We start from the raw sequence: 54,961 nt of genomic DNA, 5'->3' as shown, positions 1-54,961 counted from the left end.
CGCCACCACGAAGCCGGTGGCGCCGCCGCCGGCCGGGCGCAGTGCAATGTTGACGGGCTCGGCGTTGGCGCGCGGCACCAGGTTGGTCGTGCCGGCGCCGGCCGGCACCGCGTGCGAGACGTAGACCAGCGCCTGCGGCGCCTGGCCCACCGGCGCGTGCGCCACCACCTTGTTGGCGGCGGTGTCGATGACGTCCACGCCGTCGCCGTTTTCCAGGCCGACGTAGACGCGGCTGTCGTCGTCGGAACGCCAGACGCCGTGCGGCAGGGCGCCGGTGGGAATGGTCGCCACCAGCGCCGGCGCGTCGCCGGTGCTGTACACCTTGACCACGTTCTCGCCGCCGACCGTCACATAGGCGCGCACGCCGGCCGGGGTGCGCGCGAACGCCAGGTGGTTCGTGATCAGGCCGGTGTCGATCACGCCCTTCACCGATTGCGTCGCGACGTCGATTCGGGTGACCTTGCCCACGTCCTTGTGCGTCATCCACACTTCCTTGAAGTCCGGCGAGAATTGCAGGAAGGGCGAGAACGGGCTGGTCACGGGGATGTGCTTGACGACCTGGTGCGATTTGACGTCGACGACATCGACCACCGGGTTGAAGCTCGAGACGACGAAGGCCAGCCTGCCGTCCGGGTGGAACATCACCATGCCAGGCCCGCCGGTGGTCTGGATGCGACGCGTTTCCTTGAAGGTGGCCGGGTCGATGACGGAAATATAGTCTTCGCCTCGCACCACCACCCAGACCTCGCGTCCGTCCGCCGTGAAGAAGCCTTCGTGCGGCGAGCGGCCGATGTAGGTGACGCCCTTGACCTTGTTCGTGGCGGTGTCGATGAAGGTGACGGAATTGGAACCGTTGGCGATCGCGATCAGCGTCTTGTGGTCCGGCGAGAAGCCCAGGCCGTGCACGTTGACCTCGCCCTTGTACAGCGGCGAGAGCACGTCCGGGCGCAGGTTGCCCAGACGGATCTGGCCCAGCAGGGTGTTGGTGGACGGGTCGATCACCGAGACCGTGTTGCTGTTCTGGTCGGCGGTGTAGACGCGGTCCTGGGCGCTTGGGAGGGCGTGGGCGGGGGTGAGGGCGCCGGCCAGTACGATGGCGAGTGCGGCGGCACGGATGGTGGTGCCGGCAAATTTAGTGCGTTGCATGGACTTCCTTATCGGTATGGGTGGTCGTGCCGGCGTCGTGGCGTTGCAGCCAGGCCCGCATGACATTGATTTCATTTTGTTGCTCAGCGATGATGCCTTGCGCCAGGTTGCGCAATTCCGGATCGGTGCCGTGCACCAGGATGGCCTTGGCCATGTCGATCGCGCCCTGGTGATGCGGGATCATCATCGTGACGAAGTCGTGGCCAGGGTCCCCGTTCATCGGCGCACGGCGCATGTCGTCGTCCATCACGGCCATGGCGTCGTCGGCCAGGGCCGCGTACGGCTTGGCGCTGCTGGCGACGAAGGCGGGCGGGGCGGCGCTTGCGATCGTGCTCGCATGCGCGTGCATGTGTGCGGGCATGAACGGCATGTCCTGGGCGGCGCAGGCGCCGGCCCACAGGCAGGCGGCAAGCAAATACATCGGTTTCAAACGGGTCCCTCCAGTTGTTCGTAGACGGCGGTCGCGACGCGCGCGAGTTCGCCCTTGTCGATGCCGGCCGACAGCGCATAGCCGAATTTGCCGTCGATCCAGTAAAACACGTTGACCGGGCCTTCCTTGGCGAACCGGAAGCCCGTGTCCTTGTTCTGCGCCTGCTCGGTCGAGACGTACAACGTCAGGCGCTGGCCGGCGCCGTCGTGGTACATGAATTGCGCCACCGGCCCGCTGGCGCCGGGCAGCAGGCGCCCCCCGATCAGTTCGTAGCCGAGCTTGCCGAGGTGCGGTGGATGGATTTTGCTGCCCAGGCGCTTGGACAGCCATGCCACCAGCTGGTCTTCCTGGTCGGCGCCGACTTCCACCGGGCGCCGCACGTCCGGGCTGTAGACCACGTGGGCGATGGCAGCCTGGTGTGCCAGGCCCGAGAATGCCGGCTGGGGGAAGGGCGCGCCCGCCTCGATCGACGCCAGACGATGATCGCGTTCGGCGGCGCCGCGCAGGCTCCAGCCGCCGCCGCCGCCGAGCAGCGCCAGCGCCAGGCCGGCGGCCAGCGCCTGCCAGGGCCAATGCCGTACGTCGCGCAGGCCGGGGCGGGCGCGCAGCGGCGCGGCCAGGCGCGCCGGCAGCGGTTCGTCGAGCACGGGGTCGAACAGCGCGTGCAGCGCGTCGTTCTGACCGATCCACGCCCGCACGCGCGCGGCGTCGTCCGGGCGCGCGGCCAAGTAGGCGTCGACCTCGGCACGCCGGGCCGGCGCCAGGCGACCGTCGGCGTAGGCGTGCAGATCGGCTTCGGTGATCGGTAGGATGCTCATTTCACGACTCTCAATGGAACGACGGGCGCGCGGCCGTCCATCAACGCGCGCAATTTCTCGCGCGCGCGAGACAGGCGCGACATCACGGTGCCGACCGGGACGCCGAGCAGGCGCGCCACGTCTTCGTAGCGCATGTCCTCGAGCCCGACCAGCAGCAGGATTTCGCGCTGCTCTTCGGGCAGCAGGCGCAGCGCGGCGTCCAGGTCGCGCAGTTCGAGGCCGGCGCTCACGTGTTCCTGCGCGGCCGGCAACGGCGTGTCGTCGTCCAGCGGTTCGGTGTCCAGGGCGCCGCGCCGGGCCTGGTCGACGCGCAGGTTGTGCATGATCGAGAACAGCCAGGCGCGCATATCGCTGCCGCGCCGCCAGCCGGACAGGGCGGTCCAGCCGCGTTCGACCGTATCCTGCACCAGGTCGTCGGCGGCGGCGCGATCGCCGACCAACGCGCGGGCATAGCGCCGCAGGCGCGGCAGGCAGGCCAGCAGGTGGTCGGCGGGATCGTCCGGCACGAAGGACATCGGCGCGCCGGCTCAGTAGCCGCCGGCCGCCAGTTTAGGGTCGACCTGCCAGGTTTCGTTCACCAGCTTGCCGTCGCGGTAGGTCAGTACGTATCGCACCTTGACTTGGACCTTGGCGTCGAATTGCACGGCAGCCGTCACGGTAGCGCCTTTCGGATTAGCCGACTCGCTCGCGTTCAGGACGGTAACGCGCGCAGGGCCGGCGGCGGCATTGAATTTGTCCCATACCGCGCCGATGGATGCAGTCCCGTCGTAGCTGCCGTCGAGCGGCCCGCCCACCCAGATCAGCCGCGCGTTGTCGGCATAATCGCGCAGGATGGCAGCGCGGTCCGCGGCGCCGATTGCGGTGAAATGCGCTTGCGCGGCGTCCAGCGCCGGGCCGGCCATGGCATGTGCGGCGGTGCCTGTACAGGCGATTGCGAAGATGATGTGCTTGATGGTCATATGGGCTTCCAGTCAGAATATCGCTAAAAAAGGCCGCGAGAAACATGTTCTCGTATGGATAAACGAGTCCGGTCGTGTTTTTATTCCGTTCTCGCGCAACTTTTTTTCGTATATTGCCGATGCAGGCGTGGAACGAAGCAGCTTAGCTCACGCTCTGCGCTGGCGTGCGCCGATGCAGCGTCCGGCTGACGCGATAGCCGATAATTTCATCTTGATCCTCGTGCCGATCTGTTTACGATGCCGCTGCGATTAGGGACCTGCTCATAATCGATACCTTCATCACGGACAAGACCGGCATGCTCACCGTGGGCAGCCCAACGTCTCATTCGGGTATGGCTGCCCCCGATGGCAGCGCGCAGGACGTACCGCGCATCGCGGCCAGCGTTACCGGAATAGCGAGCATCCGCTGGCCCACGCGATCGTCGTCGCGACATGAAAACGTGGCTCGACGCTGTAAAAGCCGGCTCGCTTTGAATCATCCAGCGGCGATGGCGCGCGGATTTGTGGAAGACAGCTGTAAGGGCCGGCTATCCAGCGTGAATCAGCGACGACTACTCGGACGCTTCACATCTGTTCGCCGGGAGGCGACGTTGACGCTAGCCAAGCGGCGAGTACGACAAACGCCAGCAGTACGACAGCTTCTACCCAAAGAATACGCTTGGAACGCGCTGGGAACCAGGAGCGCTGCACGGTAGCGCACCACCCCGGCGCGCAACCCGAGGATGGCGCCCAGCGCCGCCGCCATCCCTACGGCCATCAGCCTGATCGGGCCGGATTGTGCGACGCTTATGTAGCTTCCGAACACGAGCAATGGAACTGCAAATATGCCTCCGCCGGCGCCTATGAGCGACAGGATCATGCCGACTGCCAGGCCGAGCGACAACGGAATCAACATAATGACGCCTCAGGCCGCGCGCAGCCTGGAATATTTATATAAATAAATAGATTGTTTGTGCTTGAAGAGGATGAGAACGACAGGAAGGCCATCGGACGGCGCCGTCAACCACCGCGCCGCTCGTGATCCCTAAGCCCGGCGCAATCAAGTGCTGATGCTCTGCATTCATTTCGTCCAAGTGCCTTGACACGAGCCGCGCTCCGTCGCCGGCAATGGAGATGTAGATGCCACGTCGAAAACGCGCCAGTTCCATGTCCTTACTAAGGCCGATCAGCGAAAGGCTGGGTGGATGAACGGGGAGGGGGCACTTCGGGCGTCATTCGGGACGAAGAATGACAGGTTATGCCGTAAAGCCTCTTTCGATCGGCTTTCAAGGGGGGGCCGGCTTGTCGAGTGAAAGTTGTCGCAGCTTTAGCCGGCATTACGGAAGAGTGACGAGACCGCGTAAGACAGGCGCCCCAAATATCTGACATTATAGAAGTAATGTCATATTTTCTAGGTGGGTGTCAGGTTTTTTGACGTATTACGTAATAATATAGGAAGAAACGATGCCGGAGGCTATCCGATGAATACCGAAGAGAATGCGAGTGAAAACGCTATCGCAGCAAGTGTCGCCGAGCTGCGCGAGCAATTTCCGCGCACGCAGGACCTTTACCGCGAAGTCTGCGTATTACTATTTTTCCGACATGGCATTACGCCAACGGCAAACAAGTTGTATCAGCTGGTCCGCAAGGGTAGTATGTCGGCGCCGACGGAAGCGCTGAGCCAGTTCTGGAAAACACTGCGCGAACACTCCCGTGTCACGATCGAGCATTCGGACCTCCCAGACGAGTTACGGACGGCAGCTGGAGACCTGGTGGCGACCCTGTGGAAGTCAGCTCAGTCGAAGTCCCTTGAGTCGGTGGCGACACTTCAGACGGACGCCGCTATCGCAGTCGACAACGCCAAGGCGGACTTGGCGAGTGAACAGCTTGCCCATGCGGAAGCCCTGCGGTTAGTTGAGAGCCTTCGCTCACAGCTGCACACCAGCGAGAACGACGCGGGTCAACTTCGGGAAGCGCAAGCGACCGCAGCCGCGATCAGGGAAGGCTTAGAGGTGCGACTGAAAGATGCCCGCGGCGATTTGGAGGCCACGCAAGCGCGCTTGAGGGAGCTGAGCGCCCAGCATGTCGAGGAGCGAGAACGATTGGCGGACCGTACCCGCTTGGCCGAGGAGAGGTTCGCCGATATGGGAAGGCGCGCGCTACAAGACATCGACAGAGAACGCACCGCCGCAGCGAAACTGCAGAAGGCACTTGAAGCGGAGCGAGCCGAGCACATTGCTGCGATCGCGCGAGCACGCGTCGACCATGATGCGGCCCAGACGAAAATTGCGGAACTCAGGGAACAGATCGGTGCATTGCAGAATGCCGTTGACATCTTGAAGAACGAGCGGGACCGTGACAGACAAGAGCTACAGTCAGTACGCACAAAGCTAGAGGCAGCGATACGGCAATCGGCCGCGGACAGTGTACGGGCAGACCACTTGCATGACGAGTTGGAGCGGCGTCGCATCGAACCTCGGGATGTACAAAACCGTGCCGCAGGTCCCGACGCGAAGGGCAAACGGCGCAGCAAGCCAGGCAGCGCGGGCTCCACATAAGCGATTATCGTTCCGCTCACTATGGGCGGCTGGACCGATGGACGGACGGATGGACAGGGCCAGATGTGCCGATCTATTGCCATAGTTTTCGGGGCGGCCGGAAAATCCACAGAACCTAAAGATAGGTTGGAAACGCCCAGTCCATTTTCCGGACCTAAATGCGTAGCGGAGACGTCAGAAAGCCCGAAATTCATCTCGCACTGAGTCTTAGGTCGTGAATGGGCATATGTTTAGGTCCGAGCGCTACGAATTCGGCAGCAAAGAAGACAGTCCGGCCCGGAACCCATAACTTCGCATAATCTATATTATGTCAAATACAGTTGATGCCAGGATCACGACTGCGCCCAGATGCCGGTAGTGCCCGACTTCTCCCGGTGCCCACTAAGGTCGCCCGAGCGGCATCGACGAAGCTCACAACGGGCTTTTCTTCCCCGCCGACGCCAGGATCTCGTCGTGCCGCTCGTTGTCCGTCTTGTGCAGATACGCCGCGGTCGTGGCGATGTTCGCGTGGCCGGCGGTTTCCTGCAGTGTCTTGAGCTGGACGCCGTTGTTCGCGTGGTTCGTCAGCATGCTGTGGCGCAGCCAGTGCGTGGACGCCTGGCGTAATTGCGCGGCGGTGTCGGTGTCGCCGCGCGCCGCTGCCGCACCGGCGCCCGCAAGGAAGACGGCCTTCATGGCTTCGGACGCGGCTTCGTCCGTGATCCGCGTCAGCGCGGCGCCGCGGCTGGACAGAACGAGCGGCGTGTCGTCCGTGCGGTTGGCGTGTGGCAGCAGACCGAAGGCCGTGCGGTAGCGGCGGAACGCCTCCAGCAGGTCGGGCGGCACCGGCAGGCGGCGCGGCTTGCTGCCTTTGCCCAGCACATCCAGCCACCAGCGGCCGTTGCCTTCGGTGTAGATGGCGCCCATGTTCGCGCTGACGATTTCGTTCAGCCGCGCGCCCGTGTGGGCATACGCAATCAGCAGAAACCGGTCGCGTTCGCGGCGACGGACCGCCGCCGGCGTTTCAGCAGGACGCGCTGCCAGCGTGGCGAGCGCCAGGCCGATCGCGTCCTGCGTCAGGTAGCGCGTGATGCGGCTGGCCGTTGGCGTGCGTACGTTGCGGACGAGCGCGCCGGGATCGCGCCGCAGGTAGCCGGTCTGTTCGGCAAACGCGAACAGGCCCTTCACGGCGATCATGGCCTGGCGCCGGCTCGCGTCGGACAGCGGCCCGGTAAATGGGCGGTAGCGCGCGTCCGTGCGCGGCCACTTGGTGGTTGAAATCCAGGCCGCCGGCGGGTCCTTGAGGAATTCCTTGTACGCGTTCAGGTCGTTGACGGTGAGCTGGCGCAGCGATTTTCCCGCCTCCTCCCGGCACCAGGTGAGGAAGCGGAACAGCTCCTTCTGGGTGTTGGCGATGGATTTCGGACGCAGTTCGCCGTGGCTGATGAATTCGCGGGCGATCTCGCTGTCCGTGCGGGCATCCGTGATGGCATCTTCGGCGATGCTGCGGAGGGCTTCCAGGTCACGGGTACGGCGTTCCTCGGCCCCGGCCACCGGTGCGGCATACGGATCGAGGTCGATCGGGGCGAATTTGTTGACGGACATCGGCAGGCAATACTGGTTGGATAGCCAGTATTATACAGTACTCCATCCAGTACTTTAACTCGACAATATAGTCCGTAATGTCGAGTTGGCGTGGCAGCGGGGACGCTGGGAAATGGCTTTGCCGCCCCGTTCGCAAACGCATTCCGGCAGCGGCCGCGATCCACCGCAATGCGGTTGTGTCCGACCTCTGTCCGACCGCCAGTGGAACGTCCCCTGCAACAAGGATTGGGCAGTTACCAGTACCAGAACACCAGTACCCGCAGCGCCCTTGCCCGCCACGTCAAGGTGAAGGCGATCGTCAACGCCGCCGCGGCCAGCACCATCAGCCACACCAGCACGGCGATCGATGCGGAATCGACCGACAGGCAGAACGCCAGGGCTGCCGTGATGCCCAGGCCGCCCAGGATGCGCAGGCGGTGCATGAACACCTCCGGACAGGTACTCCCTCTCACCTGCCGCCAGTGCACCTCGTTCGATAGCGCGAACCAGCCCATGCCGGCGACGGCGGCCAGCAACGCCACCAGCAATGTCAGCGCGTCATGCATGGCCTGCTCCCAGGGCGGACGGTGCCGTGACGGCAACCGCCGTCCTGCGGCCCAGATGGCGCGCCGCCAGGGCCGCCACGGCGGCACCGGCCAGCATGAACAGGTCCACGCCGGCCACCGGCCAGTAGCCCTGCCCGACCGTGCGCAGCAGATGGTCGCCGGTGGTGATCCAGTTCAGCACCGGAGCGACGACCGCCAGCACGGCGATGGCGATGCACTGCTCGCGCCAGGCCGGTGCCAGCTTGCCTTCGGCGACGACCGACGTGCGCCAGAACGCATGCGCCATGGCCACGATCCACACGCCCCAGAAGCAGTATTTTTCCATGTCGCCGCGCCATGGCCAGCCGGCCGGCATCGTGTCCGGCAGCAGGCGGTTGGCGATCAGGATGCCGAGCGCCGCGATCAGCATGCCCGTCACGGTGGTGACGGACAGGGCATCGACGATGCGGGCGCCGCTGCTGCCCACCTTGGCGTGCTGGCGTTTGCGCTTCTCCACGAAGAACAGGAAGCCGGTGGCGATGCACGCGCAGCCGGCCAGGCCGCCCAGCACATACAGCCAGCGCAGCAGCCAGTGGCGGAAGTGCTGCAGATGCAGGCCGGTCAGGAACTCGTTGATGCGGCCGACGATCGTCGGTGGCGGATCTTCGCGCAGCACTTCGCCCGTGGTGGCCTTGAAGTGGATGCCCTCGCCCGTCAGTGCGACGCGGTCGGTGCCGGCGCGATAAACGCTCACGAAGCTGTTCACATCGCCCACGTGCTCGACGTTCAGGTAGCCGACTTCGCCCGCCATGCCCTTCGCGGCCCAGCGGCGCTGCGCTTCGGCCACCATCGCATCGACGGAGGCGATCGGCGCAGCCACGCCGGCCGGCTTGTGCGGCAGGCCGGTTTCCTGCGCTTCGAGCCGTTCGTGCTGGTCGTGGATCGGAGTCAGCTGGGTGTGCGCGACCGGGAAATAGATATAGGCAAAGATCACCAGGCCGGTGAACGCAAAGAAGAAGTGGAACGGCAGTGCGACCACGCCCGTCAGGTTGTGCATGTCCAGCATGCTGCGCTGGGTGCTCTTGTTGGGACGGAACGTGAACAGTTCGCGGAAGATCTTGCGGTGCATGATCACGCCTGTCACCAGTGCCACCAGCATCATCAGGGCCGCGAAGCCGACGATCCAGTAGCCCAGGTTCTGCCAGTTCAGCGTGAGGCTGTAGTGCAGCGGATAGAAGAAGCCGCTGCCCACCTTCAGGCGGTCGTCCGGCAAGGCGCTGCCGTCGCGCGGATCGACGGTGCGCGCCGCGAAGATGGTGGTCTCCGGATCCTTCGCATTCGGAATCGGATACACGGCAAACAGCGACAGCACCGGGTCGCGGTGCGTCGTGTAGGCGCCCCAGCGGATCACGTTCTCGAAGCGCGCCGGCAGCTCGCCGTCGACGCTGCCCCGCACCAGCGCGCGCTGTTCTTCCAGCGGCTGCATGTCCTTGAAGACCGGCTGCAGCAGCTTGTCGAACGACGGCATCGGCTGCGGTGCGAAGCGCGTCGCGGGAATCGACCAGCGGTCGATCTCGCGGTCGAACACGGACAGTGAACCGAAGAAGAACACGACGATCAGCACGAAGCCGAGCGCCAGGCCGAACCACGTGTGCAGCCAGGCCATCGCCAGGCGGTAATTCTGGAACATTGCGAGATCTCCGTCAGTTCAAACGAGTTGCTGCTGCAGCAGCGAGGCGCCGGCTGCCAGCAAGGCGCCGCCACCTGCGAGGACGAGCCAGACGCGCAGCAGGCTGCGGGCGGCAAACGCCATCAGGAACGCGACCAGGAAGGCCAGCAAACCGATGATGTAGGACAGGTGTTCGGCATCGTGGAATTCCAGTCCGATGGCGAACAGGCCGGCCATCCCGAAGGCGACGACGCCCCAGGTGAAGGCGTAACCGCCGAGGACCGCGGCGGCAGTGCGCGCGGCGATGTGAGAGGCGGAACTGGGCAATGCGGCCATGGCAGTCTTTCTGAGAGCGGACGGGACCTGCAGGAATGGGTACTGAAGATCACCATCTGCCGCCGAATTTCCCGCGCCGGCAGCGATGCGGAAAGAAGGCGCGAATGAGAACCATTTGCATTGTAGCAGCAGACGATCGGCTGACCAACAGGTGCCGCTCGAATTGTCCATTTTCGGTCGGGACAGGTGCAGAGAAGTGGCCGCGCGGATAACACAAAGGCCGTTCCTGCGGCACTGCCTCCGTCCGCCGGGCGGCACGTTTCCTGAAGCCGGCGTCGCACGGTCGCGTCCGGGAGGTATGATCACGTCCATCCTGTGCTCGAAGGACCTTACGCACCATGACCAAACAATCCTGCACCAGCCCGTGCGCCGGACCCTGTCGCGCGGTGAAGTCATCCGATGGCCGAGCAAGGCCTGTCGCTTCTGCAGCGCCGGGCCTGGGGTACCGGCCATGAGCGATAACATCGTGTGGATCGTGGACCTGGACGCCTCCCCGGAGGAGGCGCCGGCGTTGGGCGAACGCGTGACGGCGTGGCTCGTTGCGGAAGGCATCGTCTCGAGCGCAACGGGTTCTGCGCCCGGCGCAGGGCACCTGCTGGGCAGAGGACCATCGGCCGCGGCCATGGATACCTTTCCCCTGATGGAGCCCGTCGCGATGTGCGGCCTGGAAGTGATGGCGGAGCGGCGCGTGTTCCACACGGGAGACAACGGTATCGACAGCATCCGCTGCCCCGAGTGCGGCGCGTCCCACGATCCCGACGAACTGCCCTGGACCGATGCGGCGGGCTCGTGGCTGGAGGGCGCTGCGGACGATGGCATGACCTGCCCCGACTGCGGAGCCCACCCGGGCATCGCTGCATGGGAGTTCGATCTGCCCTGGGGCTTCGGCAATCTTGCCTTCGGGTTCTGGAACTGGCCTGTCAGCGAAGGGCTCGCGACCGGGATCTCGGCATTCACCGGGCACCGTTACCGCGTGGTGCACGAGCATCTCTGATCCCGGCAAATGCCCTCTTCCCGGCACTGCAGGCGTGCCCCTGCAGTGCCGCGGGCGCACGAGGCAGCGGCCACGGCCTCATGAACACGTTTTCAGGCTATGATGCGAAAACACTGCCGGTGCGCAGCCCCGCCGTTGTTCACATCGTGGAAAACCTGCCAATGCGGATGATCCCCCTGCTCTTCTGCACGCTCCTGGCAGCGTCGTTGCCCGCTGCTGCCCAGTCCCGCACGATCGCCGTCGACCTGGCCGCCGTCGAGGGGCCGCTGCCCGGGAACTTCAACCTGGTCGTCGGCGCCGGCCGTGCCAACGAGGGCCTGCGTGCCGACTGGCAGCAGCAGCTGGCGCAGATCCGCAAGGATGCCGGCTTTCGCTACCTGCGCATGCATGGCCTGCTGAGCGACGACATGGGCGTCTACCGCATCGATGCCCGAGGCCGCGAGCAATACAATTTCCAGTATGTCGACGCGCTGTACGACTACCTGCTGAGCATCGGCATCAAGCCGTTCGTGGAGCTGGGCTTCATGCCGTCCGCCATGGCCAGCGGCACCAAAACACTGTTCTGGTGGCGGGCCAACGTGACGCCGCCGCGCGATTACGCCCGTTGGGAACGCCTGGTCAAGGCGCTGACGCAGCACTGGACCGAACGGTATGGCCAGGCCGAGGTCGCCACCTGGTACTTCGAAGTCTGGAATGAACCGAACCTGGAGGGCTTCTGGACCGGCACCAAGGCCGATTACTTCCGGCTGTACGACCATGCGGCGCGGGCGATCAAGAGTGTCAGCCCCGCGTACCGGGTGGGCGGTCCGGCGACGGCAGGCGCTGCATGGGTGCCGGAGATGCTGGCGCACGCGGAACGCAACGAGGTGCCGCTCGACTTCATCTCCACGCACTCTTACGGCGTGAACCAGGGCTATCTGGACGAATTCGGCACGACGGGCACCGTACTCAGCAAGGATGATGCGGCCGTCAGCGCCGATGTATTGAAGAACCGGCAGGAAATGGCCGCCGTCGGCAAGTCCGCCCTGCCCCTGCATTACACCGAGTGGAGCTCGTCGTACACGCCGGCCGATCCGACCCACGACAGCTATCACCAGGCGGCCTACATCCTGCACAAGCTGAAACAGGTGGGCAGCGCGGCGCAGTCGATGTCGTACTGGGTCTTCACGGATATTTTCGAGGAAGCCGGGCCGCGCTTCGAAGCCTTCCATGGCGGCTTCGGGCTGATGAACACGCAGGGCATCAGGAAGCCGGCATATTTCGCCTACCAGTTCCTGAACCGGCTCGGCAGCACGGCGCTGAAGAACGCCGACGGGCAGTCGATCGGGGCAAAGGATGGCGACAATGCCCAGTTACTGCTGTGGGATTACACGCGCACCCTGCCGGACGGCGTCAACAACCAGCAATACTTCATCAAGGATCTGCCGGCACGCGCTAAGGGCGATGTGCAGGTGGCATGGCAGGGACTGCGGCCAGGGAGTTATCGTCTCGACCTCTCACGGGTCGGCTACCGGCAGAACGACGCGTACACCGCTTACATCGACATGGGCTCGCCCGCGCAGTTGAGCCGGGCGCAGGTGGCCACGCTGAACGGGCTGGCGACCGGCCAACCCGCGGAACGCCGCCAGGTGCGCGTCGGCAGCGACGGGCGTTTCAGCCTGGCGCTGCCGCTGCGCGAGAACGATGTCTATCTGGTGGAGATGACGCGGACGGACTAGTCCACGCTCGTGCACGGCTCTGCCCTACTCCTTGCCGCGCCCGCCCAGCTGCGCGGCAAACTGCGCCATCATTTCGCGCAACTCGGCCCGGTGGCGCTCCGCGGCGGCATTGGCCGCACTGCGCTCGTCATCCCAGCCCTGCTGCAACCGTGCCGTGGCGGCCCGCTCGCGTTCCAGCTCGCGCTCGGCCTGCTGCTGCGCCGCGGCCAGGGCCGCTTTCTCGGCGGCGTGCTCGCGTTCCACTGTCTTGAACCACGCGTGCTGCTCGTTCAGTTCGCGGCGACCGTCATCGATGCGCTTCTGCAGGCGGCCCGCCAGCGCTTCGGCTGCGGCGGCCTGCGCGCGCCACTCCGCCGCTTCGGCGCGCGCTTCGGCCAGTGCCTTGTGGCTGGTTTGCAATTCTGCCTCTAAAGTGGTCGAAACGTTTGCAGCATCCGCTTCGTTGCGACGCGCTTCGGTTAGTTGCAGATTTATTTCCTCACGTTGTGTGGCATAACTGGCGGCGGCCGCTTCCTGCGCCTGTTTCCACAATGCCGACAGGAGCTCCCCTGCACCGTTTTTCAGGCTGTCGGGCAGGTCCGGCCCGTCGATCGTCACCCGGCTGCGTTCACGCAGCTGTGCCCAGAAACGGTTCAGCGCCTCGGCTGGCGCGGACATGCTGCCCTTTCGCACCAGCTGGTAGAGCCGGTTGGCGGTCGGCGTCATTCCATAGCGAAAGAACATGACCGCGCACACTTCGCGGTACAGATCTTGCGTGTTCGAATGCTGCCGACGCAGCATCTCTACATCATTGATGAGCTGGGTTTCTGCAGTGTTAGCGCTGTCCATATGGGCTCCCATGAAGTGTCTTATATAATACAACGTTTTATGTAGTATTTCTAGAGTGCCCGCCTTTTTGCGGGATACGGTTGCAATACCGTATTCGCACACCACTGTCGGGCTGGCGAAAGGTGGCAGAATGGGATTCAACAACGCCGGGATTTAACAATGTTGCCAGGTAGCATGATGAAAGCTATCATGTGCGGATCCCACACGCTCTGGAGTGCCGCATGATCCGTCGCCGTCCCCTTGCCACTGCCGTGGCGCTGGCCTGCCTGGCTGTCGCGCCGGGCTCGACATTCGCACAGGCCGGCGACGCCGCCACGCCGGAAGGCGATACGGCTGCCGTCGTCGTCACGGCCACGCGCAATGCGAAGTCGGTCGACAAAATCCCCGGCGCGGTGTCCGTCATCTCCCAGCCCGAGCTGGAAACGCAGTACCTGCTGGCCGACGATCCTTCCGCCGCCCTGGCCGCCTATGTCCCGGGCTATTCCCCCAGCCGCCAGAAGCTCTCGTCCACCGGCGAGTCGCTGCGCGGACGCACTGCGCTGATCCTGCTGGACGGCGTGCCGCAATCGAACCCGCTGCGTGCGGGCATGCGCGAAGGCTATTTCGCCGACACGGCCATCATCGAGCGCATCGAGGTGATCAACGGCGCCTCGGCCATCCAGGGCATGGGCGCCACGGGCGGCATCGTCAACTACATCACCAAGACGCCGCGCACGGACGGCACCACGTTCGCAGTCAACGTGCGCCTGGCGTCGCAGTTCCGCCACGATAACCTGGACTGGAAGACCGGCTTCACCGTCGCCCACAAGGCTGGCGACTTCGACCTGCTGGCGTACGGCAGCACGCAGCGGCGCGGCATGGCCTACGACGGCAGCCACAGGTTGATCGGCATCGACGTGCTGCAGGGCGATACCCTCGACGCTGGCGGCAACGACCTGTTCCTGAAAGCCGGCCGCAACTTCGGCGACCAGCGCCTGCAGCTGACCGTCAACCGCTTCCGGTTCGAGGGCGACGCCGACTACAGTACTGTGCCAGCCAACTTCGCCACGGACACGCCAACCACTGCGCGCGCCGCCGTGCCGCCGGGCCGCGCGCCCGCCAACCACGTGCGCACGATCAGCCTCGACTATCGCCACAATGCGCTGCTGGGCGGCACATTCGGTGCCCAGCTGTTCAAGCAGGATTTCACGGCACTGTATGGCGGCAGCAACACCGCCACGTTCCAGGACATCCGCCTGGCGCCGCTGGGCCAGTTGTGGGACCAGTCCGAAATCAATGCCGACAAGTACGGCGCCAAGGCCACCTGGGTGCGCCCGAACCTGCTGCTCGACGGCCTGGAGTGGACGCTCGGCCTGGACCACCTGCGCGACCGCAGCGGCCAGCGCATGGCCGGCACGGGCCGCACCTGGGTGCCCACGCTGGACTTCCGCTCGACGGCGCCGTTCGTGCAGCTCGAATATGAACTGGGGCCCGTTACCGTGCGTGCCGGCATGCGCCGCGAATCGGCGGACCTGCACGTGGACGCCTACACCACGCTGTGGACCTATGGCGCCCAGGCCGTGCGTGGCGGCGCCCGCTCGTTCAGCAAGACCGTGGGGAACGTCGGCGCGGTATGGCGCTTCGCGCCTGGCTGGTCGGCCTTCGCGGCGTCCTCCGAAGGCTTCGGCCTGCCGGACGTGGGCGTGGTACTGCGCGGCGTGAACCGTCCGAACCAGTCGGTGGACCAGCTGTTCGACCTGCAGGCAGTCGTTACACGCAACAACGAAGTGGGCGTCAACTGGCGCGGTGCGCGGGGCAATGCCGGCATCTCCTATTACGACTCGCGCTCGCGGCTCGGCTCCGTCATCCGCGTCAATGCGGAGGGCCTGGGGGTGATCGACCGCGTGCCCACCCGCGTGCGGGGCTGGGAATTGGCCGGCGAATACCGCGTGCTGCCGACCCTGAGCGCCACCGGCACCTATGCCAGGACCGATGGCAGCACGGCCGCCCGCGCCGGTGCGCCGCTCGATCTGGCGCTCGGCGCGCGGGCGCAGGGGCCGGATAAACTGGTGCTGGGCGCCAACTGGCAGTGGCTGCCGAAGTCGCAGCTGCGCCTGCAGGCAACCAGGCTGGCCGACCGGGACACCAATATCGGCCGCTTCGCCGGAGCGACGAGCCTGGAAGAGCACTTCCGCGGCTACACGCTGGCCGACCTGGCCGCGTCGTACGACAGCCGCTGGGGCAAGCTCGGCGTGGGCATCGACAACCTGACGGACCGGCAGTACATCGGCTACTACCCGCAATCGGTGCGCTACAAGGATCCGCTCACCTACTTCGCCGGCCGTGGCCGCACCTTCTCGGCCAGCTTTACGCGCACGTTCTGAGTTCGACCCGCCGTGTCCTGGTGCCAGGCACCAGGACAACGACGTCGTCCCACCATGCCTCGGTGCCTGGCACCAGGACATGCACGCTGCAAGGCGCCTTGCGCTCCGTCAAGTTCGATGCAAGTCGGGCGAGGAACCTATTAAATTACATTGACGACAGGTTCATAATCAGCCGGCCTGGTGCGTAACGCGCCTTCTTGCGGGGTTGCCATGAAACTGATACCGACATCGTTGCTGGGAAGACTGCGCAGGCGCCGGAGCATGCCGGCGGAACCGCCACGCCGCGACCGGCCCCGCCCGATGCCCGGCGCGGCGCAACTGCTGGCGTGGCTCCGAGAAGGCGAGCCGGTGGCGGGCCGCAACCTGTCCGGTGCGGACCTGCGCGGCCTGGTGCTCGATGGAGCCGACCTGTCCGGCGTCCAGCTGGACGGGGCCGACCTGCGCGGCGCCAGCCTGCGCGGCGCCCAGCTGCGCCACGCGTTGATGACGGGCACGCTGCTGGACGATACCGACTGCGCCGGCGCCCGCTTCGATGGCGCCTGCCTGGACCGCAGCAGTGCCACCCACGCGCACTTCTGTGGCGCCGTGCTGAACGGCGCGCGCGCCAACGATGCGTACTGGTCCGGCATCGACCTGAGCGATGCGCGCCTCGACCAGTTCATGGCGGCCAATATCGACCTGACGCGCGCGGTACTCGACCGCAGCCAGGCGCAGGCGATGGTGCTGATCGATGCGCGCGCGGAGGCGAGCCGCTGGCGGGGTGCCCGCTGGGACCGCGTGCTGGCCTTGCGTGCCGGCCTGGCGCGGGCCGATTTCCGGCAGACGCGCCTGCGCGGCTGTGCCCTCAGCGGTGCGGATCTGTCGGGCAGCGTCTGGCAGCATGCCGAGCTGGTGGAACTGCAGGCCGCCACCGGCACCAGCTGGCGGGAGGCGGCATTGCGCGGCGTGCGCGCCACCGATTGCGACTGGCATGGCGGGGGATTGACGGGCGCGGACCTGTCCGGCAGCCGCTTCGTGCGGAACGATTTCAGCCACTGCGACCTGGCCGGCGCGTGCCTCGCCCAGGCGCATTTCCCCTTCTCCACCCTGCTCGGTGCATCGCTGCAGGGCGCGCGCGCCGACGGTGCCGATTTCTCGCGCAGCATCTGCCGCCGCGGCGACTTTGCCGGCGCGTTCGTCGAGCGGGCGCGGTTCGCCCAGCCCGGCTTCGGCAATACGGACCTGGCGCTGGTGCGGCCGATGGCGGCCGGCATGTCCTGAGGCAGGCTAGAAACGCTGGAAATCCCGCAGATCGGTCACGGGATCGGCACCGAAGTGCCCGGCCAGCAGGTAGTCGACGAGACGCGCGCCGGCCTCGCTCGCATCGTCCAGGCCGCCCTCCTCCTTGAGCGCGATGAAGCGCTCGAGGGCGGGAAAATCGGCCTCGTCGACCGTGCGGATTTCCGCCTGCATGCCCGTATCGATCACGCCCGGCGCGACGCTGGCAATCGCCAGCCCCGGCACCTGGTCGAGCGCCACGGCCTGCGCATGCATGTCCAGCGCCGCCTTGGTGGCGCAATACGCGCTCCAGCCGCTGTACGGATGGCGGCCGGCGCCGCTGGAAATATGCAGAACCCGCCGGTCGGGGCAGTGCCCGCTGGCCTCGACGAACGCATCCGTGAGCATCAGCGGCGCCGCCACGTTCACGGCCACCGCCCGCGCCAGCCGGGCAGCGCCCTGCCGGCCCGGCGCCCCCACCGGCTGGACCACGCCGGCATTGTTCACCAGCAGTACAGGGCCGGAGGCGGCCTCCGCATCCGCCAGGAAGGCGGCCAGTGCGCCACCCTCCAGCCAGGCTTCGATGGCAGCCGCATCGGCCAGGTCCAGCGGCACCTGCTGCACGCCAGCCAGTGCCGGGTTACCCTGCCGGGCAATGCCCATCACCTGCGCGCCGCGCGCCAGCAGCGCCCGGACGATCCCTTCGCCCAGCCCGCGGCTGTGTCCCGTCACGATGGCCTTCATCCCGTTCTCCTTCGCTTGTCGAAGGGGGATTTTACTTGGGCGGCTTGATTTTCTGCGCGTACTTGCCGAGCAGCGTGCCCTTCGCCAGCACGTGGCCCGCCATCGCGGCCACCAGCTGCTCGCGGTCGGCGCCGAACGGCACATCGAGCTTCGTGTCCAGCGCGAAGACCTGGAAGTAATAACGGTGCGCCGGATCGCCCACCGGGGGTTTCGGGCCGTAATAGCCTGTCGAACCGCGCGTGGTGCGGCCTTGCAGCACGCCTTCCGGCATCGTCAGGCGCGGCTGCTCCTGCAGGCCTTCCGGCAGCGCCGTCACGTTGGCAGGGATATTCCACGCCAGCCAGTGCGCGAACGGCTGGTAGGGTTTCGAATCCGGATCCTCGGCAATCACGACATAGGACTGCGCATTCGGCACGGCGCTCCAGGACAGCGGCGGCGACACGCCATCGGCATATTCCGAGAATTTCATGGGCAGCGTGCCGTTGTCGCCGAACGCGCTGGAACGCACCGTCAGCTTGCCGTCGCCCTTCGTCTCGGGACGGTCCTTGGTCAGCGGCACGCCGTTGCCCTTGCTGGCCTGCTGTTCCATCGGGCCCGCCGGTGGCGCAGCCGCCACCTTCGCCTTGCCGCCCGTATAGGCCACGCGGTAGATCACGCCGTTGGCATCGTCCGCCATCAGCAGCGCGCCATCCCTGGCAACGGCCAGGCCGACGGGACGGGCGATGTGCGTCTTGCCGCCATCGGTCAGGAAACCGGTGACGAACGGCTCGATCGACTGCGCCTGGCCATCCTTGAACCGGATGCGCACGATCTCGTAGCCGGAAGCCTTGCTGCGGTTCCAGGAGCCGCGCATGGTGGCGAAGGCATCGCCCTCGTAGTCGGCCGGGAAGGCGCCGTGGCGGTAGAACAGCAGCTGCATCGGCGCCGCGTGGGCCGTGTAGCCCAGCACCATCGGCGTGCTGCGCGCCTTCCACTCCTCCTTGGTGATGTCGCCCACCGGGGTGCTCTGGGGGTAGATGCTGTCCTTGTTGTAGACGTGCGGCCAGCCATACTGCTTGCCGAGCTCGATCTTGTTCAGCTCTTCCTGCTGGTCGTCGTCGCCCAGGAAGTCGATGCCGTGATCGAGCCCCCACAGTTCGCCGGTGCGGGGGTGCCAGTCGATGCCGATGGTGTTGCGCAGGCCGGTCGCGAAGATGGTGCGCTGCTTGCCGTCCGGCGAGGCGCGCAGCACCGTGGCGTTTTCCGGATTGCTCTCGTTGCAGTCGTTGCAGGTGGAGCCGGCCGTGATGTACAGCATGTTGTCCGGGCCGAAGGCCAGCGTGCGGTTGGGGTGCTGGCCGGAATCGGGCAGGTCGCCGATGATCAGCTTCAGTTCGCCCAGGCGGCCGTCGCGCTGGATATCCGCAACGAACACCTCCTTCACGGTGGCCAGATACAGCTTGTTGTCGTGGATCGCCAGGCCATGGGCGCCGGCGCGGCTGGCCACGACGACCGGCGCGCCGTCGGCGCGGCCGTCGCCGTTCGTGTCGCGCAGCAGCAGCACGTCGCCCTGGTCGCGGCGGCTCGCGTACACGTCGCCGTTCGGCGCCACGGCCAGGATGCGGGTGTTCTTCAGGCCGGTGGCGAAGGCGCTCACCGTGAAGCCGGCCGGCGCTCGCAGCGCGGCGATGCGCTCGGGCGTCGCGTCCACCTTGGCGGGCTTCCAGATGGCGATGGGAATGGCGACGCGGGTGCCGTCGCCCTGCTGGGCCGACGCGGCGCCGGCCAGCGCCAGCAGGATTGCGGCGGTGAGCTTGGTTCTGTTCATGGCAGGTCCTGGGATTGTGGGACCTGCAGCGTGACACGGCGTCCGGCGCGGCTCGGTGGCCGCACGCACATTAGCGCTTGCCGAGCGGCCGGGTGTCGTAGGTGAGCGACGCGCAGTGCAGCGTGATGCGGCTGCCTTCGTTGCCGCCGAGGCGCTGATGGATGACGCGCAGCCCCAGTTCGCGCACGATGCGTTCAAAGGCGGCGATATTGCGCTCGCCGACCTTGGAAGGAAACGGTCCCTGCCCGAACAGGCTGGCGCCGCCGGCCGCCACCACTTCCAGCTCCGCATAGTCCTGTTCACGGGCGCCCAGGGCACGCAGCAGCCCGGGGATGGCATTGCTGACATAGCGCATGTCCACGGCGGGCGTGCCGGCCGGCGCATCGGCGAGCAGGCAATGGGCCAGCGCACAGCGCTTCTTGCGCCGCCAGATGATGCCGACCCCGACGCAGGAGCCCAGCAGTGCCGTCAGCACGGTCGCGCCGCTGCCGACCGCGAGCGCGCCGGCCCACACGTGGTGCAGTGGCGTGTCCGTGACGGCGTGGGGTGGCTGCAGCCGCGGTGGCGCGGCAACGGCTGGCAATGGAAGTGGCAGAGACAACATGAAACCCGTTCGACGGTTGGCAGGCGCAGCGGCGTCTGGACGGGCTGCGGAATACGGTGCCGGACGGGGATTGGGTCAGCGTCGTCATGATGCCAAAAAACATTCTGCGTGGCAATTCCTTTATGTATCGAATCGTCCTGCGCCGAGCCGATTGGCACAATGGTGCGACACCGATGGCACGTAAATTGCATAATTACCCATATTCAATGGAGGAAGACCACCGTGCAGTTCTATAACGAGATGTCGTCGCCAGAAGGCACGCGCGACCATTACCGGGAATTTTCCGCCTGGCTGGCCCAGCAATCCCCGGAGGCCCTGGAACGCAAGCGCGTCGAGGCCGACCTGATCTTCCGCCGTGTCGGCATTACCTTTGCCGTGTACGGGGACGATGCGGGCACCGAGCGCCTGATTCCGTTCGATGCGATCCCGCGCATCATCCCGGCCAGCGAGTGGGCCCAGCTGGAAAAGGGCCTGAAGCAGCGCGTCCAGGCGCTGAACATGTTCATCCACGACATCTATCATGACCAGCGCATCATTCGCGCCGGCCTGATTCCCGCCGAGCAGATCTACCGGAACGCCCAGTACCGGCCGGAGATGCAGGGCATCAGCGTGGTGTCGGACATCTATGCGCACGTCGCCGGGGTCGACATCGTGCGTGCCGGCGAAGGCGAGTTCTATGTGCTGGAAGACAACCTCCGGGTCCCCTCCGGCGTGTCGTACATGCTGGAAGACCGCAAGATGATGATGCGGCTGTTCCCCGAGCTGTTCGCGCGGCACCGCGTGGCACCCGTCGACCACTATCCCGACCTGCTGCTGGACAACCTGCGCTCCGTGGCGCCGCTGGGCGTGCTGGACCCGACCGTCGTGGTGATGACCCCGGGAATGTACAACTCGGCCTACTTCGAGCATGCCTTCCTGGCCCAGCAGATGGGCGTCGAGCTGGTCGAGGGCAAGGACCTGTTCGTCAATGACAACGCCGTCTACATGCGCACCACCCAGGGCCCGCGCCGCGTGGACGTGATCTATCGCCGGCTGGACGACGATTTCCTCGACCCCCTTGCCTTCCGCGCCGATTCGTCGTTGGGCGTGCCGGGCCTGCTGTCCGTGTACCGCGCCGGCCGCGTCACGCTGGCCAATGCGATCGGCACCGGCGTGGCGGACGACAAGTCGATCTACCCCTACGTGCCGGACATGATCCGCTTCTACCTTTCCGAGGAACCGGTGCTGAACAACGTGCCCACCTACCAGTGCCGGAAAAAGGACGAGCTCGAATACACGCTGGCCAACCTGGCCGACCTGGTGGTGAAGGAGGTGCACGGCGCCGGCGGCTACGGCATGCTGGTGGGGCCGGCCTCCACCAAGGCGCAGATCGAGGACTTCCGGGCGCGCCTCATCGCCCGGCCGGAAGGTTACATTGCCCAGCCAACCCTGGCGCTGTCCAACTGCCCCACGTTCGTCGATTCCGGCGTGGCGCCGCGGCACATCGACCTGCGGCCGTTCGTCCTGTCCGGCAAGGATATTTCCGTCGTGCCCGGCGGTCTCACCCGCGTGGCGCTGAAGGAAGGCTCGCTGGTCGTCAACTCGTCGCAGGGCGGCGGCACCAAGGACACCTGGGTGCTGGAAAGCTGAACAGGCATTACACAATGAAAAACAATACCGGGAGAACATCATGCTGAGCCGTACCGCCGACCACCTGTACTGGATGGCGCGCTACACCGAACGTGCGGAGAACACCGCGCGCATGCTGGACGTGAACGTGCAGACCGCCCTGCTGCCCCAGTCCGATGCGGATGCGCAGCAGGCTTGGCGCGCCATGCTGGGCATCTCCGAACTGCAGCGCGCCTATGACAGCCGCTATGAAGCGCTGCTGCCGGCGGACGTGATCGATTTCATGGTGCGCGATCCGTCCAATCCGTCCTCCATTGCCGCCTGCCTGACGGGCGCGCGCGAAAATGCCCGCGCCGTGCGCGGCACGCTCACCACCGAAGTCTGGGAAGTCCAGAACCAGACCTGGCTGGACCTGCAGTTCAAGCTGCGCGAACGGCTGCACGAACGCGATCCGGCGCAGTTCTTCGAATGGGTGAAATACCGCTCCCACCTGTCGCGCGGCGTCACGATCGGCACCATGCTGCAGGACGAGGCGATCCACTTCATCCGCCTGGGCACGTTCCTGGAACGGGCCGACAACACGGCGCGCATCCTGGACGTGAAGTTCCATGGCGGCGGCGACGAAACGGGCCGCCGCGACTTTTATTACTGGGCGGCGCTGCTGCGCTCGGTCTCCGGCTTCGAGGTGTATCGCAAGGTCTACCGCGACATCATCACGCCGGACCGCGTGGCCGAACTGCTGATGCTGCGCGCCGACATGCCCCGCTCGCTGCTGGCCTGCATGGACGCGCTGGTGGCCAACCTGGCCCAGGTGCGCAACGGCGCCTCGACGGAAACGGAGCGCCTGGCCGGCCAGCTGCACGCGGAACTGCGCTTCGCCCGCATCGAGGACATCCTCGACAAGGGCCTGCACGGCACGCTGACGCAATTCCTGGAACGGATCTACGAGCTGGGCAACCGGGTCAGCCGCGACTTCCTGCTGCCGCTGGCCGCCTGAGAGAACATCATGCAATTATCGATACGCCATGCCACCCGCTACACCTACACCGAACCCCTGGCGTACACCATCCAGCAGCTGCACCTGACGCCCCGCGTCGAGCCGCAGCAGCACGCGCTGCACTGGAAGCTGGCCGCGCCCGGTCACATGAGCGCCTACACGGATGCCTATGGCAACCTGTCGCACATGCTCACCCTCGACGGCCAGTTCGGTGCCGTGTCGATCGTGGCGGAAGGGGTGGTCGAGACGAGCAGCCCTTGGCAGGGCCGCATCGCCGCCAACGACACGCTCTCCCCGCTGATCTACACGGTGTCCACCCGCCTCACGGCGCAGACGCCCGGCATCCTCGAGCTGGCCGCGGCCTGCCTGCCCGATGGCCGCGCGCAGACGCGCCACCTGCTGAACCTGGCGGAGCACATCTTTGGTGCGGTCCGGTATCAAAGCGGTGCGACGGCCGTCACCACCTCGGCCAGCGATGCGCTCAGCCTGGGCGAAGGCGTGTGCCAGGACCATGCCCACATCTTCCTGGCATGCTGCCATGCGCACGGCATTCCGGCCCGCTACGTATCCGGCTACATCGACCCGGGCGATACCAACCACGCGGCCAGCCATGCGTGGGTGGATGCCTGGGCCTGCGACAGCAGCTACGAGGGCTGGATCAGCATCGACGTGACGCACGCGCGGCTGATGACGGATGCCTACTGCCGCATCGCCATCGGCCGCGACTACGAAGGGGCGGCGCCGATCCGTGGCGTGCGGCGCGGCGGCGGCACGGAAGGCCTGTCGGTGGACGTACAAATCATTCCTAAGTGAAACAAGCTTGTGTAGAATTGGCGTTTATCCGTCGTCTTTATCCAGGACAGTTCCATGACCTACTGTGTCGGCATGCGCATGAATGCAGGCCTCGTCTTCCTCTCCGATTCACGTACCAACGCGGGCGTGGACCATATCGGCACCTTCCGCAAGCTGAACGTGTTCGAGAACCCGGGTGACCGGGTGATGGTGATGATGACGGCCGGGAACCTGTCGATCTCGCAGTCGATCCGGCAGATGCTGGGCGACTTCGTCGGCAGCAACGGCCACAGCATCTGGACCGCGCCGAACATGTTCGAGGCGGCCCGGGTGATGGGCGAGGCTGTGCGCTCGGTGCACGACCGCGAGGCGGCCCAGCTGAAGGAATTCGGCATCGACTTCAACGTGGCGATCATCTTCGGCGGCCAGATCCATGGCGAGAAGTGCCGGCTGTTCCAGATCTACTCGGCCGGCAACTTCCTGGAGTCGCACGACGAAAATACCTATTTCCAGATCGGCGAATCGAAGTACGGCAAGCCGATCATCGACCGCGTGATCTCGCCGCAGACCTCGCTCGACGAGGCGGCCAAGTGCGCGCTGATCTCGATGGATTCCACGCTGCGCTCGAACATCTCGGTCGGCCTGCCGCTGGACCTGCTGGTGTATGAAACGGACAGCCTGGCCGTGACCCGCTTCGTGGTCGTGGACGAGAAGAACCAGTATTTCCAGATGCTGCGCAGCACCTGGGGCGAGCAACTGAAGCACGTGTTCGAAGGCATCGAAGCGCCGGCCTGGGAAGCCATGCCCACCCGCGCCAGCGGGCCGGTGCGCATGCCGCCGCCGCTGACCGTGGCCCCCGTCGTGACGGCACCGGCCCCGCTGCAGACGGTGGCCCAGCAGTTCAATCACTGATCCGGCAGGACCTTCTCTTTCATCGTCCCTGCTTCCTGAGGCTGTGCCAGGTTCCCAGCAGCACGGGCACGGCCAGCGCCAGCGCCGACACCAGATCCCACACGCCATCGCCCAGCAGGGCCGAGAGCAGCCCGATGGCCGTCAGCACACCCAGCAAGATCGGTACGCCCCACAGGCGCATGAACGACGGCTTCATCGCGCGTCCCCCTGCGCCAGTGCCGGGGCGGGCGTGTCGGCATTGACGACCCCGTCTTCCTTGCGGACCGGCACGGCCGCCCCGCGCTTCAGCCACAGGTACAGGCCGCTGCCCAGCACGAAGATGGTCAGCACGTCCAGCGCCGCCCACAGGAACTGCATGGCCGCCCCGCCGTAGTCGCCGAAGTGCAGCGGCTGGGACAGCAGCAGCGCCGTCAGGTACCACGGCAGGTCGCGGCTGTCCGTGATCTGGGCCGTCTGCGCATCGACCAGCACGGGCTTGTACAGCTTCGACGTGAGCGCCTCGCTGCCGTGCATGAACACGCCGTAATGGTGGGCGCTGGTGAACGGCGTGCCGGGGAAGGCGATGAACGCCACCTTCATGCCCGGCTCGGCCGCCTGGGCGCGCTGTACCGAATCCTGCATGGAGCCCAGCCGCGTGATCGGCGGCGCATCCTTGTACGGCGCCAGCATCTCGGCCATCTCGGTGACCTGCCAGTATTTCAGCAGCAGGTCGGCCCAGGTATTGATCATGCCGGTGGCACCCACCACCAGCGCCCACGTCAATGTGACGATGCCCAGCAGGTTGTGCAGGTCCAGCCACTTGGTGCGGGCGGTGCGCGCGCGGCGCACCGTGCCGAACTCGAGCTTGCGCATGAACGGCGCGTACAGCACCACGCCGGAGACGATCGCCACCAGCAGCAGCAAGCCCATCAGGCCGAGGAACAGCTTGCCCCACAGCCCGGCATACAGGTCCACGTGCAGGTGGAACATGACGGACATGAAGGAGCCTTCGAATTGCGGCGTGGGCAGCACCTCGGCCGTGCGCGCATCGACGGCGGTGGCGATGTATTTCTCGTCCGCGCCATGGTCGCCCAGCGTCACGTTCCAGATGTTCGGCTCGTCCGCCTCCTGCGACATGTACATCATCTGCTTGCCGGGATAGCGCGCCCTGGCGGAGGCGATGATGGTGTCCAGGCTGGCCATCGGCGTGCCGGCCGGCAGCACTTGCGCCTCCACTTCATTGCCCAGCAGGTGCCCGATCTCGTGGTGATAGATCAGCGGCAGCCCGGTAAGACAGAGCAGCAGCATGAAGACGGTGCAGACCAGGCTGCTCCATTTGTGGATCCAGGCCCAGCGGCGGATGGCGACAGGTGTCATGGGAAAGCGGTCGATGGTAATTGCGGGATGATAATGCAAATTATTCGCATTTACCATAGCGATCATGCGCGGCGTACGCCGTTCCGCACGCCAGCGCCGCGACTGGACTTGCACCGCACGCTGTGGTGAGATACGTGCTACCGCAGCCCGGAGCCTATCCCGCATGGACGTACTGACCACCGCACTGACCGCAGCGATCACGGCGGGCGCCACCGGCGCCGCCTACCAGATGCTCAAGACGAGGCTGGCCGGCAAGTCGCCGCGCGTCGACGAGGCGATCGCCGACCTGGAGGACGACCCCGGTTCCCTGTCGCGGCAGTTCAGTGTGTCCGATGCGCTGGCCGCGGCTGGCCTGGCCGGGGACCGCTACCTGCGCGCGGCAGCCCGCAACCTGCTCGAGGAAGTGGAACGCCGCCGGCCCATCGCCCCCGCTGCCAGCGGGGCGGATGCACCGAACCACGCCGTGCTGCAGGTCTTCTTCGCGACCGACCGGCAGCAGACGGGCGATCCCCACCCGGCACGCCAGTTCGGTGGCGGCCGCGGCGAGCTGGCGTACGGCAGCTGTGAGGTGAGCATCCCGCATGAGCACCAGATGGGCGCCATGGAGTCGCCTTCCCTGCTGCGGCTGCAGTTCCGGCCGGACCCGGACCGCCACGTGGTGCTGCTGCGCACCGCGCTGGCCGGACGCGAGCCGTTCTTCGCCAGTCTGGCCGAGCGGATCGCGGCCAGCCCGTCGAACAGCGCGCTGCTGTTCGTGCACGGCTACCGCGTCAGCTTCGAGGACGCCGCCCGGCGCACCGGCCAGATCGCCCACGACCTGCAGTTCCCCGGCATTCCCGTGTTCTACAGCTGGCCTTCGCAGGGCCGGCTGTCCGGCTACATGGTCGACGAAACCAATATCGAATGGACCCAGGCGCGGCTGCTGGGCTTCCTGGTCGATTTCCTGGAACGTACTACGGCGGAGCACGTCTACCTGCTGGCGCACAGCATGGGCAACCGCGCCATGACGCGTGCGGCGGCGGCGCTGATCGACCAGCGGCCGGATCTGGCCGGGCGCCTGCGCGAGATCATCCTGACGGCGCCCGATATCGATGCGGAAGTGTTTCGCCGCGACATCGCGCCGGCGCTGGCCGCGGCCGGCAATCCCGTCACGCTGTACGCCTCCTCCGCGGACAGTGCGCTGGAAGTCTCGCAGCGCATGCATGGCTATCCCCGGGCGGGCGACAGCGGCGACGGTCTGGTCGTCGTGCCGGGCGTGGAAACGGTGGACGCCAGCAAGGTCGACACGAGCTTCATCGCCCATTCCTATTTCGCGCAGCGGCGTTCGGCGCTGGCGGACATGTATTACCTGATCACGCGGCGGCTGCGTGCCGCCGAGCGTTTCGGCCTGCACCCGGTCGACGGGCCGGCCGGCCGCTACTGGACTTTCGACGAATAGGAGCGCGCCATGGCTGCGTATGCGAGTGCGGTGGACGAATCGGTATTCTGCGTGGACGAACTCGTGGAGCGCTGTGGCAACGATGCGCGCGCGATGGCAAAGGTGGTCGGACGGGTACGCAACTGGATGGGCCGCGGCAGCGAGCCGATGGAACTGGCCGCCGCGGCCGTGGCCGATGCCCGCTTCCTGGAAGCACGGCACCACCTGCACCGGCTGCGCGACGATGTGAGCGAACTGGGCGCCAGCCGCTTCGTGGCCGCCTGCCTGGGCCTCGAACTGGCGCTCGCCGAGGGCAAGGTGATGCAGATCCCGCTGCTGTTCTCGGCCGCCGAGGCGGAGCTGCGGCTCGTGGCCGAGCACGCCGGCGCCTGGCTCGACCAGCATGCCGGCCGCGCCAGCGCGCGGTGAACAGAAACGCGGCAATACGTCGAGGGTGTCAGTACGCGTGAACTGCGCGCGCCGCCTGACCTGCAGAGCAGCGAGCAACCTGATAAGGCCGGCGTCGAGCGATTTATCGACCTCGTCCGTATTAACGTCTCGTTACAAATATTACCGGAGCCGGTCACATTGGGGCGGCTTGCGGCAATTTCAACATGCTAAGATCCGCAACGATCCGTAGCATTCGCGCATCCTGTATCACCAATACCAAGGGAGCAGATCGTTGCCAGCCGCCAGGTACGACTGCGTGCGCTGACCAGTGCGCCATTGCTTGACGGTAATTGCTATCATGCGGGTCCCTGTCAACCGTGCAGTACAGGCTTGAATAAGGCAACAAGAACAATATGGAATTATTCAACAAGGCCGGCATGCTCATTTCGTCGGTTTTCGTGATGGTGGGCGCCTTGATAGCCTGCCAGGCGCGCGACGATGTCGTGCCGCCCGCCCCCGTGATCGAGGCGGTTGCCCAGCGCCTCGGCGAGCATGGTGGTGCTGCCGCCGAGCGGCGCCTGCGCGAGTGGGCCGAACAGGGCTCCGTCGTCGCCAAACGTGAACTGGGCATGCTGTACCAGAACAAGCTGCCCCAGCGCAGCGAGGCGATGCGCCTGTTCGAGGAAGCGGCCCGGGCCGGCGATTCCGAGTCGGCGTTCCAGCTTGCCGAGATGTACCAGCGTGCCGGCAGCGGCGCGGGCGGCGAGCAGGACAAGGCCTGGCCGCTGTACGCCCAGGCTGCCGAACACCGTCATCCGCAGGCAGCCCTGCGTCTCGTCTCGCTGGCAAAGGGCGGCAGCGAAGGCGCCGCGCGCTGGCTTGCCGCCAGTGGCCAGCTGAAGTAATCCGGCGCGGCGAGGGCCTATTCCGGCGCTGGCCCACCGCCGGTGCGTTCGCCCTCTCCCCGCTCCTCGCCTCCGCTTTCCCCCCGACTTTTCTTGCATGCTCCGACAAGCAGCAACGGCCATTGTCACGCGATTTAACATTGCTTAACTTGTCGCGCGCCGCCGGGCGTTCCATCATGCATGCATGACAAGCCAAGGCACGTCGCCACGGCGGAACAGGAGAATTCCCATGCACGCAACCCTGCCCCATGTCCATATCATGCACGCCGATCCCGTGATGACGGCCGGCCTGCACGCCCTGCTGGCCGAACACGGCGGCTTCACGCTCACCACGCAGTCGCGCCAGCCCCACGCCCAGGGGCAGGCGCACGTGCTCGTGACGGACCACGATACCGGCATCGCGCTGGCGCGCCAGCTGGCCGGCGAACGCTTCAGGGCCACGCCGCGGGTGCTGATCGTGACGCAGCTCGACAAGGAATGGCAGGTGCGCACCGCGATGGACAGCGGCGTGCATGGCTACCTGCTGCAGAACTGCGCCGCGGACGAACTGGCGCGCGCCGTGCACCAGCTGGGCATGGGCATGCGTTACCTGTCCGAAGCGGTGACGCGCTGCGTCGCCGACAGCCTGAGCCGGGAAATGCTGACCGGCCGCGAGACGGACGTGCTGCAGCTGCTGGCGCGGGGCTGCTGCAACAAGTCGATCGCACGCGAGCTGGGCATCGGCGTGGGCACCGTCAAGACCCATGTCAAGGGCCTGATGAGCAAGCTCGATGCGACGGCGCGCACCCATGCCGTGGTGGTGGCCGCGCAGCGGGGGCTGATCGGCGCCGGTGCCCGTCCCCTGGCGCCGCTGCCGGGACGGCAGGCGCGCGCCGCGGCTCCCCGCCCCCGGCACCCCGTGCTGCAATAGCATCGGTAGCATCGGTAGCACGCGCCGCCGGCATCGTTGAGCACGATCAACGATGCCGGTCCCGCGATTTCCTACGCTGGCATTTCAGCCCGCCACGGAGATCGCCATGCCGAACCGCTTTCGCACCACGCTGTCCTCCCTGCCCCTGCAGCTTGCGCTGGCCTGCACGCTGGCCACGTCGCTGGCCGCCTGCAGCCGCACCCCGCCGGCCGACGAACTGGTTGCCGATGCGCGCCGCTACCGCGACCAGAACAATCCGAAAGCGGCCATCATCCAGCTGAAGAACGCGGTCCAGCAGCAGCCCGACAATGGGGCCGCGCGGCTGATGCTGGGGCAGCTGTACCTGGACACGGGCGACATGGCCTCGGCCGAGAAGGAACTGCGCCGTGCCCGCGACCTGGGTGCAGCGCCGGGCACCGTGCTGCCGGCCCTGGGCCGCGCCCTGCTGCTGCAGGGCCAGTACCAGCGCGTGCTGGACGAACTGCCCGCCGAGTCGGCCACGCCGGAAGCGCTCGCGGCGCGCGGCCATGCACTGCTGGGCCTGAACCGTCCGGACGACGCACGGGCACAGTTCCAGCGCGCGCTCGATGCCCGGCCGGGTCTCGCCGATGCCACGCTGGGCCTGGCCAAGGTGGCGCTGGCGGCCAACCAGACGGGCCAGGCGGACCAGCTGGCGGACCAGGCCATCGCCCAGCATCCGGACAGCGTCGATTCGCTGCGCTTCAAGGGCGACCTCCAGCGTGCCGGCAACGAACGCGAGGCGGCGCGCGCCACGTACGAACGCATCCTGAAGATCAAGCCGGACAATGTGCAGGCCCACGTCGACCTCGCCAACCTGGATATCGAGGCGGGCAACTTCACGAAGGCGCGCGACCAGATCAAGCAGGCGCGCAAGGCGCAGCCGAACAGCCTGCTGATCTTCTATTCCCAGGCGCTGCTCGATTTCCGCGAAGGACATTACAAGGCGTCGCTCGACCAGCTGCAGCAGGTGCTGCGCGCCGTGCCGGACCATATGCCGAGCGTGCTGCTGGCCGGCGCGGTGGAGCTGGCACTGGGCTCGAACATCCAGGCCGAGCGCCACCTGAACCGCTTCCTCGAGTCCGATCCCGGCAATGCCTATGCGACCAAGCTGCTGGCCACCGTGGCCCTGCGCAACGGCCAGGCGGACGCAGCACTCAAGCTGATCCGGCCGCTGGTGGAGAAGACGCCGGACGACGTGGAGCTGCTGGCGCTCGCTGGCGAAGCGGAGATGCGTGCGCGCCACTTCGACCGGGCGGCCGGCTATTTCGAAAAGGCCAGCCAGCTGAAGCCGGATGCCCCGTCGCTGCGGCTGGCACATGGCGTGAGCCGGCTCGGGCTGGGCGAGAATCCGCGCGCCATCGCCGAACTGGAACAGGCCAGCCAGGCGGACCCGGGCGGCGGGCGCGCCGGCGTGCTGCTGGTCCTGACCCACCTGCGCACCAAGCAGTTCGACAAGGCGCTGGAGGCGGTCGATGCAATGATACGCACCGGCGACAATCCGATGCTGCAGAACCTGCGGGGTCGGACAATGAAGTAGCCCTACTCCCTACTCCATATCCTCTCAGGACTGCCTAATATACAGTGATCTGGAATCCACGATAGAATGCGGCTCTCAAGGTGGTTTGCAGTCGGATATTTGGCAGCCGAGCGGCGTGTCCGTTAGATATGCCAATACGTTGACAATCTCGTCCCAGTGCTCGTCAAAGAAGCTTGCAGTAAAAGGGTCAGCGTGAGTAGCTGACAACTCATCTGCTAGCGCCCGTAAAGCCGCTCCCCCATCAGTCATGGTCATCCGCATTCTCTCCATGTGTCCTCCTGCAAAAATTCTCCGGTAAAAAATGCGTCGGACATTTGATCTACCACAAGCAAGCAGCATAAATAACGATAGACGGTCTGACCATATTCGTTCCGCAGTGATCTCGGCGGCCGTCCGCTTACTATGCAGCGGTAGGACTGCTTCAGCGAAACGGCTGCTAGAAGGTTATGGTATCGCGCACCACACGCGATTCCGCATATCTCACGCATTAGGTCAGCGACGCAGGCAGCAGTGTGACAATTCAATAGATTTTTAGACTCAGAAGCCCTGCATACTGTCTGCTCGACAATTCAGACAGGTGTCGCAGACATGGACGAAGAGCGCCGTAAGGATACGTTTACTGCTCGAAAAGTTGAAGTCGCGCTGGTGTTTTGGGCGATGCTGGGGCCAGAGGACGCGCTTGCGTATGCTCAAGCTTCTCATTTAGATGAGGGGCTGGTGCAGCGAATCCTGCATACGCCTGCGCATCGCTCCACGGACGTACCCGAAAACGAAGTTTGAAGTATCAGATTTGCAACTGAACTGTTCGCGCCTGCTCCGACAACGATCACACTCCCCCATGGGGAGTTACAAGCCAGGCCTGCTCCACGTGGGCGAGCTTGCCACCGGCCGAATGGATCTCGTACCCGCTCACAACGAAGCCGCGATGATCAGCCAGCTCGATCGTGGGATTGAACAGCGGCAGGCCGAGCGGGGTGAAATGGAGGGCGCCGGCCACGATGAGTTCCGCCATGTGCGAGGCGCCGCCGCCCGTCTGGTGCCGGCTTGTGGGTCGCAGGATGAATTCCCCGCGCAGCCGCGGCGCAGCGTGAAACTCCCCGGACGTCAGGCGCTGGCCATCGCGGCGCAGCATGACCACCGTGACGGGCAGGCCTTTGCGCCGCTCGCTCTGCACCGGCGGACCCATGGAGGAAGTGGTTGCGGACATGTTGCAATAATACTGTACAAAAACACAGTATATCAGCGTGACCGACGCTACTCCCCTACTTCGTAGAAACCGTGCGTGCGGACCCAGTCCTGCAGGCCGTGCAGCTTCGCGCGGAGCCGTGCTACTTCGCTGTCGGCGCTTTCTGCGAGGTCTCGAAGACCCCGTTCAACTGGCTCTGGTAGCTCGATGCTTTCGACGGCTCCGACTGCATCAGCTGGTCCGGTGCCTGGGGCTTCGCCGGGGCCGGCAGCGGCGCACACACGAGTGGGGATTGAGATGCGCAGCCGGATGCGATCAACAGCAGCACGCTCAGCGACAATACGCTCGTTGGCTTCACGGAGATTCTCCTTGTAGGTGGCCAGGGTGGCCTTGGTGGCGGAAATATCGGCCTGGCGGGCCTTTTCGTTGGCGGTCACGGCGGCCAGCACGGCTTTCTCCTGAGCGCTGGCCCGGGCGACCTTATCGAGATCCCATGCGGACTGCACGCGGGCGGCGCCCACCCAATGGCCGCTCCAGCCGGCCAGGGCCAGCGCGCCGAGCAGCCCGCCGCCGATCACGAGGGCTTTCAGCTGCGCGGGCGTCACGACAGCACCTTCAGCGCGCGCTGGGTCAGCTCCAGGCGCTTCGTGTAGCCGATCGCATCGCCCTCCTTCTCGGTGCGCCGGCCGATGTTGATGATGTCCGAAACGGCGTCGACGTTGTTCGTATCCGCCCAGCGGCTGCAGCCGTTCTTCCACCAGAACCAGGCCGCCGACAGCGCGGCGCCCGGCACGGTGGCCAGCCAGTTGCCGATATCGGCATCGATGACGCCAAGCTCGAGCGCCGCCGCGCGCTGATTGTTCTTGCCGGTGAGCTGGATCCAGCCGGCGCCGCGGTACCGCCAGCCGTCGCCCGATTTCTGGTCGCCGTTGCCCATGCGGTTGGCGTAGACGAAGTTGGCGATCTTCTCGGGCTGGTTCGCGTAGGCCTGCGCCTCCACCTGGTTCGTGAAGCGCTTCGGCCACGTGCGCAGCAGGTTGACGGCGCTGTAGTTCAGGTCCTCCCGGAAGCGCGTGAAGTCGCCACTCTCGTGCGCGATCTGCGCCAGGAAGTGGGCGGCGCGCTGCGGCGTGTCGATGCCGTACCGTGACATCGCGGCGTTCAGCGGGCCGACGTAGGCGCCGACAGCGTGGCCGACGGCGGGCGCGATCTGGTGCAGCTGCTCACTGGTGAGATTCATTGCCGGATTCCTTGGTTGGCGCCGGCGCGTCCGCCGGCAGATTGAATTTCGTGTTCAGCACGCCCTCGAGCTTGAACAGCGCGCGGGAACCCATGTGTGCGGCGATGCCGACCAGGGCGTATTTCAGCGCTGGCGGCGCGGCCATGTAGTCGCACAGGTTCGCGGTGATGATCCCGGTGAAGCCGGCGACGACCAACTCGCCCAGCAGCTCAGTGAAGTTCCAGGCGCGTGCGTGCCCTTCCTTCATCTTGCGAATGAACGAGGCGACGCCGCCCCACAGGGACAGGCCGATCAGCAGCACCCAGCTGAGGAGGACATCGAGGTTGAAACTCGGGTCGTGCGGTGGGGGTGATGGATTCATGGGTTCCTAAATTGAAAAGCCACCCGAAGGTGGCCTGCTGTCGAGGTAGCGGACTGGTGCTGAAAGCTCAGACTTCGTAGATGACGCGGATGAATCCGTCATCGGGGATGTACAGGGCCACCGACGAGCCGGGCGCCAAGTCCATCTGGAATCGCGTGAGCGTGTTCGCCGGGAAGTAGTACGTGATCGATGGCACACCGGTGTTGCCCACATTCGTTCGGAACGTCGCCTGCTCGTTCGTATTCGAGATGTTGTTGTAGTAGTAGCACTGCTCGTAGCCGTAGTAATCGAACCCGTACGGATGCACGCCGTAGTACCCCGTCTCGTTCGATGGGAAGCAGTAGTCGCTCGGGATTCCGTAGCGGCTGTATTCCTCTGCAGTCATCAGAAACGTGCCTTGGTAGTCAGGACCGTAGAGCGACGTGTTCGTGCGGGAAGGATTCGTGTAGTACTTCGTGCTGCCATACACTTCGTAGGCAAACGCCCGGCCACCAATACCGACCACCGTCGCCGGCCCTTTCGCATCGAGCGGAACTGTCCACGAGGATGTCCCAGGTCGAAGGGTAACTTCCTTCGTTCGGCTGGCCAGCTTCCCGCCACGAGGTAAAGGCACACGCGGGTTGCAACCTGCGTGCGGCATGCGCGAGAGAGCCCTGACGCTTGTAATCGACATCGCCTCCCCTCAGAAGTGAACGGCTTCCGCTTCGAACACGAAGCCGGCGGGAAGCGCGACCATGCTGCCAACGTAGAGCTCCTGGTCTTTGCCCAGGCGGAAGGGCGTGGATTCGCTGAAGCGCGTGAACTGCGCGCGCGGGATGGTGGCAGTGGTGCTGAGGTTGAAGCCGCCGTAAAAGGCCGCATCGATCAGCTGCTTTGTGGTGCCGTTGTCCTTGCTCAGGAACAGAAGCAGGCCTGCGGCACTGACCGTGCCCCGGGCCATGGCACCGAGGCCCACAAGCATCGTGCCGTCTTCCTTGCCCTTGCAGAGAAACACTGCTCCCGCCCCATCGACCGGGTTGCACGCCGCAGTTGCCACGGCGGGGAGGATTTCTGGAGTTTGCGGGAAAGCTGGGAAATGCGTGTTCATCGTTGTCTGCCTTACAGTGCGAGGATTGCCGCGTACATCGCGGGAAGATGGCCCAGGGCGGGCTGGATGGTGAGGCTGAACGGGCCGGCGATACCCTCGGCCAGCACCTCGACGCGGTCGCCGGGACGCAGGCGCTGGGTACCACCCTGGACGTGCAGCTTGGCGCCGGCCTTCAGCAGAACGAGGCCCGTGATACGGACCGTTCGACTGGTGCCGGCCTGAGGCGCGTCGGGTAGGTCCGACCAGGTGCCGTCGCCCACCAGCGGCACCACGTTGCCGGCACCGCTCCAGATGTCCGGGCTCGCGGAGACGGGCACGTCGGCTGCCTGCTTCTCGTTGAGGGAGCCAGCGAGGTTGCCGCCATTCAGGCCGCCGACAGGGCCCGGTGGCCCTGCGACGCCGCTGACGGCGATCGACCAGCTGTTCCCGGTCGAGCCATTGGTCAGGGAGTTCACGTCCGACACCAGCAGCGTGAGCGACGACTGCGCGCCGTTGCTGGTATAGGCGGACACGGTGCCGACCATGTACTTGTTGGCATCCAGCGGGCTGACAGCCTTCAGCGTCTGCTGGGGCGTGAACTTCTTGCCGGCCAGGCCGGCGCCGGTGAAGGTGCGCACGCCGATGCCGACGACCAGCGAGGTGCTGCTGGTGCCGGCCAGCGCCTCGGAATACCCCTGCGCGGCATCGCGCGCAGTCTCGGCGCCGGCACGCGCCGCCTGGGCGTCCGTCTTCGCCTGATTGGCGTCATTCTTCGCACCATTGGCTTCGTTGCGGTAGCCCTGGGCGTCGATCGCGGCCTGCGCCGCCGTCGAAGCGCTGTTGTTCGCCGCCGTGGCCATCACGTTGACCTGACCGGCCAGCACGTTGTGCTGGTCAGCACCCGGCTTCAGGCGACCCCAGCCGTCCTCACTACGCTGGTCCCAGTTGGCCGGGTCGGCGCGCGTCGGGATGTCGATGCCGTCGTAAGCGGTGATATTGGTTTGCGGTAGTGCCATCAGATCATTCCCAGTACCTGCAGGTTGTAGAAAAAACCCGATTCGTTTTTGATGGTCGAATCGAAGTCCTCTTTGTAGCCAAGCGCGTTGAGCGTCTTGTATTCGTACGAGAAGGACCACAGCAGCGTGTCGCCGTCGTACTCCATCATCAAACGGTTGACCTCGTCGAACATCGCGTTGGACGCGAACACCTGCGCCTGAATGCGGCGTGCGCCCGGGCGCTTCGTCTTCTTCACGCCGCCGAAGCCGTTTTCCTTGTAGGAGGTGTTGGCCTTGATGCGGAAGCCGGCGCTGCTCTGCACCTCGCCCAGCACGCGCGAACGCCCAACAACCAGCGTGCCGCACTTCGCCACCCCTTCCGGCTGGCTGATGACGACGCGCAGCGTGGCGCCGCCGTAGCCGTTCAGGTCGAACAGCACGGCGTCGGTGTCGCGGATGATCGGCTCGCTCAGCCACTCGGACCATGAAAACACGTTATCGACCAGCAGCTCGAGATGCCGGGAATCGACGACCACGCCGTCGACGGCCACGGTGACATCGACCGTCGCCGCATCCAGGCCACCCAGGTACAGGGAGTTGAACCGGCCAGGGCTCAACGTCACGTCGATCGATTCGGGGTTGCTGGTGACGGTGTTGTTCACCGCGTCGAACATCGCAAACCGGTTCGTGGCCTGCACATCGATCCACGGCGCCGGCGTGCCCGCAAGGTTCGTCTCCGGCACCTTGTTGGTGCTGGGCGCACCGGCCTCGTAGATGCGATGCGTCGTGTCGCGGCGCCGGCGATCGCCAACTGCGTAAGTCGGGACGGGGTCCCACAAGAGCACGTCTTCGGCTACGTTGCTGACCACGAGCATGTCGGCGACCGCGACCAGGTCGTCGTCGGCCCAGGCGGGCCGGATGATGCGCAGCGTCATTAACCAATCTCCATTTCATCGCGCTGCAGCACACCGCGCTCGTCCAAGTTCTCCACGGCATCGCTGCCGCGCTTCGTTTCCGCGATCAGGCGGGACAGGCCGGTGGCCATCACCGTCTCCAGCGATTGAATGCGCACCTCCAGGCCGCCGAACAGGTCCGAGCTGGCACTGTTCGAATAGATACGCGACGGCGCCGTGTTCTCCAGCTCTGGGCCGTTCTCGCCCACGACGCGCCAACCGCCTGCGTGCGAGCCACCAGATGCGAAGCCCTTCGGGTGCAGCTTCTGGTATTCGTCGCTCGACATGAACCCGCCGCGGATCTGATCCCAGCTCTGCCCGGCCGCCAACGCGGCCTCCCATGCATCCACGCCTGCAGCGTCTCCGGAGCGGCCCAGGAGCTCGCGGTACAGCGCCTGGATGCGTGCCTCGTCGGAACCACCCACTGCGGCGCCCACGTTCACACCGTTGGCGGCCTGGCCTTTCCAGTAGTCGATCTCGGACTGTGATGCGTCGCGGCCGAGATACTGGCTGTAGGCCGCCTGAGTCTGCGTGGCGGCGCCATTTATCGGGTTGGCCATCGCGGCCTGGATAGCGGCAGCAAAGGCGGCCAGTGCCGATGGAATCGTCTGCACGCCAGTCGCGATCCCATTCAACACGTCGATCTGCTCCTGCGCCTTCTCCAGGATGCCGTCGAGACGCGCCACCTCGGCGTCATACTGCTTCTGCAGCAGGTCCTTCTGGTCCGTCAGCAGCGCGAGCTGCCGCTGCTCGGCGGTGAGTTGCGTGTCAGTCAGGTCGGACAGCTCCTGGATGCTGGAAGCCGTCCGCGCGAAGTCCCGCTGGTAGTCGAGGAACGTTGCGAAGTCGCTCGTGTCCGATTTCGATGCCAGCGCCAGGGCATCCTTGATCGAGTCCACGTCCGGCAGCGCGCCTCCGGCCTTTGCAATTGCTAGTACCGATTGGATCTGCGCCTGTGCTGCAGCGCGGTTGACGCCCTCATTGCCCTGCACCGACATTCCCGACAGCGTCGACTTCAGCGACTGCGACAGCGCCGTGGTCTTCGCAATCGAAGCGTTGATCGTGTCGATGCTTTTTCCGATCGCCACCATACTCAGATCGAACGCTGCTTTCACAGCATCCTTCTGCGCCGCCACCGAGCGCTGCAGGTCGGCCAGAGCGGATGCGGCGATGCCACGCAGTGCGTCGGCGCTCGATTGCAGCGCCTGTGCCACTTCCGCCGCGGCCTGCGCCGCCTTCTCCGCCGCCGCCTGCTCGTCCTGCAGGGCGTAGATGCGCTCGTACAGCGGTCGCAGCGTCTCGTTCACGGACGCCAGCTCGTCGGCCCGCGTGGCAGCCAGGGCGCCAACAGCATCGCCGGACAGCTCCATGATCTGGATTTCCAGCGCGCGCCGGTCCTGCGTCAGCTTCGCAGCCCGCTGGGCCTCTTCGGCTGCCTTTGCGGCATCTTCCAGCGCCTGCTGTGCCGCAAGATCGGCAGCAGCCTTCGCCAGGCCGTCGGTATAGTCCGAGACCTGTTTGAATGCTGGCGCGAGCGCCAACAGGCCCGCGTACGTCTTTGCGCCTGCTTCCGTCGCCAGCGCGCCCGACGTGGCCAGGCCCATCACCGCGGCCTTGAACTGGTCGCTGGTGGACACGCCGGTGTAACCCAGCGCCGCCAGCTGTTCGCTCACCGCCTTCTGGACTGGCGCAATGCGCTCCGCGTCGGTCATGAAGTTCTGCGTGAAGAAGTCCGTCTGCTGGGCCAGCGCATCGATGCCACCGGCCATCGCAATCAGGCGCTCGCGCGCCTCGATCGTGGCCACGCCCACCGCACCGAACGCCTGCAGGCTCGTGACGCCCATCGAATCGAGCACCGTGGTGACATTGGCGAAGTCCGTGGCGATGCGCTGCAGCGTCGTGCTGGCCGTCTCGCCTTCCGCGGTGAACTTCGCGATGCTCGGCACCAGCAACGTGGCCAGGTCGTCGGCCACGCCGCCGAACGCCGCGGCGATCAGCTCCTGATTCTTCGCTTCGTCGTTCGTCAGCGTCAGCTTGATCGCCTTGCTGTAGCCGTCGATGACGCTCGTCTCGGCGCCGATCGCGCTGCCGAAGCCCTTCACCGCCGCGACCATGGCCAGGATCGTGTTGTCGAAGTTCGCATCGGTGTCGGTAGACAGTGCGGCCGTCTGCGTCGAACGTTTGTCGGACCGGAACCAGCCACCCTTCTGCAGGATGTTGGCGAACGCCTCGCCGCTGAAGCCGGACGCGCTGATCGTGCCCTGGATCCCCTGCGTTTCGATCGTCGGCTTCTGGTGGCCGAAGGCACGCGTCCACAGCGACGAGCCGGAGATGAGCGACGCCATCTGGTCGTTCAGGCCGATCTTCTTCAGCAGGCTGTTGGCAGCATTGATGCCGACCGTCGCCGTCGCACCGAGCGCCCCGAACGGGTTGCCCTTCAGCGTGCTGCCCAGCAGGGACTTGGCGATATCGCCGGTCTGACCGTCGATGTTCCAGCCCTGCTTGAAGAACTTGTTGTTGGCCATCATGCCGGAGATGATCCAGCCGATGATCGGGATTGCACCCGCGGCACCGGCGCCTGCAGAAATGCCGCTGGCAGCCGTCGCGTTGCCGGCCGCAGCGTATGCGCCGGATGCTGCGCCGGCTTGCGCACCGGTCAGGCCCAGGCCGGTACCGAACGCGCTCACCGCCTGCGAGCCCAGCAGGTTACCGAACTGCGTCACCATGCCGCCTACCGTGCCGGACAGGCCGGTTGTGAAGCCCTGGTAGATCATCCGGCCAGCACTGATCAGGCTCGACGCATTGCCCATGACACCCGTGCCGCCGGCACTGCTGCCGCTGCCAGAGACCGCGCCGATGATGGACGGCAGACCGCTGGCCGAGGCATCCGCCTGCAGGTTGATGATCCATTTTTTTATGGTCATCTGGTACAGCCAGTCGAACAGGATGTTCTTGAACGTGTCGCGGATGCGCTCGGCCGCGTTCTTGCTGCCGTCGAAGATCGACGTGAACGTGCTGTGCGCGGTGCTCTCCAGCGACGTCCAGAAGTCGGCGTTGGCCTTCATCTTGCCCAGCTTTTCCTGCAGGGCAATCTGGTCTTCGGTCGCAGCGATCAGCTGGAACAGCCGGTTCTGCTCGAGCGCGTTGTCGCCCGCGTTCTGCTGCTTGCGCTGCAGCTCCGCCAGCTGCAGGCGCAGTACGGCTGCCTCGGTCAGGCCGTAGTACTTGACCTGGTCCAGCAGCGACTTCGTGCTGTCGGTCGCGGCGTCGATGTCGCGCTGGCCGGCCGCGGCGCGGTCATCCATCAGCTTCAGGTACAGCTCGAGCTCCTGATTCATGCGCTCCTGCGCATCGATCTCGTCGCGCTGCGCGGCGATGTTCTTGCGGATCTCGGGCGACAGCAGCTTGGCGTACTTCACCAGGTCGGCGCGGATCGCGATCGACTTCTTCTGCTCCGGGCCCAGCTCGCCGAAGGCAGCGAGCTCAGCCTGCATCACCGAGATCGTGTCGCGGCCTGCTTCCAGCGTCTTCTTCGCCCAGTTGGCGGCCTCGTCGGCGGACTTCTTCTGCGCCGCCGTCTGCGTCTGGACGGCCTTCGTGACGATCGCGTAGCGCGCCAGGTCGTCAGATTTTTCGCGCTCCTTCGCTGCACGCTCGTTTTCGCGCACCTTCTCTGCGACTGCTGCCGCCCATCGGATCTTCTCAACCTGGGCATTGGTCATCTGCGCTTCCTCTTCCATCTGCTTCTTGCGCGCAGTGAGGATGCCTGGGATCAGCTCGTGCTGCCCTTTCATTGCGGCCTGGAGCACTGCCCAGTAGGCCTCCACATTCGCGGTGAGGGCCGTAACCGCGCTGGAAGCAAGCTTCGCAGCGACCGCGCCAACTGTAAAAATTTCTGTGAGCGCGTCGTGCAGTGGGCGGAGCTCCTGAATCGCCTTTTTCTGGTCGTCGTAGTCGCCGGTGGTCGAACGAATGATCGCCTGGAGATCCGTGAGGGCGCCAGCGAGCGCGAGCGTGGAAGCCATGACCGCATCTCCGAAGCCAGTCTGTGCGAACGCCAGCAGCGTCATATCCCACGTGTCGGCCAGGTTGGAAATCGCGCCATCCAGGGTGCTGGCCTGCAGCTCCATGCCGCCGGCGAACTGCACCTCGCCCAGCTTCATGAGGTAGCCTTCGATTGCGGCCGCGTTGTTCGCAACCGTGGTCGTCGTGCCCTGGAACGTGAAGGCGATCGTGTCGCCCTGATTCTTCGACTTGATGCCGAATTCCTTCAGGCGTTCGAACTCGCCGGTAGCGGCGTCGGCGACCGCTTCGACCAGCTGGTTCAGGCTCTTGCCCATCGCGGACGCCGTGTTGCCGTAGGACTGCAGCGCGCGCTCCGACGGCGTCAGGCCCAGGTTGCGCAGCTTGATGAAGCCGTCCGACACTTCCTTCAGGCTGTACGGCGTCGTGGCCGCGAAGCGCTGCAGGGCCGCGAAGGCCTGGCCCGCGTTGCCGACCGAGCCCGTGGCGGTGATGAGGGAGGCGTTCAGCTTGTCGAAATCGCGCTGGGCGCGCACGATGGCGTCGCCGAAGTCCATCGCCTTCACGATCAGGGCCAGGCCGGCCAGACCCTTGCCCAGCGACTTCACAACGCCCATCAGGCTCTCGGCCGATACCTCGGCGTTCGCACCGCGGCGCGCGAAGTCGTCCAGCGCATCGCCACCCTGCCGCAGCTGGCGCGAGTCGATCCGGATCCCCAGTTCTGCGATATCGGTCATCTACTTCCCTTTCTGTTTCACCGCACCGCGTTTGCCGTGCGCGTCTTCCGCTGACGCGAACCATTTCGCCAGGCCCTGCTCCACCTTCGTGCGCTGCTCCGCAGCGTCTTCAGGCTCCATCTCGTCGAGGTCGGGCGCGTCGAACGCCGGGCAGATGCATTTCGGATCCCGAGCCTGGTGCGCCATCGACAGGTAGGCGCGGCTCATCTGCTTCAGGGCCAGCGATTCGAAGTCATCAAGGTCAGCACCGCTGCGCTCGCACCAGGCGCTCATCTCGCCGAACGTGAGCTCCTGGTCGCCCATCGTGGGCCCGACCTGGAACAGGTAGTTGATCAAGTACGTCAGCGACGGCTCCAGCTCCGTCTGTTCCAGCTCGAGCACTTCCTCGCCCTGCTTCTGGCGCAGGACGAGAGACGAGCGACGCGGCAGCTTCGCCTTCTCCGGCGTGCAGTCGAGCCACGCCAGGTGCTGCGCCCGCCGGATCAGCTGGCGGAGGCCGTCTGCAAAAAACGCTCGTCATCCCCGGTCGCGGCGCGCACCTGGTCGGCGAGGAACTTCCATTCGGGGTCTTCCAGGAAGGCCTTCGTGTTTTCGACGCTGGCGCCCTTGCCGGCGTAGTCGAAGCCGACGAACTCGGTGACCATGCGGGCGGCCTTCTCGGTGCCCAGCCACAGGAACATGGACGGCGACGAGCTGTTCTCGCGCTCCTTCTTCGACATCTTCTCGGCGCGCTGGCGGGCCAGCTTGGCGACGGCATCTTCGGCCGCGCGGTGCTCCTTCGAGCCTGGTGCCACCATGCGCACGCCGATCGGCTGGTCCAGGTCGTCGACCAGGACCAGCACGGGCTGGCCATCCTCGATGGCGGGGATGCCGTCATCGTTCAGCTTCGGCACTTCCTTCTGGACGTAGGCGGGCTTGCCGTCGAAGTCCTTGAACTGGATCAGTGCGGCGGCAACCAGGGCGAAACGGGCGATAGGGGATTTCATGTTCGTGTGCTCCAAAGGAGGGAATGTTTTTGTATGGACGAAAAAAAGCGGCCCCATGCTGGCGGCCGCCAAAAGCACCTGGTGGAAGAAATCAGGTCGGCAGGACGGTAACGATGCCCGTGTTCAGCGCGATGCTGTACGTGCCGCTGACCACGCCCGCCAGGTCGCCGATCTTGAACGGCGCCGACAGCACGATGCCCTGGGCGTATTTCGCGGTACCGTCGCTCAGCTCGATGCAGAACGACACATTGGTATCCATGCCCAGCGCGGTGGCCATGGCGATCTGGCCGTCGTCGCCTGGCGCGTAGTTCGTCGTGATCGACGGCGTGCCTTCGGAAAATGGACCCTTGCGATACTCCTTGCGGCGCTGGCGCAGGTTGTTCACTTCGATCTGGTCGTACACGCGGCCGATATCACCGTCGATGTTGGTGATCTCGCCGACCTCGATGAAGGTCAGCGCCTCGTAGCCAGCGGCGTTGTCGGTCGCCGGCAGGGTCAGGCAGACCAGCAGGCCTGCACCTGCCGAATTGATTGCTTTCTTGCTTGCTGCCATGGTGATGGCCCTTTCAGAAAATGGATTCGTAGGAGATTGAGACGGGAATAACGAAGAAGCCGGGCCGCCCGTCCAGCGGCTGGCCGACGTCCGGCTTGCGGGTGATACGAACCGGCACGCCGGCAAACTCCAGCGGCGGCGCCGTCGGATCGAACAGCGCCTGCAGCTGCGCACTGATCGTCTCAGCCGGCCCGGTGCCATCGCCTTGCGGACAGCACACGTTGACCTGGTAGACCCCGCGGTGCACGGTTGTCGTGCTGCGGATGTTGGCACTCTGGTTGCGCGCCGGCAGCAACCAGGCCTCCAGATACGCCTGGCCAGCGGTGGGCGTGAAATCCTCGTTCTGCCACGCCACCCGCGGCGAATCCGGCAGCGTCATCAGCTGCGTGTCCAGCGCCGCGCGGATGCGTGGATCGCTCATCGATTGACCTCCCTGCATGCCTGCTCGACGAAGTGCTGGAACTCCTCGATGGTGATGCGCACCATGCCGGCCGGCGCCTGGGTGCTCCAGGCGTCGTATTCCAGCCGTCGGATGTACGGCACGCTGTTGATGATGTAGTGCAGGCCGCGCGCATCGTTGCCGGCCACGCCCGAGACGACACGCGCCATCGATGCGCCGCCGGATTCGTCGACCTGCTGCGCCGGCGGCGGCACGTTGCCGAAGCCGTAGTTCCAGGATCCGCGAGCCCTGCCTCCGGCGTAACCTGCTGGAGCCGGATGCTTCCAGGTGAGCGGATCGCCCACCGGCGTGCGCTCGATGATCGCGGTGCCCAGGTCCAGCACCACCTTGCGCACCACCGCGTCCGCATTGCCGTTCGCCCGCGCCACGAAGCGGCGCAGGTCTGCAGTGAAGCGGCCAGCCATCAGCGCCTCAGCTGCAGTTCGTACAGCACCGGGATGCCGGCCGGCGCCGTCGTCCACACGTTCTCGACGTTGTAGGTCTGGCCGTCCGGCGCCAGGCACTTGTCGCCCTTCGCCGGCGCCAGGATCTCGGCGCCGCCCAGGTCGACCGCCGCGACGTACGCGCGCTGGTCACTCGCCAGGATCAGCGAGCCCTCGCGCGCGGTGGTGCCCTGCCCATACGGCAGCATGACGCCGATCGCCACGGTGGTGATGGTGCTGCCGGCGGCCGGGCCACCAGCGCCTGGCACGTGGCCACCCTTCGTCGTGCGCGCAAAGGTCAGCCCGGGCTCGGCGCCGCCGAAGTCGATTAGGACCTGGCGAGCGTCGTCGCGGGTCTGTATGTAATCGAAATCCATCAGGAGCGCTCCAGCCGGGCCATGTAGATCGAACCGCCGCCGGCGCCGAAGAACGGCAGCAGCATGGCGTCCACGCTGGCGTAGCGTTTCGTCGACGTGCTGTAGTCCTGGTACTCCACTTCCAGCGGCCCGACCTTCTGCCGCTTCTTCGCCTGTGCCGGATCCGGCAGCAGCGGCCCGGCCGCGGCCTTCAGGGCCAGCACCGCGCAGGCGTTCACCACCTGGGCCGGCACCGTGCTCTGCGGCACGTCGAAGTCGAACGCTTCGGCGCCGTCGCGCGGCCAGTCCAGTGCCTGCTCGGCATACTGCCGGGATCCGGACCACGAGGCCGCGTAGACGACCATGTAATCCGTCGCCGCGCGCAGCAGCTGCTCCTTGCGTTCCGTGGCGAGCGTGTTCCACAGCGCGTTACCGCGCGACGCGTGGTAGGCATCGGCGGCGGCCACACTGGCGTAGCTGGCAGCGTTGGCCAGGCCGGTGCCGGTTTCTACGATGAGTGCCATGAGCTATTCCGGTATCGGGATGATGAGGTAGAACGCAGGGTCGTTACCGCCAGCGTCTTGCAGCAGGATCTCGCGCGAAGCGCCATTTCCGCTGACCGAGCAGTAGCCACCGAAATACCGGACCAAAGCACTACAAACCTGGCTGGCGCCTTTCGGGAGATAGAGTGCAACGATGTCGCGCCTGAGATCTGCGTCATCACCGTAGGCGCTGCTGCCAATCACCGCCACAGCGCAGACATCAGTGGCTATTGCTATCAATGCGAGCAAGGCGGGTAATCGGCGAAGTAGCTGTTTCCCTGTCCACGCGGCTGAAATGTCGGACCTGGCATCGGCGATCTTCATCATCAGCCCCCCTCGAAAACGTACGGGGTAACCTGGCGTGGCCCCATCGTGATGCACAGCGAACTGCTTTTGCTGGCGACCTGACCAATTCCGTTATCCAGCGTGGCATCCCAGCGAGCGTTGGTGATTCCAGCCCACACTCGATCGAGATGGTCAACGAAGAACGAAAGTGGGTTTTGCCCGAATCGGCTGAGTCGACTGTTGATCCGACCGATCAGCACCCATTCGGACGTTTCGACATCACACGAGTGAAGGTCGTACCAGGGGTAGGCGTCATATTCCTGCTGCGTGGCGTCTTGTCGGAACGAGATGAATAGCGCCCCCAGACGGGAATGCTGGATCGCACTGAAGGGTGGCACCTTGTCATGACGTTCAGGATTTCGGCTGACGCTGACGATGTACCCAAGATCGCGCGCGAGCGTGGTGTTCACATACGCAATACTTGTGGCGTCGCCGGCTTCCGTATCTGCGTCCGGCAACGTGAAAATCTTGTCCGGTGTAAAGCAAAGATCCGTAAAGCGCACCAGCTCGGTGTTGTTGATGCACTTGAAGCCAGGCTTGGAACTGATTTCGGCGAGGGGCGTGTTTGCCGCAAGCTTCGGCGACTTCCCGTCGTACGAGATCACTGCATTCTGCGTGTTGAAATCGCCGGTCATGAAGTAGATCACACCGGTGTACGGGTCCTGCACGGCGCCATGGAAATGCGCGATGATGTTCGTGCCGCCGGTGTTCAACTCCATGAACACTTCCCACGTCGCTCCCAGGTCCACCGACCGGTAGATGATGCACTGGTCGTTGAGCCCGCCGGGCACACGATCACCTCCCGCGACGTTGTATTCGCAGTAGTAGTAATGCGATACGCCATCCACCGTAGCCTCCAGGAACGACGCCCTGGCCAGCATGCGGATATTGCGAGACCACGGGCCTGCGGCAGTCTGAGGCCAGCGGCCAATATCGATGCATGCCCGCTTGTTCGATGCCGCTGTGTCGCTGCCCACGGTTGCGTCCGTCTTGGAAGCGTTGAGCCGCGCCCTGAACAGAGCAGAACGATTAGCCGGGTTACCATTGCTCGCCCCGTGCGTGCTCACGAAGAAGATGTCGCCGTTCTTCGCGAGCCACGCAGCAACGATCGAGGCCGCGCCATCACCGATGACATTTCCGAACGAGTCCATCAGCGCGTTCGCCGCGGCCACCGAAGTACCAGCGAGCGTCGTTACCGTGCAGCCGGGCACCGCACCCAAGGCTGTTGGGGTGGTCTGGTAGAACAACGCCGGGTCGCCTGTCACGCGCGCCAGCGCTGTGCGGCCAGCGCCCGCACCTGGCCAGAATGAAGTGCTCAGATACGCGTTGTCGCTTGGCCACTGAGCATACAGGCCCAGCGGGATGGACTTCATCGACGCAACGCCTTTGCGCGGAACGCCACCCTCGATCTCTGGGGCGAGTTCCGCTGTGGTGTAGCTCACCCAACCCATCACTGCTCGCACCTTGATCACAGCATCCGTGTTGTACGGACCCAGCACCACTGGAGCCCCGAACGAAACACGGCGCGTGCTAAAGCCTGCATCAGGCACTCCGGAGACGATGTCCACCGCCCCTTTCGACTTTACGCCGCAGGAAATGGTCAGCTTGCGGCCTGCCGTGAGCGAAATGGTGACGCCAGCTGTGGAATTGGTCGTTGGCATTGCTTACTCCTTCGGTGGCTCTTCGCCCTGGCCCACACCATCGCCGGCGGGCTTCTCGTCCTGCTTCGCGGTCTTGGCCTTCGGCTCGGCCTTTTCAGCCTTGGCCGGCTTGTATTCGTCCTTGATCGTGACCTTCGGCCAGTCAGACTTCGGTGCGACCTTGAACGGCGGCTTTTCCGGCACGGCGTTGGCGTCGACGATGCGCAGGCGGTGCTGGGCAGCCAGCTCCTTGACGTCCTCGTTATAGATGAAGAACGGACCGGCCAGCGGCCAGACCGGGAGGGATTCTTTTTTGCTCATGGGGCTCTCTCGAGTGAGCCCAGCTCCGTGCGGGCGGCCGGGCGGTGCGGGTTACTTGGAGGCGTCGCCGATGGTGATGACGCCGGCCGTGTTTTTGATCGAGCTGGCCGTCTGGTCCCAGTTCGTGCCCGTGGCCAGCTCGGCGTCGGTCGGCGACTTGCCGCCGTTGACCTCGTCCCAGGTGTAGCCCTTCAGTTGCAGGCCGTACGTGTAGTCGGCCTGGAAGGTCGTCTCGATACGCTCCTTGCCGTTTGTCTGCTGGACGTTGGTGATGATGTCGCCGTTGTTCATCGCCGTGCCGGCGCCGGACGCCAGCGACAGCACCTTCAGCTTGTTCGGGGTACCAGCCTGCATCAGCGCCGGCGCGTCGGTAACAATCACCGGCTTGCCCAGCACGTCCAGGACCAACACGTTGTCGGCGGTGAACAGCTTGGCGTTGTTGGCCAGGTTTGCGCCGATCAGCTTGTGGGCGGTGCGGCCGTTCATCACCTGGCCGGCCAGGTTGCCGGACGAGTCGCCGAACAGTGCGTGCGCGTTGTTGAATGCGTCCAGCGACAGGCCCGCGGTTGCGGAGACGTCATTCACGGCATTGACGTTGTTGCTGATGGCGGCCACCAGGACGGCGATCAGCGTGTTCAGCATGTCCGACAGCATCGCGTCAGCCAGCGACATCGAGATCACATCGATGGCTTCGGTGCTTGCCTTCTCGATGTACGACAGCTGCGACGGTTCGAACAGGATCGGACCGAAGCCGCCGGCGACCTTCACTGCCGATTCCTTGAACTGCTGCAGCGGAGTAGCGGCGACGGCGCCGTTGGCCGCGTAGCGGTCGACACGGCGCTGCGCAGACGACACGTTGGCCCAGGCGGATTTCTGGAGGAAGTCGCCGATGAAGCCCTCGGTCGACATGACCAGGGTGCCATTGCTGGCGGCGTTGAATTTTTGCAGTTGCTGCGCCAGGCGCTCCATTGCGGCGGGCATGATGAACTGCTGGAAGACCTGCATTGCGGTCAGTGCCATGTTGTGTTGCTCCTAAAATTTAATCGGTTACGCCAGCTTCGGCTTTCTTCGCATCGATCCAGGCACGGCGCTCTTCAGGGGTGCCGGCCATATTTCCTTTGACGTTGCCACCGCCGCCGCTACCCGAACCACCAGCAGCGCCGCCGCCGGTGTTCACGGGCGCCGAGACGAACGCCTTGCCGTCATCGCCAGCGGCCCAGCCTTTGACGAATTCGGCCAGCGGTTTGCCACCCACCTGCGCGCTGCGCGTGCCGTCGTCGCCGGCCACGATCTCGATCTTGTTCGAGGTCTTCAGCAGCGCCGCGGCGGCCTTCAGGTGCGCAGGGTTTTTGACGCCGGTTTCCAGCAGCGCTGCGGACAGGCCCTGGTCCACCAGCAGCGACTGCGTGAAGCCGCGTTCGCCGTCCAGTGCCTTACCAGCATCCTCAGCAGCCTTGTTGGCCGTCTTCAGCTGCTTGTTGACGTCGGCCAGCTGGGCCTTGGTGGCGTCGAGCTCCGTTTCCAGGCGCTCATGCTCGGCCGGATCGATTTCCGCGCCGCGCTTTGCCTTCTTGACCTCGCCCAGCAGTTCCTTGTTTTTCGCCAGCACCGGTGCGACCGCTTCGTCGACGGCCGCCTTCAGGGCAGCCTTCGTGTCGGCGTCGTCCGGGTCGTACGCGAATGCGATCAGGCCGGTGACGTGCATGTAGCGCATCAGGAAGTGGTAGAGCTTGGTTTTCATCTGGTTTCCCTCAGGGATGGTTGGCGGCGCAGCCGCAATGAAAAAGGGCCGCCTCAGGCAGCCCGGGTGATGCAAATCGGTTGTGGTGCTACTTACTGGCCTCGGTCGTGCTGAGCGCCATACGCGCGTTGCGAACGATCTTGTCGGCTACTGCCGCGCTATCGACCGGCACGCCGCACGCATTGATCAGCGCGCACAGGCGCACGTAGGTCGCCGCCCACCACGGCAGGCGAAGTTTCATCTTCAGTTGCATTTGCATATCGCTCTCCTATTCGTACCTGGCGCGCAGCTCCGCCAGCGTCAGCGGCCGGCCAGACTGGTCCAGCAGCTGGGACAGGCTGATGGTGCCCTTGCGCCACAGCTCCGCGCGGCCCTTGCCCAGCAACTCGTCACTGAAGGCCGGGCCCTTGCGGGTCAGGAACTCGTCGAACGTCAGCTTGCTGGCCACGGGCCCGCCGCTGGCGGCCTTCGTGCTGGCCCGGAACTCGGGAACGTCCAGGCCGAGCTCCTTGAACGTCTTCGTGCGCGGCGCGATCAGCGATCGACAGTTGAAGTGCCGCGGGCAGCCGGCGGCGGATCCTTTCGGACTGACGAACGGCAGGCTGTGGCCGACCGGCTGGCGCTCGTTGTCCCATTCCTTCCCGCTGTACGCCGTGCACACCAGCGTCGTGTGGCTGTCCAGCGTCGAGACCTGGCGGAAGCCGTTGATCACGTCGTCGTTCCGACGGTACGTCTCCATCCGCGCCTCGCCGGCCACGGTGGCCACGGAGGTCTGCACCAGCGACGCGGCGTGGTTGCGTGCCATCGGCATGACGTCGCGGCGCACCCGCTGGATGATCTTCGCGTTCGTCTCGCTGGCGGCCAGGCCCTGCCGCACCGCGTTGCTGAACTTCGACTGCAGCGCCTGGTTCTGCCCGCGCCACCAGTCGGCGGCCGGCGCACCCTCGATCAGGGTGTTCTTTACCAGCGCCCGGAAATAGCCCTCGGTGGGCAGCGCCGGCGTGATCTGCGCAGCGAACGCCGCTTCGATGGCACCGGCCGTGGCCTTCGCCTCGACCTGGCCCAGCCCGGATAGGCCGTCGAGCGAACTGCTCGTCACGTGGTCGTAGTAGTCGCCGATGACCGTCTGGCATTCCTTGAGAAGCGCAGCGACGTCGGCGCGCGTGGCCTCACTCAGCTCCCGCCCCTTGAACGTGAGGCGGTCCAGCAGCTCCTCCTCCATCGTGGTGAGGATCCGCAGCACGGCCTCGCGCTCGCCGGCGGCGAAGCGCAGCAGGAAAATGTGCTGGGCCAGCAGCGCTTCGACGATGGCCTGGTCAATGCTGCCCATGCGTTACTCCGCCGGCGCCGCGACCGGGGCCGCCACCGGCTGCGGCATGTTGGCCGGGCGCGAGTTCTCGACCTGGGCGCTGTGCTCTTCGAACGTCACGCCGTCGGCGATCACGCCGCCGCGCTGCAGCTTGCCGAACAGCTCCTGGTCGGACAGGCCGCCCGACTGCCAGGCCGCCACCAGAGCCGTGAGCTCCTGCGCCGACAGGTTCACCGGCAGGAACTCCTTGTTCAGGTCGAAGGCCACGTCGCCGGTACCGCCCGCCCATTCGTCGAACCACTTCAGCGCCCGCACCATGCCGGCGTCGATCGTGTCGGCCATGGTGGCCAGCGACGACTGTTCGCCCGAACGGTGCATCCCGGCCACTTCCGCGGTTTCGGCGGCGGCCTTTTGCTGCTCCAGCATGCGCGCGCCCAGCACGGCCATCTGGCGCTCCTTGACCTCGATGCGCGTCTCGATCGCGGCCAGGCCTTGGCCAGCGTATTCCAGCATCCCGAACGTGCCTTCCGGGTTCGGGTGCAGCCAGATGTTCCCGCCGCCCATGTAGAACGTTGGCATCTTCTCGCCCTCGCTGATGCCGGTGGCATACGGCTGCGGCAGAGCCGTCTTGTGTGCGCCGTGCTCCACGTCCGACGTGCTCTGGTAGTGGCTGATGTTCATGTTCACCAGGTCGATCAGCGGTGGCAGCTCAATGTGCGGCTGCGTGCTGTCGGCGCTGATGAACACGAACTCGATTTCGCGCAGCGGCTTACCGTTCTTCAGCGGCACGAACGCGTCGACCACTTCCGTCTCGCCCTTGTCGCTGTCTGCGACCTTGCGCTCGACCGTCACCTGCACGACCAGGCCATCATCGCCGGCCACCAGCTCGAGACAGCGCCACCGCGCCTCGCTCAGCGTCACGAACCTGTCGTTCGGGTCGCAGTACTCGTGGCACTCCTCCAGCACCAGGCGCGTGAGCAGCGTGCGGCCGGCCACCCAGCCGGTAGACCAGTTGGTGATGGCCTCTGCCTTGTACATGCTCATCTTCGGTCGCATGCCCAGCGCCTGCGCCTGCTGCACGGTCATGTCGCCTGCCGGTGCGCGCGGGTAGTCCACCAGCAGGCCAATGCGGCCCACCGACATCGCTTCCTTGCCGACTTCCTTCGCCAGCGTGGTCAGGCTCATGCCGGACTGCGTGACGTCCGCCAGCATCGGCTCCGTGATCGCCGAGACCTTCACGCCCGGCGCCTTCCGGAACAGCATGCCGTTCAGGCCGTCGATCGTGCGCCAGGTGGCGTTGAAGAACACGCTGCGCGCCAGGCGCCGGCTGTAGTCCTCCTTGCTCTCGCCCTTCAGCTTCGGGAGGTAGGTCATGGCGCGTGACCGCTCGTGCATGGCCTCCTGGCCGGCGATCACGTCGCGGCACTTCCGCCAGACGGCCAGCGCGCTTTCGCACTGCGCGTGCGGGGTGTAGATGGGCATGGTCAATATCCTTGCAGCTCGGCCTGGCCCAGCCGGTTGTTGTAGATCGGGTATTCCTTCGCCACGTAGTAGCCCAGGGCGTCGGAGATGTGCGTCAGCTCCCGGTTGCTCTTTTTGTCGATCTCGCCACTGCCGCCAGGCAGCGCGGTGACGCCCTCCAAGTCGCGCACGACGTGCGGCGCAGCCTTCGGGTCGACCATCAGGCGGATCTCGCCGGCGTTGTTCTTGCACCTGGTGTTCACGGCGTTCACGCGGGCGCGCTCCGCCGGATTGGAGCTGGAGACGCGGAACTCGACGCGATCGCCGAAGCCACGGAACTCGTCGTCGCCGTTGCGCAGCGTGTCCTTGATCAGGTCCCAGTCGCTGCCCAGCACCTTGGCCGAGCCGCGGCTGCCGCCGGTGGCATCGCCGTAGCAAATCACCGCACCCTGGTGGTCGCCCCAGTCCTTCAGCAGCCGCCGGCACACGGCCACCGTGTTGCTGTTCTGCGGGATCCAGACCTCACCGATCACGCCCGTGCCGTAGATCGGCCGGTTCAGCAGCATCACGCCCTCGTCGTTCCGCTCGTACTGCCCCGGCATGCGCTGCTCCTGGCACACAGCCGCGATGCCAGGGTCCACGTTGAAGTCGAAGCAGAAGACGAGCGTCTTGCCGCTGTCGTAGGTCAGCTCGCTGCTGCAGTGTGTGGCGTGCAGGAACGGGTAGTAGATGCGGCCCAGGAAGTTCACGAAGCTCGCTTCGTACTCCTGTTGGTACACCAGCTCGTCAAGACTGCGGCGCGCACGCTCGATTACCTTCGCGGGCAGGATGTCCGACGACAGCCAGGTGAAGGCCGCCCAGTCCGGATCGCCGCTGTCCCTGGCGTACTGGTACGTGTCGTAGTAGTGGTTCCGCCCCTCGGGTACGCCGATCAGGTCACACCATCCATCCCGGTCGGCCAGCGCAGGCTGCACGTTCTCACCCCAGGCGCCGGCCTTCATGTCCGCGTACTCGTCCAGGATGCCGCCATCCCAGGGCCGGCCCTCGATCCGCTGCGGCTTATCCATGCCGATCACGAACACCTCGCTGCCCATGATCGTGCGGATCATCATATAAGTCTCGGACGTCTCCGCGCGCAGCTGCTCGGGGATCATCCGCTTGAGGTCGTCCCAGTAGATCTGGCGCGCCTGGTCACGCGTCGGTGCCGCGCAGAAGTAGCGCGGATCCGGCCAGGGCTTCGGGATCCACAGGTGCTTGAACACCTTCCGCTTCGCCTTCTCGGTCTTGCCCGACCGGCGGCCGGCCGGCACGACGTTGTAAATCGCCTTGCTGTGCTCGTATGCGTGCTGCACCGGGTGATAGCGCAGCGGGTAAAGCCGATCAGGAATTTTCATCTGGTGTTCCGGTTACAGCGCCTGCAGCTGCGACCAGCGCGCGGATCTGCCCGGCCAGGTCTTCAGGCTTGTCGCCTTCGCCGGCGCCACCACCCTGCTGCCGACCGTACTTGCGCGGCTTCATCTTCTGCGCCGCTTCGATGCGCGCGTAAATCTGCAGCTTGGCCTTGGCCACGCCGATCTTCGTGCCCTTCGCGTTGTCAGCGATCTCCACGACCTCGTCGACGAAGGTCTCGGCCTGCTCGTCCTTCGCCAGCTCGTACAGCTTCTGGAAATCCTCGTGCTCGGCCAGCCAGCGAAACACGGTGGCCTTGCTGGGCATGCCGGGCATCTTGCAGATGGTCCGGATGCTCTTGTCGCCCTCCGCGACGGCGGCGCAGAACTTCGCGGCGATCGACGGTTTATAGGCGCTTCGCGTCATGCGGTTCGGTCAAAAAAGAAGGTCCGGCGTGCTTCCTGGCACTGCCGGACCTGTGAAACCCCGCTGACCGGCAGGGCAAGGAGACTCGATTCGTATCGGTGGCCCGATGATGGCGACCCGGGTGTGCACCAGTTGCAGCAGCACGAGCACCCAGCGGCGGTCGGCGTCGACGGGCATGCTCATAGGTCTTTCTGGCGGCCAGGCCGCCGGCATTCGGGGATCAGGTCCCAGCCCAGTTCGTGCCGGATCTCTTCCGGCGAGGGTGGGGGCTCGGGCGACCAGGTGCGGCGGTCAAGCCACTCGCGCACCGATTCCTTGCTGGGGTGCGTAGTGGTCGCCATGATGTGTCCCTTGGTCGTGTTACTGTTGAGCTTTTGCCAACTGATCTCGGAGGATTGATGGACTACAACGAACTACTGTTTGCGTACAAGGTGAGGCACGAGGCCCTGACAGATCTCGCGCAACGCTTCCCCAACGGCTTGCGGAAGGATCAATTCCAGGAGGAGCTGAAACAGGTCGTTCGTGAGATCGTGGGTCACACGCAGTCCATCGCGGCCGACATAGCGATTCTGGTGAGGGACTGAAGCAAAAAGCCCCGCGTCATTGCTGATCGCGGGGCCTTGTTTTTCCCTGAAGACGCCGGGGGCTGCCAATCTGGCACCCCGGACGCGTCTTGAACGACGGAAATAAGTTGTAGGTAGGAAATTTAAACTAGATGACGGGCGACGTCAATGACTATTGCACGTTCTCAACCCCTTCGTTGCGGGCGAACAACATTGCGTCAGCGAGTACATAGCTCAGCCGAGCCAATTCCGGAGCCATCGAATTATCAAAACTCAAACCAGGGGCTACGATCAAGCTGGCCAACACCTTCGATGCGAAATAGTCACGCAGTGACATGCCGTCGCAACCAGGCCGCTGCACTTCAACCTTTTCGCCGCTGGCATCTAAGCAAAATACCGAACAGGTCTGGGTCGGAAAGGCCGGGCCACTACTGTCATTGTTCATCGCTCATCCCTTGATTAATTACGCATGCGCTCGGCAAACGTTACGTGAATTGGGAATGCAATTTTAACCAAAGTTGGGAGCCAATGCGAATTCCAGTAGTCGCAATGTAGCGACCACCCGGTGGTGGCCGGCGTAGTTTCGTGGGCTAAGGAATTTCAGCGGCGGGAGCTACTTGGCGCTGCAGCTGCAGCTCAGCGCGGGCCTGTTCGATTGCACTTTGCCTGTCCTGACAAGTTTGGATCCACTCCCGATCACTGGCGAAAACTGCTTTCGCCAGC

The 54,961-nt window shown here is 65.4% G+C and carries 58 protein-coding genes (1 of these 58 only partly in view); 16 read left to right on the top strand and 42 right to left on the bottom strand.

What is annotated here, in order from left to right; genetic code table 11:
• The 5 genes in view from IP91_RS00820 to IP91_RS00800 are tightly spaced (at most 56 nt apart) and all read right to left on the bottom strand, a layout consistent with a single transcriptional unit that may run on beyond the window.
• Positions 1-1,146 carry the 5' portion of a YncE family protein gene (locus IP91_RS00820; RefSeq protein WP_141839147.1) on the bottom strand. It extends 270 nt beyond the left edge of the window, so 1,146 of the gene's 1,416 nt are visible here — the first part of the coding sequence; it begins with the start codon at positions 1,144-1,146; its stop codon lies beyond the left edge, outside the window.
• Positions 1,133-1,516: a CopM family metallochaperone gene (gene copM, locus IP91_RS00815; protein WP_370457380.1), complete on the bottom strand. Its 384-nt coding sequence runs from the start codon at positions 1,514-1,516 to the stop codon at positions 1,133-1,135. The genes IP91_RS00820 and copM overlap by 14 nt, the downstream gene beginning before the upstream one ends.
• Before the next feature lie 56 nt (positions 1,517-1,572).
• A complete protein-coding gene (locus tag IP91_RS00810; protein ID WP_141839146.1) occupies positions 1,573-2,394 on the bottom strand; it encodes an anti-sigma factor family protein in 822 nt (273 codons plus the stop codon).
• Entirely contained in the window at positions 2,391-2,909 is a 519-nt protein-coding gene (locus IP91_RS00805; protein ID WP_141839144.1) for an RNA polymerase sigma factor, read from the bottom strand. Before IP91_RS00805 ends, IP91_RS00810 begins: the two co-directional genes overlap by 4 nt.
• Before the next feature lie 12 nt (positions 2,910-2,921).
• Complete coding sequence (locus IP91_RS00800; protein WP_141839142.1) at positions 2,922-3,353, bottom strand: nuclear transport factor 2 family protein; 432 nt, start codon at positions 3,351-3,353, stop codon at positions 2,922-2,924.
• A 1,460-nt stretch (positions 3,354-4,813) separates the two neighbouring features.
• Between IP91_RS00800 and IP91_RS00790 the strand changes: the two genes are divergently transcribed.
• Positions 4,814-5,890, top strand: coding sequence for a DNA-binding protein (locus IP91_RS00790; RefSeq protein ID WP_145646835.1), 1,077 nt, complete (start codon positions 4,814-4,816; stop codon positions 5,888-5,890).
• A 411-nt stretch (positions 5,891-6,301) separates the two neighbouring features.
• Here IP91_RS00790 and IP91_RS00785 read toward each other — a convergent pair whose 3' ends face one another.
• From IP91_RS00785 to IP91_RS26740, 4 genes are all read right to left on the bottom strand, one after another.
• Positions 6,302-7,474, bottom strand: a complete 1,173-nt coding sequence (locus IP91_RS00785; protein ID WP_145646833.1) for a tyrosine-type recombinase/integrase — start codon at positions 7,472-7,474, stop codon at positions 6,302-6,304.
• Between the two features lie 233 nt (positions 7,475-7,707).
• Complete coding sequence (locus IP91_RS00780; protein ID WP_145646831.1) at positions 7,708-8,019, bottom strand: DUF3325 domain-containing protein; 312 nt, start codon at positions 8,017-8,019, stop codon at positions 7,708-7,710.
• Positions 8,012-9,688, bottom strand: a complete 1,677-nt coding sequence (locus IP91_RS00775) for a PepSY-associated TM helix domain-containing protein (RefSeq protein WP_145646829.1) — start codon at positions 9,686-9,688, stop codon at positions 8,012-8,014. Before IP91_RS00775 ends, IP91_RS00780 begins: the two co-directional genes overlap by 8 nt.
• Before the next feature lie 18 nt (positions 9,689-9,706).
• A complete protein-coding gene (locus IP91_RS26740) occupies positions 9,707-10,174 on the bottom strand; it encodes a hypothetical protein (protein ID WP_371860568.1) in 468 nt (155 codons plus the stop codon).
• A gap of 280 nt (positions 10,175-10,454) precedes the next feature.
• On the opposite strand from IP91_RS26740, the gene IP91_RS00765 reads away from it, so the two are divergent.
• Both IP91_RS00765 and IP91_RS00760 read left to right on the top strand, forming a co-directional pair.
• A complete protein-coding gene (locus IP91_RS00765) occupies positions 10,455-10,997 on the top strand; it encodes a serine/threonine protein kinase (RefSeq protein ID WP_145646827.1) in 543 nt (180 codons plus the stop codon).
• Between the two features lie 167 nt (positions 10,998-11,164).
• A complete protein-coding gene (locus IP91_RS00760; protein WP_229473717.1) occupies positions 11,165-12,715 on the top strand; it encodes a GH39 family glycosyl hydrolase in 1,551 nt (516 codons plus the stop codon).
• Between the two features lie 24 nt (positions 12,716-12,739).
• Here IP91_RS00760 and IP91_RS00755 read toward each other — a convergent pair whose 3' ends face one another.
• Positions 12,740-13,543 (bottom strand): DNA-binding protein, encoded by an 804-nt coding sequence (locus IP91_RS00755; protein ID WP_158643042.1) that lies wholly within the window; start codon positions 13,541-13,543, stop codon positions 12,740-12,742.
• Between the two features lie 221 nt (positions 13,544-13,764).
• Here IP91_RS00755 and IP91_RS00750 point away from each other — a divergent pair, with 221 nt between their 5' ends.
• Together IP91_RS00750 and IP91_RS00745 are read left to right on the top strand one after the other, a co-directional pair.
• Complete coding sequence (locus IP91_RS00750; RefSeq protein ID WP_145646821.1) at positions 13,765-15,906, top strand: TonB-dependent receptor; 2,142 nt, start codon at positions 13,765-13,767, stop codon at positions 15,904-15,906.
• Between the two features lie 261 nt (positions 15,907-16,167).
• Positions 16,168-17,166, top strand: a complete 999-nt coding sequence (locus IP91_RS00745) for a pentapeptide repeat-containing protein (protein WP_158643041.1) — start codon at positions 16,168-16,170, stop codon at positions 17,164-17,166.
• A 6-nt stretch (positions 17,167-17,172) separates the two neighbouring features.
• Here IP91_RS00745 and IP91_RS00740 read toward each other — a convergent pair whose 3' ends face one another.
• The 3 genes from IP91_RS00740 to IP91_RS00730 all read right to left on the bottom strand — a co-directional run bounded on the left by IP91_RS00740 (position 17,173) and on the right by IP91_RS00730 (position 20,318).
• Positions 17,173-17,907 (bottom strand): SDR family oxidoreductase, encoded by a 735-nt coding sequence (locus IP91_RS00740; protein ID WP_145646818.1) that lies wholly within the window; start codon positions 17,905-17,907, stop codon positions 17,173-17,175.
• A gap of 31 nt (positions 17,908-17,938) precedes the next feature.
• On the bottom strand, positions 17,939-19,714 hold the full coding sequence (locus tag IP91_RS00735; protein ID WP_145646816.1) for a YbhB/YbcL family Raf kinase inhibitor-like protein: 1,776 nt from the start codon (positions 19,712-19,714) through the stop codon (positions 17,939-17,941).
• A 70-nt stretch (positions 19,715-19,784) separates the two neighbouring features.
• Entirely contained in the window at positions 19,785-20,318 is a 534-nt protein-coding gene (locus tag IP91_RS00730; RefSeq protein ID WP_145646814.1) for a chemotaxis protein CheD, read from the bottom strand.
• A gap of 240 nt (positions 20,319-20,558) precedes the next feature.
• Here IP91_RS00730 and IP91_RS00725 point away from each other — a divergent pair, with 240 nt between their 5' ends.
• Genes IP91_RS00725 through IP91_RS00710 form a run of 4 tightly spaced genes read left to right on the top strand, consistent with a single transcriptional unit; the run spans position 20,559 to position 24,627 of the window.
• Positions 20,559-21,947, top strand: a complete 1,389-nt coding sequence (locus IP91_RS00725; RefSeq protein ID WP_199754506.1) for a circularly permuted type 2 ATP-grasp protein — start codon at positions 20,559-20,561, stop codon at positions 21,945-21,947.
• 40 nt (positions 21,948-21,987) lie between these two features.
• On the top strand, positions 21,988-22,923 hold the full coding sequence (locus IP91_RS00720; RefSeq protein ID WP_145646810.1) for an alpha-E domain-containing protein: 936 nt from the start codon (positions 21,988-21,990) through the stop codon (positions 22,921-22,923).
• Between the two features lie 9 nt (positions 22,924-22,932).
• Entirely contained in the window at positions 22,933-23,736 is an 804-nt protein-coding gene (locus IP91_RS00715) for a transglutaminase family protein (RefSeq protein WP_145646808.1), read from the top strand.
• A gap of 54 nt (positions 23,737-23,790) precedes the next feature.
• On the top strand, positions 23,791-24,627 hold the full coding sequence (locus IP91_RS00710) for a proteasome-type protease (RefSeq protein ID WP_145646806.1): 837 nt from the start codon (positions 23,791-23,793) through the stop codon (positions 24,625-24,627).
• Positions 24,628-24,646: 19 nt separating this feature from the next.
• Here the strand turns inward: IP91_RS00710 and IP91_RS26150 are convergent, their stop codons facing one another.
• Together IP91_RS26150 and IP91_RS00705 are read right to left on the bottom strand one after the other, a co-directional pair.
• A complete protein-coding gene (locus tag IP91_RS26150) occupies positions 24,647-24,823 on the bottom strand; it encodes a hypothetical protein (protein WP_199754461.1) in 177 nt (58 codons plus the stop codon).
• On the bottom strand, positions 24,820-25,983 hold the full coding sequence (locus IP91_RS00705) for a PepSY-associated TM helix domain-containing protein (RefSeq protein ID WP_145646805.1): 1,164 nt from the start codon (positions 25,981-25,983) through the stop codon (positions 24,820-24,822). The genes IP91_RS26150 and IP91_RS00705 overlap by 4 nt, the downstream gene beginning before the upstream one ends.
• Before the next feature lie 163 nt (positions 25,984-26,146).
• Between IP91_RS00705 and IP91_RS00700 the strand changes: the two genes are divergently transcribed.
• The 6 genes from IP91_RS00700 (at position 26,147) to IP91_RS00675 (ending at position 31,943) form a co-directional block, all read left to right on the top strand.
• A complete protein-coding gene (locus tag IP91_RS00700; RefSeq protein ID WP_145646803.1) occupies positions 26,147-27,421 on the top strand; it encodes an alpha/beta hydrolase in 1,275 nt (424 codons plus the stop codon).
• Positions 27,422-27,430: 9 nt separating this feature from the next.
• Entirely contained in the window at positions 27,431-27,829 is a 399-nt protein-coding gene (locus IP91_RS00695; protein ID WP_145646801.1) for an Hpt domain-containing protein, read from the top strand.
• Between the two features lie 374 nt (positions 27,830-28,203).
• The gene (locus IP91_RS26145; protein ID WP_199754460.1) at positions 28,204-28,695 is read left to right on the top strand and encodes an SEL1-like repeat protein; all 492 of its coding nucleotides are present in this window, start codon (positions 28,204-28,206) and stop codon (positions 28,693-28,695) included.
• Between the two features lie 229 nt (positions 28,696-28,924).
• On the top strand, positions 28,925-29,605 hold the full coding sequence (locus tag IP91_RS00685; RefSeq protein WP_229473715.1) for a response regulator transcription factor: 681 nt from the start codon (positions 28,925-28,927) through the stop codon (positions 29,603-29,605).
• A gap of 106 nt (positions 29,606-29,711) precedes the next feature.
• The gene (gene prsT, locus IP91_RS00680; RefSeq protein ID WP_158643040.1) at positions 29,712-31,163 is read left to right on the top strand and encodes an XrtA/PEP-CTERM system TPR-repeat protein PrsT; all 1,452 of its coding nucleotides are present in this window, start codon (positions 29,712-29,714) and stop codon (positions 31,161-31,163) included.
• A 588-nt stretch (positions 31,164-31,751) separates the two neighbouring features.
• Positions 31,752-31,943 carry a hypothetical protein gene (locus IP91_RS00675; protein WP_145646797.1) on the top strand — a complete coding sequence of 64 codons (192 nt, stop codon included), beginning with the start codon at positions 31,752-31,754 and terminating at the stop codon, positions 31,941-31,943.
• 46 nt (positions 31,944-31,989) lie between these two features.
• On the opposite strand, the gene IP91_RS00670 is transcribed toward IP91_RS00675, so the two are convergent.
• From IP91_RS00670 to IP91_RS00550, 26 genes are all read right to left on the bottom strand, one after another.
• Complete coding sequence (locus IP91_RS00670; RefSeq protein WP_145646795.1) at positions 31,990-32,370, bottom strand: hypothetical protein; 381 nt, start codon at positions 32,368-32,370, stop codon at positions 31,990-31,992.
• 47 nt (positions 32,371-32,417) lie between these two features.
• Positions 32,418-32,954: a hypothetical protein gene (locus tag IP91_RS00665; RefSeq protein WP_145646794.1), complete on the bottom strand. Its 537-nt coding sequence runs from the start codon at positions 32,952-32,954 to the stop codon at positions 32,418-32,420.
• Entirely contained in the window at positions 32,951-33,589 is a 639-nt protein-coding gene (locus tag IP91_RS00660) for a glycoside hydrolase family 19 protein (RefSeq protein WP_145646792.1), read from the bottom strand. The genes IP91_RS00665 and IP91_RS00660 overlap by 4 nt, the downstream gene beginning before the upstream one ends.
• Positions 33,573-33,950: a phage holin family protein gene (locus IP91_RS00655; protein WP_145646790.1), complete on the bottom strand. Its 378-nt coding sequence runs from the start codon at positions 33,948-33,950 to the stop codon at positions 33,573-33,575. Before IP91_RS00655 ends, IP91_RS00660 begins: the two co-directional genes overlap by 17 nt.
• Before the next feature lie 67 nt (positions 33,951-34,017).
• Positions 34,018-34,335, bottom strand: coding sequence for a hypothetical protein (locus IP91_RS00650; RefSeq protein ID WP_145646788.1), 318 nt, complete (start codon positions 34,333-34,335; stop codon positions 34,018-34,020).
• A gap of 297 nt (positions 34,336-34,632) precedes the next feature.
• Positions 34,633-35,037: a hypothetical protein gene (locus IP91_RS00645; RefSeq protein ID WP_145646787.1), complete on the bottom strand. Its 405-nt coding sequence runs from the start codon at positions 35,035-35,037 to the stop codon at positions 34,633-34,635.
• Positions 35,038-35,048: 11 nt separating this feature from the next.
• A complete protein-coding gene (locus tag IP91_RS00640; RefSeq protein WP_145646785.1) occupies positions 35,049-36,032 on the bottom strand; it encodes a hypothetical protein in 984 nt (327 codons plus the stop codon).
• Complete coding sequence (locus IP91_RS00635; RefSeq protein WP_145646783.1) at positions 36,032-36,946, bottom strand: hypothetical protein; 915 nt, start codon at positions 36,944-36,946, stop codon at positions 36,032-36,034. Before IP91_RS00635 ends, IP91_RS00640 begins: the two co-directional genes overlap by 1 nt.
• A complete protein-coding gene (locus IP91_RS00630; protein WP_145646781.1) occupies positions 36,946-41,724 on the bottom strand; it encodes a DUF4214 domain-containing protein in 4,779 nt (1,592 codons plus the stop codon). Before IP91_RS00630 ends, IP91_RS00635 begins: the two co-directional genes overlap by 1 nt.
• A complete protein-coding gene (locus tag IP91_RS00625) occupies positions 41,725-42,105 on the bottom strand; it encodes a phage tail assembly chaperone (RefSeq protein ID WP_145646779.1) in 381 nt (126 codons plus the stop codon). It lies immediately after the preceding gene.
• Between the two features lie 101 nt (positions 42,106-42,206).
• On the bottom strand, positions 42,207-42,710 hold the full coding sequence (locus IP91_RS00620; RefSeq protein WP_145646777.1) for a hypothetical protein: 504 nt from the start codon (positions 42,708-42,710) through the stop codon (positions 42,207-42,209).
• Between the two features lie 91 nt (positions 42,711-42,801).
• Positions 42,802-43,263, bottom strand: a complete 462-nt coding sequence (locus tag IP91_RS00615; RefSeq protein ID WP_145646775.1) for a phage tail tube protein — start codon at positions 43,261-43,263, stop codon at positions 42,802-42,804.
• Positions 43,264-43,276: 13 nt separating this feature from the next.
• A complete protein-coding gene (locus IP91_RS00610; RefSeq protein WP_158643039.1) occupies positions 43,277-43,684 on the bottom strand; it encodes a phage tail terminator-like protein in 408 nt (135 codons plus the stop codon).
• A complete protein-coding gene (locus tag IP91_RS00605) occupies positions 43,681-44,127 on the bottom strand; it encodes a hypothetical protein (protein ID WP_145646770.1) in 447 nt (148 codons plus the stop codon). Before IP91_RS00605 ends, IP91_RS00610 begins: the two co-directional genes overlap by 4 nt.
• Positions 44,127-44,522, bottom strand: a complete 396-nt coding sequence (locus tag IP91_RS00600) for a hypothetical protein (protein ID WP_145646768.1) — start codon at positions 44,520-44,522, stop codon at positions 44,127-44,129. The genes IP91_RS00605 and IP91_RS00600 overlap by 1 nt, the downstream gene beginning before the upstream one ends.
• Positions 44,522-45,025: a DnaT-like ssDNA-binding protein gene (locus tag IP91_RS00595; protein ID WP_145646766.1), complete on the bottom strand. Its 504-nt coding sequence runs from the start codon at positions 45,023-45,025 to the stop codon at positions 44,522-44,524. The genes IP91_RS00600 and IP91_RS00595 overlap by 1 nt, the downstream gene beginning before the upstream one ends.
• A 3-nt stretch (positions 45,026-45,028) precedes the next feature.
• Positions 45,029-45,370 carry a hypothetical protein gene (locus IP91_RS00590; RefSeq protein ID WP_145646764.1) on the bottom strand — a complete coding sequence of 114 codons (342 nt, stop codon included), beginning with the start codon at positions 45,368-45,370 and terminating at the stop codon, positions 45,029-45,031.
• Positions 45,370-47,049, bottom strand: coding sequence for a hypothetical protein (locus tag IP91_RS00585; RefSeq protein ID WP_145646762.1), 1,680 nt, complete (start codon positions 47,047-47,049; stop codon positions 45,370-45,372). The genes IP91_RS00590 and IP91_RS00585 overlap by 1 nt, the downstream gene beginning before the upstream one ends.
• 3 nt (positions 47,050-47,052) lie before the next feature.
• Positions 47,053-47,349 carry a hypothetical protein gene (locus IP91_RS00580; protein ID WP_145646760.1) on the bottom strand — a complete coding sequence of 99 codons (297 nt, stop codon included), beginning with the start codon at positions 47,347-47,349 and terminating at the stop codon, positions 47,053-47,055.
• A 51-nt stretch (positions 47,350-47,400) separates the two neighbouring features.
• Positions 47,401-48,369, bottom strand: a complete 969-nt coding sequence (locus IP91_RS00575) for a major capsid protein (protein ID WP_145646758.1) — start codon at positions 48,367-48,369, stop codon at positions 47,401-47,403.
• A gap of 19 nt (positions 48,370-48,388) precedes the next feature.
• Positions 48,389-49,090, bottom strand: coding sequence for a hypothetical protein (locus tag IP91_RS00570; RefSeq protein ID WP_145646756.1), 702 nt, complete (start codon positions 49,088-49,090; stop codon positions 48,389-48,391).
• A gap of 88 nt (positions 49,091-49,178) precedes the next feature.
• The gene (locus IP91_RS25915; protein ID WP_158643038.1) at positions 49,179-49,349 is read right to left on the bottom strand and encodes a hypothetical protein; all 171 of its coding nucleotides are present in this window, start codon (positions 49,347-49,349) and stop codon (positions 49,179-49,181) included.
• Between the two features lie 9 nt (positions 49,350-49,358).
• On the bottom strand, positions 49,359-50,420 hold the full coding sequence (locus IP91_RS00565) for a structural protein (protein WP_145646754.1): 1,062 nt from the start codon (positions 50,418-50,420) through the stop codon (positions 49,359-49,361).
• Positions 50,421-50,423: 3 nt separating this feature from the next.
• Positions 50,424-51,881, bottom strand: a complete 1,458-nt coding sequence (locus IP91_RS00560) for a DUF4055 domain-containing protein (RefSeq protein WP_145646752.1) — start codon at positions 51,879-51,881, stop codon at positions 50,424-50,426.
• Positions 51,882-51,883: 2 nt separating this feature from the next.
• A complete protein-coding gene (locus IP91_RS00555) occupies positions 51,884-53,254 on the bottom strand; it encodes a terminase large subunit domain-containing protein (RefSeq protein ID WP_145646750.1) in 1,371 nt (456 codons plus the stop codon).
• The gene (locus tag IP91_RS00550; RefSeq protein WP_145646748.1) at positions 53,241-53,675 is read right to left on the bottom strand and encodes a terminase small subunit-like protein; all 435 of its coding nucleotides are present in this window, start codon (positions 53,673-53,675) and stop codon (positions 53,241-53,243) included. Before IP91_RS00550 ends, IP91_RS00555 begins: the two co-directional genes overlap by 14 nt.
• Positions 53,676-54,073: 398 nt before the next feature.
• Here IP91_RS00550 and IP91_RS00545 point away from each other — a divergent pair, with 398 nt between their 5' ends.
• Positions 54,074-54,259 carry a hypothetical protein gene (locus IP91_RS00545; protein ID WP_145646746.1) on the top strand — a complete coding sequence of 62 codons (186 nt, stop codon included), beginning with the start codon at positions 54,074-54,076 and terminating at the stop codon, positions 54,257-54,259.
• Positions 54,260-54,410: 151 nt separating this feature from the next.
• On the opposite strand, the gene IP91_RS00540 is transcribed toward IP91_RS00545, so the two are convergent.
• Positions 54,411-54,683, bottom strand: a complete 273-nt coding sequence (locus IP91_RS00540; RefSeq protein WP_145646743.1) for a hypothetical protein — start codon at positions 54,681-54,683, stop codon at positions 54,411-54,413.
• Positions 54,684-54,961: the final 278 nt, after the last annotated feature.

Source organism: Pseudoduganella lurida, assembly GCF_007830455.1.
Taxonomy (GTDB): domain Bacteria; phylum Pseudomonadota; class Gammaproteobacteria; order Burkholderiales; family Burkholderiaceae_D; genus Rugamonas; species Rugamonas lurida.
The sequence above is the reverse complement of the archived record's forward strand: the minus strand, read 5'-3'. Positions and strand labels throughout refer to the sequence as shown.

Excerpts from the sequence above, each read along its gene's own strand:
- copM (WP_370457380.1), bottom strand. The coding sequence starts at position 1,516 with ATGCCGTTCATGCCCGCACACATGCACGCGCATGCGAGCACGATCGCA.
- IP91_RS00810 (WP_141839146.1), bottom strand. The coding sequence starts at position 2,394 with ATGAGCATCCTACCGATCACCGAAGCCGATCTGCACGCCTACGCCGAC.
- IP91_RS00805 (WP_141839144.1), bottom strand. The coding sequence starts at position 2,909 with ATGTCCTTCGTGCCGGACGATCCCGCCGACCACCTGCTGGCCTGCCTG.
- IP91_RS00800 (WP_141839142.1), bottom strand. The coding sequence starts at position 3,353 with ATGACCATCAAGCACATCATCTTCGCAATCGCCTGTACAGGCACCGCC.
- IP91_RS00790 (WP_145646835.1), top strand. The coding sequence starts at position 4,814 with ATGAATACCGAAGAGAATGCGAGTGAAAACGCTATCGCAGCAAGTGTC.
- IP91_RS00785 (WP_145646833.1), bottom strand. The coding sequence starts at position 7,474 with ATGTCCGTCAACAAATTCGCCCCGATCGACCTCGATCCGTATGCCGCA.
- IP91_RS00780 (WP_145646831.1), bottom strand. The coding sequence starts at position 8,019 with ATGCATGACGCGCTGACATTGCTGGTGGCGTTGCTGGCCGCCGTCGCC.
- IP91_RS00775 (WP_145646829.1), bottom strand. The coding sequence starts at position 9,688 with ATGTTCCAGAATTACCGCCTGGCGATGGCCTGGCTGCACACGTGGTTC.
- IP91_RS26740 (WP_371860568.1), bottom strand. The coding sequence starts at position 10,174 with ATGGACAATTCGAGCGGCACCTGTTGGTCAGCCGATCGTCTGCTGCTA.
- IP91_RS00765 (WP_145646827.1), top strand. The coding sequence starts at position 10,455 with ATGAGCGATAACATCGTGTGGATCGTGGACCTGGACGCCTCCCCGGAG.
- IP91_RS00760 (WP_229473717.1), top strand. The coding sequence starts at position 11,165 with ATGATCCCCCTGCTCTTCTGCACGCTCCTGGCAGCGTCGTTGCCCGCT.
- IP91_RS00755 (WP_158643042.1), bottom strand. The coding sequence starts at position 13,543 with ATGGACAGCGCTAACACTGCAGAAACCCAGCTCATCAATGATGTAGAG.
- IP91_RS00750 (WP_145646821.1), top strand. The coding sequence starts at position 13,765 with ATGATCCGTCGCCGTCCCCTTGCCACTGCCGTGGCGCTGGCCTGCCTG.
- IP91_RS00745 (WP_158643041.1), top strand. The coding sequence starts at position 16,168 with ATGCCGGCGGAACCGCCACGCCGCGACCGGCCCCGCCCGATGCCCGGC.
- IP91_RS00740 (WP_145646818.1), bottom strand. The coding sequence starts at position 17,907 with ATGAAGGCCATCGTGACGGGACACAGCCGCGGGCTGGGCGAAGGGATC.
- IP91_RS00735 (WP_145646816.1), bottom strand. The coding sequence starts at position 19,714 with ATGAACAGAACCAAGCTCACCGCCGCAATCCTGCTGGCGCTGGCCGGC.
- IP91_RS00730 (WP_145646814.1), bottom strand. The coding sequence starts at position 20,318 with ATGTTGTCTCTGCCACTTCCATTGCCAGCCGTTGCCGCGCCACCGCGG.
- IP91_RS00725 (WP_199754506.1), top strand. The coding sequence starts at position 20,559 with ATGTCGTCGCCAGAAGGCACGCGCGACCATTACCGGGAATTTTCCGCC.
- IP91_RS00720 (WP_145646810.1), top strand. The coding sequence starts at position 21,988 with ATGCTGAGCCGTACCGCCGACCACCTGTACTGGATGGCGCGCTACACC.
- IP91_RS00715 (WP_145646808.1), top strand. The coding sequence starts at position 22,933 with ATGCAATTATCGATACGCCATGCCACCCGCTACACCTACACCGAACCC.
- IP91_RS00710 (WP_145646806.1), top strand. The coding sequence starts at position 23,791 with ATGACCTACTGTGTCGGCATGCGCATGAATGCAGGCCTCGTCTTCCTC.
- IP91_RS26150 (WP_199754461.1), bottom strand. The coding sequence starts at position 24,823 with ATGAAGCCGTCGTTCATGCGCCTGTGGGGCGTACCGATCTTGCTGGGT.
- IP91_RS00705 (WP_145646805.1), bottom strand. The coding sequence starts at position 25,983 with ATGACACCTGTCGCCATCCGCCGCTGGGCCTGGATCCACAAATGGAGC.
- IP91_RS00700 (WP_145646803.1), top strand. The coding sequence starts at position 26,147 with ATGGACGTACTGACCACCGCACTGACCGCAGCGATCACGGCGGGCGCC.
- IP91_RS00695 (WP_145646801.1), top strand. The coding sequence starts at position 27,431 with ATGGCTGCGTATGCGAGTGCGGTGGACGAATCGGTATTCTGCGTGGAC.
- IP91_RS26145 (WP_199754460.1), top strand. The coding sequence starts at position 28,204 with ATGGAATTATTCAACAAGGCCGGCATGCTCATTTCGTCGGTTTTCGTG.
- IP91_RS00685 (WP_229473715.1), top strand. The coding sequence starts at position 28,925 with ATGCACGCAACCCTGCCCCATGTCCATATCATGCACGCCGATCCCGTG.
- prsT (WP_158643040.1), top strand. The coding sequence starts at position 29,712 with ATGCCGAACCGCTTTCGCACCACGCTGTCCTCCCTGCCCCTGCAGCTT.
- IP91_RS00675 (WP_145646797.1), top strand. The coding sequence starts at position 31,752 with ATGGACGAAGAGCGCCGTAAGGATACGTTTACTGCTCGAAAAGTTGAA.
- IP91_RS00670 (WP_145646795.1), bottom strand. The coding sequence starts at position 32,370 with ATGTCCGCAACCACTTCCTCCATGGGTCCGCCGGTGCAGAGCGAGCGG.
- IP91_RS00660 (WP_145646792.1), bottom strand. The coding sequence starts at position 33,589 with ATGAATCTCACCAGTGAGCAGCTGCACCAGATCGCGCCCGCCGTCGGC.
- IP91_RS00655 (WP_145646790.1), bottom strand. The coding sequence starts at position 33,950 with ATGAATCCATCACCCCCACCGCACGACCCGAGTTTCAACCTCGATGTC.
- IP91_RS00650 (WP_145646788.1), bottom strand. The coding sequence starts at position 34,335 with ATGACTGCAGAGGAATACAGCCGCTACGGAATCCCGAGCGACTACTGC.
- IP91_RS00645 (WP_145646787.1), bottom strand. The coding sequence starts at position 35,037 with ATGAACACGCATTTCCCAGCTTTCCCGCAAACTCCAGAAATCCTCCCC.
- IP91_RS00640 (WP_145646785.1), bottom strand. The coding sequence starts at position 36,032 with ATGGCACTACCGCAAACCAATATCACCGCTTACGACGGCATCGACATC.
- IP91_RS00635 (WP_145646783.1), bottom strand. The coding sequence starts at position 36,946 with ATGACGCTGCGCATCATCCGGCCCGCCTGGGCCGACGACGACCTGGTC.
- IP91_RS00630 (WP_145646781.1), bottom strand. The coding sequence starts at position 41,724 with ATGACCGATATCGCAGAACTGGGGATCCGGATCGACTCGCGCCAGCTG.
- IP91_RS00620 (WP_145646777.1), bottom strand. The coding sequence starts at position 42,710 with ATGAAATCCCCTATCGCCCGTTTCGCCCTGGTTGCCGCCGCACTGATC.
- IP91_RS00615 (WP_145646775.1), bottom strand. The coding sequence starts at position 43,263 with ATGGCAGCAAGCAAGAAAGCAATCAATTCGGCAGGTGCAGGCCTGCTG.
- IP91_RS00610 (WP_158643039.1), bottom strand. The coding sequence starts at position 43,684 with ATGAGCGATCCACGCATCCGCGCGGCGCTGGACACGCAGCTGATGACG.
- IP91_RS00605 (WP_145646770.1), bottom strand. The coding sequence starts at position 44,127 with ATGGCTGGCCGCTTCACTGCAGACCTGCGCCGCTTCGTGGCGCGGGCG.
- IP91_RS00600 (WP_145646768.1), bottom strand. The coding sequence starts at position 44,522 with ATGGATTTCGATTACATACAGACCCGCGACGACGCTCGCCAGGTCCTA.
- IP91_RS00595 (WP_145646766.1), bottom strand. The coding sequence starts at position 45,025 with ATGGCACTCATCGTAGAAACCGGCACCGGCCTGGCCAACGCTGCCAGC.
- IP91_RS00590 (WP_145646764.1), bottom strand. The coding sequence starts at position 45,370 with ATGATGAAGATCGCCGATGCCAGGTCCGACATTTCAGCCGCGTGGACA.
- IP91_RS00585 (WP_145646762.1), bottom strand. The coding sequence starts at position 47,049 with ATGCCAACGACCAATTCCACAGCTGGCGTCACCATTTCGCTCACGGCA.
- IP91_RS00580 (WP_145646760.1), bottom strand. The coding sequence starts at position 47,349 with ATGAGCAAAAAAGAATCCCTCCCGGTCTGGCCGCTGGCCGGTCCGTTC.
- IP91_RS00575 (WP_145646758.1), bottom strand. The coding sequence starts at position 48,369 with ATGGCACTGACCGCAATGCAGGTCTTCCAGCAGTTCATCATGCCCGCC.
- IP91_RS00570 (WP_145646756.1), bottom strand. The coding sequence starts at position 49,090 with ATGAAAACCAAGCTCTACCACTTCCTGATGCGCTACATGCACGTCACC.
- IP91_RS25915 (WP_158643038.1), bottom strand. The coding sequence starts at position 49,349 with ATGCAAATGCAACTGAAGATGAAACTTCGCCTGCCGTGGTGGGCGGCG.
- IP91_RS00565 (WP_145646754.1), bottom strand. The coding sequence starts at position 50,420 with ATGGGCAGCATTGACCAGGCCATCGTCGAAGCGCTGCTGGCCCAGCAC.
- IP91_RS00560 (WP_145646752.1), bottom strand. The coding sequence starts at position 51,881 with ATGCCCATCTACACCCCGCACGCGCAGTGCGAAAGCGCGCTGGCCGTC.
- IP91_RS00555 (WP_145646750.1), bottom strand. The coding sequence starts at position 53,254 with ATGAAAATTCCTGATCGGCTTTACCCGCTGCGCTATCACCCGGTGCAG.
- IP91_RS00550 (WP_145646748.1), bottom strand. The coding sequence starts at position 53,675 with ATGACGCGAAGCGCCTATAAACCGTCGATCGCCGCGAAGTTCTGCGCC.
- IP91_RS00545 (WP_145646746.1), top strand. The coding sequence starts at position 54,074 with ATGGACTACAACGAACTACTGTTTGCGTACAAGGTGAGGCACGAGGCC.
- IP91_RS00540 (WP_145646743.1), bottom strand. The coding sequence starts at position 54,683 with ATGAACAATGACAGTAGTGGCCCGGCCTTTCCGACCCAGACCTGTTCG.